Source organism: Pauljensenia sp. C0170B5 (assembly GCF_056590195.1).
Genome location: NZ_JBWPVR010000001.1, coordinates 575,940 through 633,610, shown reverse-complemented (window position 1 = coordinate 633,610; position 57,671 = coordinate 575,940). Strand labels below are relative to the sequence as shown.

The 57,671-nt window shown below is 58.4% G+C and carries 45 protein-coding genes, 2 tRNA genes and 1 riboswitch (2 of these 48 cut by a window edge); of the genes, 17 read left to right on the top strand and 30 right to left on the bottom strand.

Features of this window, described 5'->3' with window-relative positions:
- The 8 genes from lacZ to AC1EJZ_RS02805 form a co-directional block, all read right to left on the bottom strand.
- Positions 1-2,151 carry the 5' portion of a beta-galactosidase, LacZ type gene (gene lacZ, locus AC1EJZ_RS02840; RefSeq protein ID WP_480293914.1) on the bottom strand. Its footprint begins 867 nt before the window's first position, so the window shows 2,151 of its 3,018 coding nt (coding positions 1-2,151); the start codon lies at positions 2,149-2,151; the stop codon falls past the left edge of the window.
- 203 nt (positions 2,152-2,354) lie between these two features.
- The gene (locus tag AC1EJZ_RS02835; RefSeq protein ID WP_285014817.1) at positions 2,355-3,272 is read right to left on the bottom strand and encodes a carbohydrate ABC transporter permease; all 918 of its coding nucleotides are present in this window, start codon (positions 3,270-3,272) and stop codon (positions 2,355-2,357) included.
- On the bottom strand, positions 3,269-4,210 hold the full coding sequence (locus AC1EJZ_RS02830) for a carbohydrate ABC transporter permease (protein ID WP_092648818.1): 942 nt from the start codon (positions 4,208-4,210) through the stop codon (positions 3,269-3,271). Before AC1EJZ_RS02830 ends, AC1EJZ_RS02835 begins: the two co-directional genes overlap by 4 nt.
- 129 nt (positions 4,211-4,339) lie before the next feature.
- Positions 4,340-5,668, bottom strand: a complete 1,329-nt coding sequence (locus AC1EJZ_RS02825; protein WP_285014818.1) for an ABC transporter substrate-binding protein — start codon at positions 5,666-5,668, stop codon at positions 4,340-4,342.
- Positions 5,669-6,180: 512 nt separating this feature from the next.
- Positions 6,181-6,253 (bottom strand) — tRNA-Arg (locus AC1EJZ_RS02820).
- Between the two features lie 188 nt (positions 6,254-6,441).
- Positions 6,442-7,371 (bottom strand): universal stress protein, encoded by a 930-nt coding sequence (locus AC1EJZ_RS02815; RefSeq protein ID WP_092648820.1) that lies wholly within the window; start codon positions 7,369-7,371, stop codon positions 6,442-6,444.
- 188 nt (positions 7,372-7,559) lie between these two features.
- Positions 7,560-8,228, bottom strand: a complete 669-nt coding sequence (locus AC1EJZ_RS02810) for a C40 family peptidase (protein WP_257590309.1) — start codon at positions 8,226-8,228, stop codon at positions 7,560-7,562.
- Between the two features lie 110 nt (positions 8,229-8,338).
- A riboswitch (cyclic di-AMP (ydaO/yuaA leader) is annotated at positions 8,339-8,510 on the bottom strand.
- Positions 8,511-8,606: 96 nt separating this feature from the next.
- Positions 8,607-9,308 carry a metal-dependent transcriptional regulator gene (locus AC1EJZ_RS02805; protein ID WP_480293913.1) on the bottom strand — a complete coding sequence of 234 codons (702 nt, stop codon included), beginning with the start codon at positions 9,306-9,308 and terminating at the stop codon, positions 8,607-8,609.
- 250 nt (positions 9,309-9,558) lie between these two features.
- Here AC1EJZ_RS02805 and serC point away from each other — a divergent pair, with 250 nt between their 5' ends.
- Positions 9,559-10,716, top strand: a complete 1,158-nt coding sequence (serC, locus tag AC1EJZ_RS02800) for a phosphoserine transaminase (RefSeq protein WP_480293912.1) — start codon at positions 9,559-9,561, stop codon at positions 10,714-10,716.
- A 16-nt stretch (positions 10,717-10,732) separates the two neighbouring features.
- On the opposite strand, the gene AC1EJZ_RS02795 is transcribed toward serC, so the two are convergent.
- The 4 genes from AC1EJZ_RS02795 to AC1EJZ_RS02780 form a co-directional block, all read right to left on the bottom strand.
- Positions 10,733-12,049, bottom strand: a complete 1,317-nt coding sequence (locus tag AC1EJZ_RS02795; protein WP_092648822.1) for an MFS transporter — start codon at positions 12,047-12,049, stop codon at positions 10,733-10,735.
- Between the two features lie 30 nt (positions 12,050-12,079).
- Positions 12,080-13,453, bottom strand: coding sequence for an NCS2 family permease (locus AC1EJZ_RS02790; RefSeq protein WP_257590441.1), 1,374 nt, complete (start codon positions 13,451-13,453; stop codon positions 12,080-12,082).
- 225 nt (positions 13,454-13,678) lie between these two features.
- A complete protein-coding gene (locus tag AC1EJZ_RS02785; protein ID WP_092648824.1) occupies positions 13,679-14,491 on the bottom strand; it encodes a DUF3027 domain-containing protein in 813 nt (270 codons plus the stop codon).
- Positions 14,484-14,861: a cold-shock protein gene (locus AC1EJZ_RS02780; RefSeq protein ID WP_058237249.1), complete on the bottom strand. Its 378-nt coding sequence runs from the start codon at positions 14,859-14,861 to the stop codon at positions 14,484-14,486. Before AC1EJZ_RS02780 ends, AC1EJZ_RS02785 begins: the two co-directional genes overlap by 8 nt.
- Positions 14,862-15,132: 271 nt before the next feature.
- On the opposite strand from AC1EJZ_RS02780, the gene AC1EJZ_RS02775 reads away from it, so the two are divergent.
- Positions 15,133-17,220 (top strand): hypothetical protein, encoded by a 2,088-nt coding sequence (locus AC1EJZ_RS02775; RefSeq protein ID WP_480293911.1) that lies wholly within the window; start codon positions 15,133-15,135, stop codon positions 17,218-17,220.
- 102 nt (positions 17,221-17,322) lie between these two features.
- On the opposite strand, the gene AC1EJZ_RS02770 is transcribed toward AC1EJZ_RS02775, so the two are convergent.
- Positions 17,323-18,429, bottom strand: a complete 1,107-nt coding sequence (locus tag AC1EJZ_RS02770; RefSeq protein WP_480293910.1) for an alpha/beta fold hydrolase — start codon at positions 18,427-18,429, stop codon at positions 17,323-17,325.
- Between the two features lie 139 nt (positions 18,430-18,568).
- Between AC1EJZ_RS02770 and AC1EJZ_RS02765 the strand changes: the two genes are divergently transcribed.
- Positions 18,569-19,285, top strand: a complete 717-nt coding sequence (locus AC1EJZ_RS02765) for a PspA/IM30 family protein (protein WP_070727629.1) — start codon at positions 18,569-18,571, stop codon at positions 19,283-19,285.
- A gap of 138 nt (positions 19,286-19,423) precedes the next feature.
- Complete coding sequence (locus AC1EJZ_RS02760; RefSeq protein ID WP_070727632.1) at positions 19,424-19,987, top strand: NYN domain-containing protein; 564 nt, start codon at positions 19,424-19,426, stop codon at positions 19,985-19,987.
- Between the two features lie 691 nt (positions 19,988-20,678).
- On the opposite strand, the gene AC1EJZ_RS02755 is transcribed toward AC1EJZ_RS02760, so the two are convergent.
- Entirely contained in the window at positions 20,679-22,427 is a 1,749-nt protein-coding gene (locus AC1EJZ_RS02755) for a glycerol-3-phosphate dehydrogenase/oxidase (RefSeq protein WP_058237254.1), read from the bottom strand.
- A gap of 233 nt (positions 22,428-22,660) precedes the next feature.
- Between AC1EJZ_RS02755 and AC1EJZ_RS02750 the strand changes: the two genes are divergently transcribed.
- Positions 22,661-23,599, top strand: a complete 939-nt coding sequence (locus tag AC1EJZ_RS02750) for a sugar-binding transcriptional regulator (protein WP_480293952.1) — start codon at positions 22,661-22,663, stop codon at positions 23,597-23,599.
- Here AC1EJZ_RS02750 and AC1EJZ_RS02745 read toward each other — a convergent pair.
- The 7 genes from AC1EJZ_RS02745 to AC1EJZ_RS02715 form a co-directional block, all read right to left on the bottom strand.
- On the bottom strand, positions 23,596-24,612 hold the full coding sequence (locus AC1EJZ_RS02745; RefSeq protein ID WP_480293909.1) for an ADP-ribosylglycohydrolase family protein: 1,017 nt from the start codon (positions 24,610-24,612) through the stop codon (positions 23,596-23,598). The genes AC1EJZ_RS02750 and AC1EJZ_RS02745 overlap by 4 nt on opposite strands.
- 501 nt (positions 24,613-25,113) lie before the next feature.
- Complete coding sequence (lysS, locus tag AC1EJZ_RS02740; RefSeq protein WP_480293908.1) at positions 25,114-26,721, bottom strand: lysine--tRNA ligase; 1,608 nt, start codon at positions 26,719-26,721, stop codon at positions 25,114-25,116.
- A 10-nt stretch (positions 26,722-26,731) separates the two neighbouring features.
- Positions 26,732-27,256: an aspartate 1-decarboxylase gene (panD, locus tag AC1EJZ_RS02735; protein WP_480293907.1), complete on the bottom strand. Its 525-nt coding sequence runs from the start codon at positions 27,254-27,256 to the stop codon at positions 26,732-26,734.
- The gene (panC, locus tag AC1EJZ_RS02730; protein WP_480293906.1) at positions 27,249-28,163 is read right to left on the bottom strand and encodes a pantoate--beta-alanine ligase; all 915 of its coding nucleotides are present in this window, start codon (positions 28,161-28,163) and stop codon (positions 27,249-27,251) included. The genes panD and panC overlap by 8 nt, the downstream gene beginning before the upstream one ends.
- 145 nt (positions 28,164-28,308) lie before the next feature.
- Positions 28,309-29,298, bottom strand: coding sequence for a Rossmann-like and DUF2520 domain-containing protein (locus tag AC1EJZ_RS02725; RefSeq protein ID WP_480293905.1), 990 nt, complete (start codon positions 29,296-29,298; stop codon positions 28,309-28,311).
- 11 nt (positions 29,299-29,309) lie between these two features.
- Positions 29,310-31,196 carry a PH domain-containing protein gene (locus AC1EJZ_RS02720; protein ID WP_480293904.1) on the bottom strand — a complete coding sequence of 629 codons (1,887 nt, stop codon included), beginning with the start codon at positions 31,194-31,196 and terminating at the stop codon, positions 29,310-29,312.
- 5 nt (positions 31,197-31,201) lie between these two features.
- Complete coding sequence (locus AC1EJZ_RS02715) at positions 31,202-31,684, bottom strand: PH domain-containing protein (RefSeq protein WP_070727929.1); 483 nt, start codon at positions 31,682-31,684, stop codon at positions 31,202-31,204.
- 124 nt (positions 31,685-31,808) lie between these two features.
- On the opposite strand from AC1EJZ_RS02715, the gene AC1EJZ_RS02710 reads away from it, so the two are divergent.
- From AC1EJZ_RS02710 to AC1EJZ_RS02695, 4 genes are all read left to right on the top strand, one after another.
- Positions 31,809-32,531 carry a response regulator transcription factor gene (locus AC1EJZ_RS02710; protein ID WP_092648830.1) on the top strand — a complete coding sequence of 241 codons (723 nt, stop codon included), beginning with the start codon at positions 31,809-31,811 and terminating at the stop codon, positions 32,529-32,531.
- A 59-nt stretch (positions 32,532-32,590) separates the two neighbouring features.
- Entirely contained in the window at positions 32,591-34,033 is a 1,443-nt protein-coding gene (locus tag AC1EJZ_RS02705) for a sensor histidine kinase (RefSeq protein WP_082628585.1), read from the top strand.
- 132 nt (positions 34,034-34,165) lie between these two features.
- Positions 34,166-35,200 carry an HD domain-containing protein gene (locus AC1EJZ_RS02700; RefSeq protein WP_058237259.1) on the top strand — a complete coding sequence of 345 codons (1,035 nt, stop codon included), beginning with the start codon at positions 34,166-34,168 and terminating at the stop codon, positions 35,198-35,200.
- Between the two features lie 219 nt (positions 35,201-35,419).
- Positions 35,420-35,707 carry a WXG100 family type VII secretion target gene (locus AC1EJZ_RS02695; RefSeq protein WP_058237260.1) on the top strand — a complete coding sequence of 96 codons (288 nt, stop codon included), beginning with the start codon at positions 35,420-35,422 and terminating at the stop codon, positions 35,705-35,707.
- A gap of 126 nt (positions 35,708-35,833) precedes the next feature.
- Here AC1EJZ_RS02695 and groL read toward each other — a convergent pair whose 3' ends face one another.
- The 3 genes from groL to AC1EJZ_RS02680 all read right to left on the bottom strand — a co-directional run bounded on the left by groL (position 35,834) and on the right by AC1EJZ_RS02680 (position 39,474).
- Positions 35,834-37,456, bottom strand: coding sequence for a chaperonin GroEL (gene groL, locus AC1EJZ_RS02690; RefSeq protein ID WP_058237261.1), 1,623 nt, complete (start codon positions 37,454-37,456; stop codon positions 35,834-35,836).
- A 289-nt stretch (positions 37,457-37,745) separates the two neighbouring features.
- Entirely contained in the window at positions 37,746-38,822 is a 1,077-nt protein-coding gene (locus tag AC1EJZ_RS02685) for a glutathione S-transferase C-terminal domain-containing protein (protein WP_480289577.1), read from the bottom strand.
- Positions 38,823-38,850: 28 nt separating this feature from the next.
- A complete protein-coding gene (locus AC1EJZ_RS02680) occupies positions 38,851-39,474 on the bottom strand; it encodes a LytR C-terminal domain-containing protein (RefSeq protein ID WP_082628586.1) in 624 nt (207 codons plus the stop codon).
- Between the two features lie 146 nt (positions 39,475-39,620).
- On the opposite strand from AC1EJZ_RS02680, the gene AC1EJZ_RS02675 reads away from it, so the two are divergent.
- Together AC1EJZ_RS02675 and AC1EJZ_RS02670 are read left to right on the top strand one after the other, a co-directional pair.
- Positions 39,621-40,316, top strand: coding sequence for a uracil-DNA glycosylase (locus AC1EJZ_RS02675; protein WP_227469376.1), 696 nt, complete (start codon positions 39,621-39,623; stop codon positions 40,314-40,316).
- A gap of 489 nt (positions 40,317-40,805) precedes the next feature.
- Positions 40,806-41,198 (top strand): hypothetical protein, encoded by a 393-nt coding sequence (locus AC1EJZ_RS02670; RefSeq protein ID WP_070727658.1) that lies wholly within the window; start codon positions 40,806-40,808, stop codon positions 41,196-41,198.
- Positions 41,199-41,696: 498 nt separating this feature from the next.
- Here the strand turns inward: AC1EJZ_RS02670 and AC1EJZ_RS02665 are convergent.
- The 3 genes from AC1EJZ_RS02665 to AC1EJZ_RS02655 all read right to left on the bottom strand — a co-directional run bounded on the left by AC1EJZ_RS02665 (position 41,697) and on the right by AC1EJZ_RS02655 (position 44,792).
- A tRNA-Thr gene (locus AC1EJZ_RS02665) sits at positions 41,697-41,772 on the bottom strand.
- Positions 41,773-41,880: 108 nt separating this feature from the next.
- Entirely contained in the window at positions 41,881-42,687 is an 807-nt protein-coding gene (locus AC1EJZ_RS02660; protein ID WP_070727661.1) for a DsbA family protein, read from the bottom strand.
- A 134-nt stretch (positions 42,688-42,821) separates the two neighbouring features.
- The gene (locus AC1EJZ_RS02655; protein ID WP_480293903.1) at positions 42,822-44,792 is read right to left on the bottom strand and encodes a serine/threonine-protein kinase; all 1,971 of its coding nucleotides are present in this window, start codon (positions 44,790-44,792) and stop codon (positions 42,822-42,824) included.
- Positions 44,793-45,159: 367 nt separating this feature from the next.
- On the opposite strand from AC1EJZ_RS02655, the gene AC1EJZ_RS02650 reads away from it, so the two are divergent.
- Both AC1EJZ_RS02650 and AC1EJZ_RS02645 read left to right on the top strand, forming a co-directional pair.
- Entirely contained in the window at positions 45,160-46,314 is a 1,155-nt protein-coding gene (locus tag AC1EJZ_RS02650) for an ABC transporter ATP-binding protein (protein WP_285014849.1), read from the top strand.
- 693 nt (positions 46,315-47,007) lie between these two features.
- On the top strand, positions 47,008-49,938 hold the full coding sequence (locus AC1EJZ_RS02645; RefSeq protein ID WP_480293902.1) for a Cna B-type domain-containing protein: 2,931 nt from the start codon (positions 47,008-47,010) through the stop codon (positions 49,936-49,938).
- Positions 49,939-50,071: 133 nt separating this feature from the next.
- Here AC1EJZ_RS02645 and AC1EJZ_RS02640 read toward each other — a convergent pair whose 3' ends face one another.
- Positions 50,072-50,365, bottom strand: a complete 294-nt coding sequence (locus AC1EJZ_RS02640) for a putative quinol monooxygenase (RefSeq protein WP_058237888.1) — start codon at positions 50,363-50,365, stop codon at positions 50,072-50,074.
- 149 nt (positions 50,366-50,514) lie between these two features.
- Between AC1EJZ_RS02640 and AC1EJZ_RS02635 the strand changes: the two genes are divergently transcribed.
- From AC1EJZ_RS02635 to AC1EJZ_RS02620, 4 genes are all read left to right on the top strand, one after another.
- Entirely contained in the window at positions 50,515-51,600 is a 1,086-nt protein-coding gene (locus tag AC1EJZ_RS02635) for an SGNH/GDSL hydrolase family protein (protein WP_058237276.1), read from the top strand.
- A 155-nt stretch (positions 51,601-51,755) separates the two neighbouring features.
- Positions 51,756-53,021, top strand: coding sequence for a DUF4032 domain-containing protein (locus tag AC1EJZ_RS02630; RefSeq protein WP_257525571.1), 1,266 nt, complete (start codon positions 51,756-51,758; stop codon positions 53,019-53,021).
- 46 nt (positions 53,022-53,067) lie between these two features.
- Positions 53,068-53,868 (top strand): glycerophosphodiester phosphodiesterase family protein, encoded by an 801-nt coding sequence (locus AC1EJZ_RS02625; RefSeq protein WP_058237277.1) that lies wholly within the window; start codon positions 53,068-53,070, stop codon positions 53,866-53,868.
- Between the two features lie 156 nt (positions 53,869-54,024).
- Positions 54,025-55,989 (top strand): glycoside hydrolase family 127 protein, encoded by a 1,965-nt coding sequence (locus tag AC1EJZ_RS02620; RefSeq protein ID WP_480293901.1) that lies wholly within the window; start codon positions 54,025-54,027, stop codon positions 55,987-55,989.
- Between the two features lie 57 nt (positions 55,990-56,046).
- Here the strand turns inward: AC1EJZ_RS02620 and AC1EJZ_RS02615 are convergent, their stop codons facing one another.
- Both AC1EJZ_RS02615 and fbaA read right to left on the bottom strand, forming a co-directional pair.
- A complete protein-coding gene (locus tag AC1EJZ_RS02615) occupies positions 56,047-57,354 on the bottom strand; it encodes a hypothetical protein (RefSeq protein ID WP_480293900.1) in 1,308 nt (435 codons plus the stop codon).
- Between the two features lie 214 nt (positions 57,355-57,568).
- A protein-coding gene (gene fbaA, locus AC1EJZ_RS02610; protein WP_058237279.1) for a class II fructose-bisphosphate aldolase crosses the window boundary here: on the bottom strand, positions 57,569-57,671 show its 3' end. It continues 923 nt past the right edge of the window; the window shows 103 of its 1,026 coding nt (coding positions 924-1,026); the start codon falls outside the window, past its right edge; the stop codon is at positions 57,569-57,571.

Below are 57,671 nucleotides of genomic sequence, written 5' to 3'. Positions count from 1 at the left end.
GCCTTCCACTACTCGAGGTGCAGGAATGCCCGTAGCCGGAGCCGCAGCTCCTTCTACAGCGAAGACTCCCTGCCCGTAGGCGACGACGTGTCCACGCTCGGCCCATTCGGTGTCCTCACGCAGGCGCATTTCCACGTTGATGACGTATTCGCCTGCTTCTTCAGGCAGGCTGAACGGCAGGTCGTAGGTGGCATTTTCTCCCGGTTCAACATGAGTGTCGAGGGCCCTCTGAGCCAGCGTGGCACCTTCATGTTCCAGGCTTACCACGCATATGAACGCATCGGAGTTCGTGAACATGCAGCGGTTTTCAATTGTCACTTTCGCACGCTCAACTGTGATGTCGAAATCCTGGAACAGATAGCTGACTTCCTGAATCTTCGGGGTAGGCGTGTGATCAGCGAAGTAGATGCCGTTGCCGCAGAATTCGTAGTCCGTTGGCGCCTCGCCGTTGTCCCCGCCGTATCCGAAGAACGGGCGGTTGTATTTGTCGCGCATGGCGATTGCCTGGTCAGCGAAGTCCCAGATGAATCCGCCCTGGAAAAGTTCCTCGCGGCGCGCCAGGTCAAGGTACTTGTCAACGGCGCCGAACGAGTTGCCCATGGCGTGCGCAAACTCGCAGAGGATCATCGGCTTGTCGCGGTGCTGAGCCAAGAATTCTTCGACTGTTGCGGCCGGTGTGTACATCTCTGAGTGGATGTCAGTGGAGTTCGGGTAGCGGTTGTCGTGAACGACGCCTTCGTAATGTACGACCCGCGAGTCGTGTTCGCGGAAATAGTCGGCCACCGCTGCGATCATCGAACCGCCGTAGGACTCATTGCCGCATGACCAGATTACAATGCTGGCATGATTGCGGTCGCGCATCAGCATCGAGGCGGCACGATCCAGCAGTGCGCCTCGCCACTCTTCACGATTACCCGGCAAGGTGTGATCGATCGGTTCACCGCGCAGCAACATCCTGTCCCACACGCCATGGGATTCCAGGTTCATTTCGTCGATGACCATCAGTCCGTAGCGGTCACACAGTTCATACAGGAACGAGTTGTTCGGGTAGTGGCTGGTGCGGATCGCGTTGATGTTGGCCTGCTTGAGCATGATGATGTCGCGTTCAGTTTGCTCGCGGCTCATCACGCGACCATCAAGGCCGAATTCGTGCCGGTTCACTCCAGTAAAGATCACGCGTTTGCCGTTGAGTTTCATCACGCCGTCTTCGATGGCGAAGCGTCGAATGCCCACGGTCTGAGGGATCACTTCACGCAGTTGCCCGTCGTTGTCACGCAACTCCAACGTGAGGTCATACAGGTACGGATCTTCGTGGCTCCACAGGTGCGGCTGCTCAATGGTGATCTCGTAAGTGCCGTCGTCGGAGCGATTGAGCTCCCCCACGTCGTCCAGCGCCACGGTCAGGTCACCCTCGCCAATGACGACTGGTTTGACGCGCACGATGGCACGTGAGTAATCGTCAGTCAGCTCGGCGCTTACACACAGGTCTTCGAGGTGGACAGCGGGCCGCCGGTAGAGCACGACGTCGCGGAACAGGCCGGAGAATCGATAGAAGTCCTGGTCTTCAATCCATGAGGCGGCGCACCATTTGATGACCTGTACTGCGAGCTTGTTGCTCCCCTCGACCAGCGCGTCGGTAATGTCGAATTCACTGGGCGTGAAGGTGTCGGTGGCGTATCCGATGTATGTGCCGTTCAGCCACACAACCAGTGCACTTTCAGCGCCCTTGAAGGAGACGGAAATTCGCTCCCCTTCTTCGAGCGGCCGGTCAAGGGTGAAGGTACGCACGTAGGAAGCGACGGGATTGAAACGCTCGGGAGCGCGGCCTTCATCGACATCCTCCTGACCATCCCACGGATACTGTACGTTCACGTATTGCGGATTGTCGTATCCGTGCATCTGAATGTGCGCGGGGACTGGGATGTCATCCCACGTTGAGCAGTCGAATCCAACGGCTTCGAAGCCCGGCACAGTTGCCGCTAGGTTTTTTGCATAGTGGATTTTCCACAGTCCGTTCAGGCTTTGCTCGTATTCAGAATTGCCGAGGGCAGCGCTGCGCGCACTGTTGAACCATCGGTGGTCTGAGTGAGCAGGCATCCGATTTTCAGCGAAAGACTGCGGGTTGTTGATCTTTGCGGAAATATCAATCACGAAAAGCTCCTCTTGTTCCTTCCTTTGGAGCTACATGCCGAGCATGCACGAGCCCAATCCACCCACGTGTGCGTTGTGTGGGACGTTTATATGTGTTCAAGCTTATATGGTTACGTAACCGGATGTGATCTCAAGTGAACTCCTCGCTCACCTTCGTGGACGAGCGTGATCTCGTCCCCACGCAAGGACCTATACGCTGAGGTTTACCCCTTGACGGCCCCTGAGGCCAAACCTGCTTGCCAATAGCGCTGCAGGCCAATAAAGATAACGATAAGCGGAATAACACCTAGGAGCGCCCCCATCATGACCGCGCCCTTTTCCGGATTGAAATAACTCATCATGCCGTACAAACCCAAAGTTACGGGCTTGATCTCAGGACTAGACACCATAATCAAAGGCAGCAGGAAGTTATTCCATGTCGCTACGAAGATAAACAAGAATATGGTGACGAGTGCAGGAGCTAAGAGACGCATGACGATATCGAAAAAGATTCGAGTCTCGGAGGCGCCGTCGATTCGAGCAGCCTCAATAAGCTCAGTCGGAACCGATGAAGCGGAATAGACACGCGCGAGGAAGACACCAAAAGGTGACACTATTGACGGAATGATAATCGCCAACATCGTATTCGTGATGCCTAGGCGTAGAAACATGATGTACATCGGTATCGTCAGCAGGGTCGCGGGCATCAAAAGGCCTGCCATGATAATTCCGAACGAAATGCGTTTGCCCGGAAAAGAGAACTTCGCAAGCGCATATCCTGCCATCGCTGACAGTAAAGTTCCCAAGGCCGCTGAGACGATCGAGTATATAAGCGAATTGAGAATCCAACGCCAAAAATATCCTTGGGTCCACTCCATCAGTCGGCTGTAACTGGCAACGATCGCGTTGGGCAGATTTTGCAGGTCTGTCGCAAACCACAACCCATTACTTGATACGAGCTCGCCATTCGTCTTAGTTGAAGAGATGATGACCCAGTAGATTGGGAAAAGGAAGTAGATCAAAACGAGCGTTAGTAGAACTAACGTCAGGATTCGCGACAACGGCTTGGGAGCTAAAGCTCTCGGAATCGAAGCCTTAACTTCGACGTTGCGTCTCTTTTCAACACGACTTGAAGAAATCACTTGTTTATCCTCCGCTCAACCAAGGCATACGTCACTGCAAGAACACCTGCAATCAAAGCCATAACCACAGCAGTCGCCGATGCCGGACCGTCACCCGAAGGAGTCATCGTTCCCATCATCGTGTTATAAGCCATCATCATCGGGGTGAAGTCTTTTGGTATCCAAGTCTGACTCGTTGCCATAACAGTAGGTTCATTAAAGAGCTGGATTGTTCCTACAATCGATAGAAGAACAGTCAGCAGTGCTGCTCCGCGAACCATTGGGACCTTAATCTTGACTGCAATTTGGAAGCCGCTCGCTCCGTCGATTCTACCTGCTTCATATAGTTCCCGCGGAATTGCTTGCAAGGCCGCGAGGAAAATGAGCATGTTATAGCCCGTGAAAGTCCACGTCGTCATATTTGCCATCGACGCGAGGATAATATTCTTTGAGAAGAAATCTACGTTCACACCCAAATAAGAAAAAGCGCGCACAATCGGCGAGACCTCTGGCGTGTACAGATACATCCATATCATCGCAGCCACCACACCTGGAATCGCATATGGCAGAAAATACCCGAGGCGATAGATCGCCACATGCCTAACCAAAAATGAATCCAGCAGGAGCGCCAAGAATAGAGCAGCGCCGATCATGATGGGAACTTGGAACAAGGTGTAGATTCCAACACGCAAAACGCCATGCCAAAACCCTGCACTCGTAAGAACGTACGCGTAGTTACCGAAACCTACAAAAACATTCTTCAGCTCTCCGCCACCAAAAGCACTGCCACCGGACGTCATCTGCTGAAAGAAACTGTAGTAAATAGCAACACATATTGGGAGCAGGAAGATTAGCGTGTAGCCCAACATAAACGGACCAAGGAACTTCCAGCCCGTCTTAGTATCTGCAGCTCTGTATTTTCGAATCTTTTGAGTAGCCGACTTCTCACCCTTGAGCATCAGAGTTCTTGCCTCCTATTTCCTAAGCTGCTCTTAATGGACTCCAGCCTTTTTTCTCCAGCCTTAGCGGTAAAGATTGGCTTGGAGAGCCTGTTTCTAGGCTCTCCAAGCCGTGGTATGAAACTTCACCTACTCAGCTACCTCAAGCCCAAGATTCTGCAAGGTTGCTTTCGACTCGGTCGTGGCAACATCAAGCAGGTCTTTAGCCTTGAGCTTGCCTGCAATCAGATCGCTGGCCGCTTGATTGATCTTCGGCATTACAGAGGAATATCCGGGAATTGTCAAAACGTTCGAAGCCATGTTGTTATTGGCCTGAAGCAATTCACTCATCACGTCCTGGCCTCCGTAGAAAGCCTTCATTTGCTCCGGGGTATCAGGAGTTTCTTTAGATGACGCGACAACCAATCCCTGGCTAGCCAAGGAGGCGGTTTGCTGATTAAACCAATCGTTGAACTGCATCGCTTCTGCTGGATACTGGCATCCCTTCAACACCGCTACGCCAGAACCACCATTAGGTCCAGTTACCTGGCCGTTACCAAAGTCAGGAAGCTGGGTTACGGCCCACTCACCCTCGTTTTCTGAGCCGGTCATGTCGCCTTGCAAAAGAGCTGCATCCCAAGCAGCTCCGATTGTTCCAATTATTTCCTTGGAGTTCAGAGCGGCTTTGAATGAGTCATCCCAACGCGGGAGCGTAGATGTGAGTTTCTCGTCAAGCATCGTCTGCCAAAAATCGGTTACCTTGACGGCACCAGGCCCATCAGCATTGATGACCCATTTTGATCCGTCGATCTCGTACCAAGGATTACCAGCAGCGGCAGAAAGTGCAGGCAGGATGCTGCCAGCCTCATCCGGAGGCAGGTTGACGATGTACTTACCAGCGGCTGCCGCCTTGGCAGCAGCCTCATGGAATTCGTTCAGATCCGTAGGAGGCGCAATTCCTAACTTGTCAAATTCCGCCTTGTTGTAGAAGTAAACGAGAGGACCGGTATCTTGCGGAATTCCAAAGTACTTGCCGTCAATTGACATTGCATCGAATGCACCTGATGCGTATCCATCCTTGTATTTTTCTGCTTCAGCAGAAACGTCTTGAACAAGTCCTTTTACATACACTTCAGCCAGTTCACTGTATCCAACTTGAGCAAGACATGGAGCATTATCGGCTTTCACATCTGTCTCAAGCTTCTTGATCAGTTCATCTGCCTTGCCGTCAAACTTGACCGAGTCGACCTTAATGTCGGGATGTTCCTTATTCCATTCTGCGACGATGTCTGCAACCTTGACCATACCTTCCCCGTCAGGCAGGCGGTGAACGTAGGTGAGCTCAACAGCTCCCCCATTCGAGGACTCGGCACTAGCAGACTGTTCACCCGAATTGCCTTGCGAGGAACATGCTGTCAAAGCAAAGGCACCAACTGTCAAAAGCGACACTGGCACAGAAAAACTTCTCGATACACGCATTCTGTAGGATCCTCCCTATCTACGTATCTATTTGGTAGCGTTACCAGCCGGAGAACTCAGCGAAGATTTAAGTCAATAAGCCACTACTGCGTGACCTTAATGAATCGATTTTGAGTTCTACTGCTAAAAGAATGCTAGCTCACGTGCCTTCATAAACCAAATTGACCGAATGGTCTAAACTCTTGGCGTAAGGATCAGGCTTGCAAACCCCTAGCCCTTTGTAACCGCATGCATCAACACTATTTCACTTCACACAGCTGGCTTCAGCCGCAACTCTTCTGTTCACCATCTTGTTCATAATCAAGAGTGACCTCACAACAGTGAGAAAGTACCCGTAGCAGAACAGGCGCCAATCCAAGGAGCACGCGCTACGCGCTCCACATTTTCTGCACAACTCTGGCCGTGGGCGCTTAAAAGAGCAGGGGACGAAGCACTACGAAATGTCCCCAGCAACAAGCTCACGCCCCAAAGCTAAGGTCGCCTCCGTGGCAGAAAATTCCCAGAGCATTTTGTGCCCCCGAGACGATTCGAACGTCCGACACCCGCTTTAGGAGAGCGGTGCTCTATCCCCTGAGCTACGAGGGCAGTGCGCCAAGGCGCAAGGAATAGAGTATCACCCTCGTTTTGGTTCGCCACATCGCGGCCGCATGCGACTTAGGTCGTCTCAGCTACCTTGCCGCGCTCAGCACTGGCTAGCGCACTACCGTCATCTGTATTGAGACGCTCGGAACTGACCAGCGGCACGCTAGGTACCGTGCGCCGCTCCGAACTGACTAGCGGCGCTCCCAAGTGCCTTGCGGCGCGGGTGAGTCATCTGTGCGTTCAGAGGGGACGATCATGACCGGGCAGGTTGAATGGCCCAGAACCGTCTGAGAAGTCGATCCCAGCAAGACCCCTGCAAACCCACCGCGCCCACGTGTTCCCACAACCACTAAGTCAACGGCTGTTGAGAACTCGATGAGAAGCGACGCGGGCGATCCGTCCAACGCGTGACGCGCCACATGGATGTCACGGCCAGCCAGCGCAGAATCAATCGCCATGTTCAGTCCCTGACGCACGTCGGCCAGCAGCGCTTCGCGGTCAATTGACGTCGGCATCCACGCCATCATCGAGTTGCCCTGCGCGATCGGTACCGCCGAAATTGCCGTCAGTTCAGCATCCCACGCTTCAGCTTCATCAATGGAGCGCTTCAAGGCGGCAGAGGCAACCTCGGAGCCATCACTGCCGACCACGATTCGCTCCACAGGGGTGAACGACTTGCCGCTGGTATGGCGCGGCACGACAACCACAGGGCACTTCGCGTGAGCCGGCAAGGCGCTGGAAACTGTTCCCAGCAGTCGATCGGCAAACCCGCCACCGCCGCGCGACCCGACAACGATCATGTCCACTTCTTTGGACATGTCAACCAGGACGCCTGCAGGATCCCCCGGCTCAATCGAACTGGAAACGTGGATGTCTCCCTGCTTCTTCGCATGTTCGACAGCTTCATCGACGACAGTTTGTGCCCCACGCTTGAGAGCTTCGTCGTCCAGCATGGCGTACCCGCCGTCGAGGGCGGCCGCAGAATACGAGGCAAGCGCATAGGTACAGATCACATGGACTCGCGCACCCGTTCGAACCGCGCGGTCACTCGCCCACTTCACAGCAGCCAGAGACTCAGTGGAACCATCCGTTCCGACGAGGATAACTTCCTTGGACCCCATATTGTCCTCCTTCATGAAGTGTTACCACCATTGTGCCTTGAAGTTGGCCTTTGTGGGGCGAATAGAGATCGAAACGGCGTAAAACGATTCCTGCTCGCATGAAAACGTGGGCCTCACCTTACGGTGAGACCCACGCGTGACAATCAGGTCAGAGCCCGCATCCAAGGAGCCCTGCCGCCTTGCTGAGGTCAGTGAGCGACGCGGATGAACTCGTAGCTTCCCCACAGACCCTGGACCTTGGTAACGGATCCAGGTGTGGTGGCTTCGATAACCATTCCGTTTCCGGCGTAGATGCCGACGTGGCCGTATGCGTGCCACACGAGGTCACCAGGCTGAGCTTCCGATGCAGGAACCGACACGCCGGCCGCTCCCTGCGCTCCGGAGGTGCGGGGAATGGAAATGCCCGCCAGGCCGTAGACGTACTGTGTGAAGCCCGAGCAGTCGAATCCAGCCGGTGAGGAACCACCGTAGACGTAGGGCACACCCAGCAGAGACATGGCGATCGAAACGATATCGCCAGAAGCAGCGTTCACTGCGATCGGAGCCTGCTCACCGTCGGTAAGTTCCGCGCGCGCCTCATCGCGGTTGGCGGCCTCCATCCCGTCAGCTTCTTCAGTAGCTGGCGCTGCCTCTTCAGAGGCTGCTGCCGTGACTGCAGCTTCGTCACCGATCAGGTCAGATGCTTTCCAAGCGATGTTCGGAACGCTCAGGGTCGGTGCTGCTTTTTCAGTGCCAGCAGTAATGCCTTTGACGTGAGTGGAAGGCGCGTCAGCACCTTCCGGGGTTGCCTGAGCGGTGCCGACAACAGCAGCGGTCAAAGCAAGACCCGTCACGGAAACAAAAGCTGTCCCACGCACGGGCTGAAGGGTAACCGACGACACGGCATCAGTAATCGGTGTCAAGGGTGTCAAAGGGCGGCATGCCTTGCGATGCCGCAGAACGGTTTTCGTTCGTTTCACTTCTTTTAAAATCTCCACTTATTCGCTTACGAGGTCAGCTGTCGGGTTCGGACTGGAGTGTCCGGTCCACTTTGGGACTTCACCCCAAGATCGCCAGGCGATCACGTCAGGTTTTGGGTCCCCCGCGCCAAACAGGTGCTTCCCACGCTCACCATTGTTTGGCTTAAGCGGATGGTGTGTGGGTGGATGCGTCGCAACCAAGAGATACATTAGCGCGTCTACCCCTCAAATGTCACGCAATGATAACGGTGATGTACGCAATTATTTGCAGCACCCCTACTTGCGTTCCATCGCAAAGAACAGATGCGGGACGAAAGCCACATCCAGCCGAAGGAAATGAGCGTCCTCACCCTCGTCGCTGAGCGCCCGAATCAGGACATCTCCCGTCTTCTCATCAGCCACGGCAACCGCCATGACCGTGGGAAACAGGCCGAGTTCTTCGAAGCGTGCCAGCACATCAACCTCTGCCTGGATGGGTTCACCAATGCGTGCAATGGGAGCTACAACACGTTCCGATTCTCTGAGCGCAACCTCCACGGACACTTCCGGACGGTCAATCTCAATACCCGGAAGAGGGTTGCCATACGGATCCGTCTGTGGGACACCTAACAGTTTGACCAGGCGCGCTTCGACCTGTTCGGACATCACGTGTTCCCATCGGCATGCTTCCTCGTGGACGTCCGCCCATCCCAGACCGATGATGTCGAGGAGGAGGCGCTCAGCGAGACGATGCTTGCGCATCACTTCCCGGGCCCGGTACCATCCGTCTCGCGTCAGTTCAAGGCGTCGATCCCCCAACACGTGCAGCAAACCATCGCGCTCCATGCGCGACACCGTCTGTGAAACAGTAGGGCCGGAGTGACCGAGCCGGTCGACGATCCGGGCACGCAGAGGTGTGACCCCATCTTCTTCCAATTCAAAGATGGCCTTGAGGTACATCTCCGTCGTGTCGATGAGCTCTCCCACTGTGTCCTCCATCCCCATTTCGTGACGTGGTATTAGCCACAACGTTAATGACTTTAGTGTCGAACAGTGAAAAACGCTGCAGATAGCTGCAGAACGCCGAAAAGTCAAGGTGCCTGCCGGCCGCTGTAAACGCTCGTATTCGGAAGGCGGACGTTGCCTTATTCGCGGCGGTGCGCATGCAGCGCAGATGCTTCGACGGCACGAGTGTCCACCCCGCCAAGGCTGGCACTCTCGAGCCTGAAAAGGGACTACCTTGGGGGCTATGACAGATCAGTTGGACGCTCAGTGCCCTCGCATTCCTGACACGCTCTTGCCTCACGATGGCCGGTTCGGTTGCGGCCCGTCGAAGATTCGCACCCAGCAGCTCGACGCGTTGATGCGTCCACTCATCATGGGAACGTCTCACCGTCAGCAGCCTGTCCGCTCCATAGTGGCATCGATCCGCAGTGGGCTACGCGATCTGTTCTCCCTGCCCGAAGGGTGGGAGGTCGCCCTCGGCAATGGTGGATCCACAACATTTTGGGCCGTCGCTACAACCTCACTGATTCGCAGGCGCAGCGCCCACGCCGTTTTCGGCGAGTTTGGCTCAAAGTTTGCTGACGAGGCCGCCCGCGCGCCCCACCTTGCCGCACCCCTGATTGTGAAAAGTGAGCCTGGCACGGTGGCCACACTCATTGACGAGGGTGCCGTCGTCCATGATTCAGGGGAACCGATCGACGTTGCGGCATACCCGCATCACGAGACTTCCACTGGTGCTCTCAGCCCGCTGTATCGGGTCAACGTTGATGACTGTCTGACCGTTGTGGACGCCACGTCGATCGCCGGTGGTGTACGCGTCGATCTGAACAATGTGGACGTCTACTATTTCAGCCCTCAGAAGTGTTTTGGCTCCGACGGAGGCCTGTGGGTCGCGCTGCTCTCCCCTGCGGCTCAGGAGCGCGCCGAAAGGTTGCACGGCGATGATGCACGCTGGATGCCGCAGATCCTGGATCTGTCAATCGCATGCAGGAATTCGAGCAAGGATCAGACGCTGAATACTCCTGCCATCGCCACGCTCATCATGCTGGATCAGCAGATTCAGTGGATGCTGGCCGGTGGCGGCCTGCAGGTGATGGAAGCTCGCTGCCTCGAATCTTCGGACGTGCTGTACCAGTGGGCGGATGCGCACTCGCACCTGACGCCGTTCGTCTCCAATGCTCAGTGGCGCTCCCCCGTTGTTGTCACGGTGGACTGTGACGACACCGTCGATGCGGCGCGCGTATGCCGGATTCTGCGTGCCAACGGGGTTGTCGATGTCGAACCGTACCGTAAGCTCGGGCGCAATCAGCTGCGCATCGGTACATTCCCCTCGGTGGAAAGCCGGGACGTTCGCGCACTCACACAGTGCGTGGACTGGGTGATCGACAATACCCTCGCCTAGCGCCTGAACCAGGTCGCTATCCACCTTCGGATGCGCGTCGGGTGGCCTCGGCCGCATCCTGAACGGCCCTGGCGCGTTCAACAGGGCCGACCGCTTCGAGCGGGTGGAATGACCAGTGCAGTCGGACGCGGATTTCCCAGTGGATAATCGCCCACACGCCGGCTGCAATAGCGATCAGGAGGGAGAAGATTCCTCCGATCAGGATTGACCAGCGGGCACCGAACTGCTGACCTATCCAGCCGATCAGCGGGGCTCCCAGCGGAGTGGATCCCATGAAGATCATCGAGTACAGTGCCATGACCCGTCCGCGCATCTCCTCAGCAGTGGAGATCTGGATGGCGGCATTGGCCGCGGTAATCATGGTGAGCATCGCCAGGCCAGTCGGAATCGAAATGAGAGCGAACGACCAGTAGTTGGGTGCAAGTCCCAGAATGATTTCAACCAGTCCGAATGCTGCTGCAGCCAGAACAATCAGGCGAAGGCGCGGTACGCGTCGACGTGCTGCGATAAGGGCGCCGGTCAGCGCTCCGATCGCCATGAAGGAACCAAGAATTCCGTAGTCGCCGGCCTGACGGTGGTAGACCTCTGTGGCCATCATGGCGGAGGTCATCTGGAAGTTCATGCCAAGGGCTGACACCACGGACACGACGATGAGGATCAGGATGATGTCGGGGCGCGAGCGCACGTAGGCGAGACCTTCGCGGATCTGACCCTTCTCGCGCTTGACGTGACGCTGAGCGTTCAACTCATCTGTGCGCATCAGTGCCAGCGCAATCACAGGCGCCGCAAACAACGCACCGTTGATGATGAAGACCCAGCCCGGACCCACCCAATCAATGACCAGGCCAGATAGTGCCGGTCCGATGAGGCGGGCCGAGTTGAAAGCAGTTGAATTCAGTCCCACTGCGTTCGGCAGTGATTCAGCGGGAACAAGTTCGGACACGAATGCCTGGCGGGCAGGTGAATCGAGGGTCGATCCGATTCCACCGATCAGGGCCAGCACGTAGACGTGCCACAGTTGGGCGGTGCCCGTCAGCACGAGGGCACCCAGGATCAGCCCGAGAGCCGCAGTCAAGACCTGCATGGCCTGAATGAGGTGTCTGCGGTTGAGGCGGTCTGCCAGGACACCGGCCCATGGTGACAGCACCAGCAGTGGTATGAACTGCAGTGCTGTCACCACGCCGACCTGGAACCCTTCGTTATCCGTCAGGACGGTGAGAACCAGCCAGTCCTGAGCCACACGCTGCATCCACGTACCGGTCGAGGCAATGATGTTGCCGATGAACCAGTAGCGGAAGTTGGTATAGCGCAGCGAGTGGAAGGTCCGGGACACCTGACGAACTACTCCTTAAAGGTTGAGCGTTCAGCCAAGCAGTGCGCGCTGAATCGGGCCCAACGCGAAGTAGGCCACGAACAGAATCGACACGACCCACATGAGCGGGTGAATCCTGCGTGCTTTGCCGATCGCTATTTGAATGGCTGTGTAAGCGATGAATCCAACGCCGATACCTACCGAAATCGAGTAGGCGAACGGCATGAAGGCAATCGTCAAGAATGCCGGAATCGCTATTTCGGGCTTGTGCCACTCCATGTCGGTAACCTGCACCATCATGAGGAACCCGACGAAGACCAGAGCCGTTGAGGCAGCCTCAGTCGGCACCAGGTTGACGATCGGTGCAAGGAAGGTCGAGACAAGGAACAGACATCCCGTCACTACCGATGCTAGACCAGTTCGTGCGCCTTCGCCCACGCCGGCCGCTGATTCGATGAAGGACGTGTTCGAGGAGACGCCACCCATACCGCCAGCCATTGCTGAAACGGAGTCGATGAGCAGAATCTGCTTGGATCGCGGCGGGTTGCCCTTTTCGTCCAGCAGGTCACCCTCGGCGCCCACGGCCACCATCGTTCCCATCGTGTCGAAGAAGTCAGCCAGCATCAGCGAGAAGACCAGCAGAATCACTGCGAGGGGTCCCAGCTTGCCGAATGCGCCGAACATGTCGACCTGGAAGAGGGAGGAGAACTGAGGAAAAGCCACCGGTGCGCCATCGATTTCAGGAACTGACTGTCCCCAGCCGGTCGGGTTTTCGTCGGACTTCTGCCCGATCTTCACGAACGCCTGGATGATGATGGCCAGAACGGTCGATGAGAGGATGCCGATCAGGATGGCGCCACGCACCTTGCGCACGTACAGGATGATCGTCAGGAACAGGCCAAAGACGAAGATCACTGCGGGCCACCCGTCGAGGGAGCCGTCAACACCGAGCTGGACGGGTGTTCCGCCCGGACGGATGATGCCGGCGTTCAGCAGACCGACAAAAGCGATGAACAGACCGATGCCCACAGAAATAGCGGTCTTCAACTGGCGAGGAACCGCCTTGAAGACCGCTTCCCTGAAGCCTGTCAGCACCAGGATCGTGATGAGGATACCTTCCCACACGATCAGGCCCATTGCTTCCTGGAAGGTCAGACCTGATGCGCCGACCAGGGTGAATGCCACCATAGCGTTCAACCCCATGCCTGCTGCCAGGCCTAACGGGTAGTTGGCGACGACACCCATCAGGACGGTCATGATGCCTGCGACAAGCGCGGTGCCGGCGGCGACTGCCTGGGTCGAGATGTTCTCAGGAAGAGCTGACGACAAGATGATCGGGTTAATCACCAGGATGTAGGCCATCGAGAAGAAGGTGACGAAGCCGCCGCGGATTTCCCGGCCCACCGTGGAACCACGTTCAGTGATGTGGAAGAAACGATCGAGACCGTTTTGTGCAACACCGCTGCTTGCAGAACGCTGTGACTGAGCTGCGGCGTTTTTCTGATTCTTTACACTGTGATTGCGCGCATTGTTGCGCTGCTTGGAATTTTTGGAGCTCACCTGAAAATGGTGCCCCGCTCGACATGACTTTTTCAAGCTGGGTAGTGCTGAAAGAGACCGATATAACGCCGCGCCACCTCGTCAGGCACCTTAAGGCCTCGTCACGGGCACAAATTGACGAGGGAGACCTGCCTGGTTCGCCTGCCCCAGCTCGACCGTTTCCACTCCAAAATCGTTGACGTGAGATGGGCGCACAGGCCACTGAGTTTTCCGATTCGGTGTATCGGTTTCCGAGTGTGCACCACACGCATGGTCGAGGCTGACAACCTTTCCATCGTCCTGAGCCCACTCATTGGCACACACACCAAATACTGTGCGGAACTCCCCTGGCAGCTTCACCAGGAATCCGCAGGTCGAACACGGATTTTTCGCCAGGCGGCCTCGTGCCGGACCCTGCTGAGAGTGGTACCAGCGTTCACTGGCACTGCGACGGCCCTCGGTTGAAAGGACGCGCGCACGGCCCAGGCCAAGTTCACGCGTCGTCGGCAGGTCTGGATTCTCCCCGGCGTCCTCGTAGGACTGATCGAGGCGCTCATCATCTGCGCGATACGGCAGGACATCTGAGCGTGAAAGGTCGTCGGGAGTCAGACGCTCAGCCCATGGCACCCACGGCGGTGCAAGCAGCGAATCGTCACCGGGGATAAGGTCGACTTCGCAGATCGTTGCTTTGCGTCCACGCGGAACGCGGGCAACTGTCACTGCCCATGTCCACCCGCGATAACCGGGATCGAGGTTGTCGAACAGATGGGTGAGCAAGCGGTCACCGTCGACGCGGATGCCGACGTGTTCACCAACTGTGCCGGGGCGTGCGACGTCTTCAGCGGCTTGGCGCGCAATCTCAACCGCGCCTTCCAGCACGACGTCTTTCTTGCGACTCCTGGGTCGCGTTGTCTTTTCAGGCATCGAAATCCTCTGCGACAGCTTGCAGCATTTTGGCTACCTGTCGCGCATTTTCTGGGTAGTGGCCACGTCGAAGTGAGTTCGACGCGTCATCGAGCAGTTTGATGAGGTCCTCAACAACGGGAACCATGGCTTGGGGACGGCGACGGTGCGCTTTTGCGATGGAGTGAGCTTCCTTAATGACGCGCACGGAAAGAGCTTGGGGCCCTTTACGTCCGTCAGCAACCGAGTACTCAACGCGGGTTCCTGATTTGAGCGTAGGTGTCTCGGGTGGCAGTGCAGAGGCATGGAGGAAAACCTCAACTCCATCGTCTCCACCAATGAAGCCGAAGCCACGGTCAGCATCGAAGAACTTCACTTTGCCGGTCGGCACGATCGCGCTCCTTTTAAAGTAGAGTCCCTCAGGGCAGCTGTGCCGCCCTTCGGGGTCGGTGTGCGCGCCGCGGTGGCGCGCATGTGTCCTGTCTATGATAAGCCGGGAAGCTGTCCCGGGCGATTCTCCAGGCTGTTTTTCGCCAGCCGCGCAGCGAGGCGACCGACGGACACCCTCATAAATCTATCGAAGAAACGTCGAAAACAGTAGGCTATCAAGAGAAAGAATTATGCCGACATTCTGATGAAGCGGCAACCCGTGAGGAGCAGCGATGAAGACGTTGAAACGAGCATGGATGCTGGCGATCGGGTTGATTGCCGCTTGCGTGATTGCCTCACCTTCGTGGGCAGTATCTCCCGATGAGCTGGATTTTGAGTCAGGATCGTGGGTGGTGGATCCGTCTTCGATGCTCTCGCCAGATCAGCACTCCACCCTGCAAGAACGTGCATCTGCGGCGCAGAGCGACGGCCACCCGGTACTTTTTGCCGCTATCTCCTCATTTGATTCACTTTCTCCTGAAGACTGGTGTGAGGACGCCCTCGACAATTTCATCGACGCGACCGGGCAGGACAAAGCGAGCCTGTACGTGCTGGCCTTGGATGACCAGCTTCAGGGCATGTGCGGGCATTCCGAAGCCAACTCAAACCTGTCTGCAGCATTCGACGCGGCAACTGACGTCATCAATCAGGGCAGTGGGGCCATTACGAGCGATGAGTTCGTCGCCGCAAGTACCGCGGTTGCTGATGCCTTGACCAGGTCGGGTGCACCGTCACCGTCAGATTCCTCGTCAGGCTCGCCGTCGCAGTCCGGGTCGGGCACCTCGTTCTGGGCGATCGCGGTGGTGATCGCGGGCTTTCCCGTGCTGTTCATTGCCCTGTATTGGCTCAGGCGCCGCAACAGGCCGCAGCAGAGGCAGCAGGGGCAGCAGGGTGCGCGTGGTCAGTATGCGGATATGAGCACCGAGGAGCTGGTATCGCTGGCGGGTCAACGCCTGCTCGCCGCTGACGAAACTGTTCGCAGTGCCACCGATGAGCTGTCGTATTCTCGCGCCCAGTTTGGTCGCAACCGCACTCAGGACTACGACGAGGCGATCCGCCGCGCGCGCAAAACTGTAGACGCTCAATTCGCGAATCAGCAGAAACTGCTCGAATCAGATGACGAGGGCACGAAGCGACAAGCCGCATTGACTATCCTCCAGGCGCTCGAAGAAGCGATGGGGCCACTCGCTCAACAGCACGACGAGTTCGCTGTGATGCGTGAGAAAGAGGCCAGCGCTGATGAGCGTGAACGCGCTGTTCGCGAACGCATCAACCAGATCGAAGGCAATATTCGCGTTGCCGAGGGCGAATTGCGCACCCTGACGGCTGCATATTCGCACACGATGATCGCCTCGCTGCTCGACAACCCTGAGCAGGCGCGCACCTTGATCGAATCGGCTCGCACTTCTGCCGATGAGGCTCACGGACTGTTGAATACGGACCGCGGGCGCGCCAACCAGCTTCTCGATATTGCCGAGCGCGCGCTGGGTCTTGCGCAGGTGCAGGTCGACGCGATTTTGAAGGCGCAGGAAAATGTGGCGCATGCTGCGGACAATCTGTCGCGCGCGATTGCCTCGATCAGCTCGGATCTTGCGGACGTGACGAAGTTGGGTGCCGACCAGGAGGCCTTTGCGCCGATGCTTGCCGATGCGCATGAGGCGGTGGATAAGGGCAGGCTGGCGCTGAAGAAGCAGGCGGATCCGCTGGAAGCCCTGGAGTCGCTGCATCTGGCAGAAAGTGCACTCGACGCCGCGTTGGATCCATTGCGCTCCCAGGCTGAGCAGAGCGAGCGCGCAATTGAGCGTGCCCACAAGCAGCTGTCCAGTGCACGACTTTGGGTTGAGCGTGCGCGTCAATTTGTGCGCTCCTCGGGTGCATATTCACCTGAGGATGCTCGCTCAGCTCTCGCCCGTGCCGAAGAAGCCTTGCGGCGCGCTGAAGAGCTGGTTGACTCCGACCCCGCTCAATCCGAGGAAGCGTCCAAGACTGCCTATCAGGCGGCGCATCAAGCCATCGAGGCGAGTAAGCGTGGCAATCAGGATAATCTCTTCGATTCCGATTCGTTACTGAGCAACCCCTTCTTGTGGACCCTGTTCGGCTCCAGCCTGGGTTCTAACCGCGGCGGAGGCTACTGGGACGGTTCCGGTTCACGCTACGGTGGCGGAAAGTTCACGCGTCGCGGCGGTGTGGGTGGCTCTGTCGGTGGCAGTTTCACGCGTCGTGGCTCTAGCGGCCTCGGCGGAGGATTCGGCGGCGGATTCGGCGGAGGCTTCAGCCGCGGCGGTTTTGGTGGGAGCTTCGGCGGCGGCTTTAGCCGCTGACGTCTTGGCAGCGCCTTTGGCGGCGATTTCAGCCGCTGGCCCCTCCGGTTCACTGACGACACCGGCTCGCTGGGCAGGGAGCCTTCCTGGCGCGCGATTCACTTACTCGCTCGAGCCAGCCGGGCCTTCAGCCACGTCACCGTCCACTCGCGTCGACCAGTGATTTCCTCCCCCATTACCACTGGCCTCTATGCGCGCGATAAACGGGAGGACCGCATTAAAGTAACCCTGCGGCCGCGAGCGCCGCACATTGTGCACTCCGCCGTGCACGATCACGCATTCCACACACCGGTTGCCGATTTGGCGCAGGATCTCCATCCCCTCGAGCCCGACCCGCGATTCACCCACAACATCGCCAGTGACAACCAGGGTCGGCACCTTCAGTCCTGCCATGACTTCTTCCCATTTGATTTCGGGCGCGACGACTCCCGTCTGAAGAAGCCGCGAGTCGCACTGCTGGCTCGCCCACAGACCCGGTAAAATCTCACTGCTCGGCGCGGCCCCTGCCGCCAGCTCACGCGTCAGTGCACCGACCAGGTCATTCGCAGTTTCTTGAATCTTAGCTGCGCGCAGTTTCCCTCGTTCATGAAGCTCTTCGGACGAGCGCGTCCCAAAACGTGCGGGGTCTTCAGCCACGACTGCGTCCACGAGGTCCGGCCTGCGCAGCGCGACTGCCGCCGCCGTCGCTGCTCCCATCGAATGCCCGATCAGGATTGTTCGCGGCCCACGATTTGTGCCCGAGGGGGACGCTGCTTGGTGAAAGATCTGGTGCGAGGGAGATCGTCTGCACGCCCGGTCCCGTTCGATCGCGTTCACAACATCGTCGATCAGCTGGTCGCCTGCTCGCGCAAGTTGATCGTCACTCCAGCGAGGCGATAAACCGTGTCCCCTGGCATCCAAGGCGATAATGCGACGCGAAGGATGCGCCAAGCGAAGCTGAAGGTCGGCCATCGCACCGGCGCAGCTCGTGATGCCGTGGAGCAGGTAGATCGTGGTGGGGGCCGAGGGATTGCCGGTTTCAATGCGCGCGAGCGGCTGGCTGTCTTCATCTGAGTGCTCAGGTGCACCAACCGTGGGTGAGGGTGCGCCCCAGCTGGGAGCGCCGTTCGCAGGTGCGGGCGCACCCTGGTCAGGTGTACCCCGGTCAAGAGCATCGTTCTTCGGTGTGGGTGAGCCCTGGTCAGAGTCACGTGTGTGCCTGTTCAGCATTTCTTGCCCCTTCCATGGCATCGCTGAGAGCCGAAAAGTAACTGAGTTGTCGTCGTCACCAGGCAGCGGATGCCACAGATCTATAGTATTGAATCGAAGCGTGAGACGAATCACGTCATGAGATACGGGAGGAGCCCCGATGGCAGAGAAGCAGACAATTCTAGGACGAATGGCACAGCTGGCGAAAGCCAACATTAACGCTTTGCTGGATCGTGCCGAAGACCCACAAAAGATGCTTGATCAGCTGATTCGCGATTACACCAACTCGATTGCGGAAGCTGAAAATGCTGTCGCACAAACAGTTGGAAACCTGCGCCTGGCCGAACGCGACCATGAGCAGGACACCAAGCTTGCTGCTGACTGGGGTCAGAAGGCGGCTGCTGCCTCGAACAAGGCTGATCAGGAACGCGAAGCTGGCAACCAGGAGGAAGCCGACCGCTGGGATAAGCTCGCGCGAGTCGCAATCGGCAAGCAGATCCAGTTCGAGAACGAAGCCAAGCAGGCTGAGCCGATGATCGCCTCGCAGACCGAGGTTGTCAACAAGCTCAAGGACGGCCTGGCTGTCATGAAGGACAAGCTGTCTGAGCTGAAGTCGAAGCGCGATTCTCTGGTTGCTCGTCAGCGCACCGCCGAAGCACAGACGAAGGTCAACGATGCGCTTGGCACGATCAACGTGCTGGATCCGACGTCTGAATTGTCACGCTACGAGGATCGCGTCCGCCGCGCCGAGGCGCTCGCTCAGGGCAAGATGGAAGTCGCGTCCTCCAGCATTGAGGACCAGTTCGCAGAGCTGGAAACCGATTCGTCGCAGATTGAGATCGAGCAGCGTCTGGCTGCATTGAAGAAGCACGAGTAGTTCGCCGCGTACACGCCGAGATTCTTCAAACGTCCCATCACCTCTATTGTGATGGGACGTTTTATATGTTGAACTTTTAAAAGACTGAGTATGAAAACACGTTTCCTTTCTGAAACGCCTGGGACTAATCTGTAATCCATGGATGAAATAACATATTTAGTCGTCGATGGCGAAAACATAGATGCAACATTAGGTATGTCAGTTCTGGAACGCCGCCCTAATCCGGAGGAACGTCCCCGCTGGGACCGCGTTCTCGATGCAGCGACCCACACATGGAGCCAGCCAACGAAAGGATTGTTCTTCCTCAACGGTTCCAATGGGCACCTCCCGATGGGTTTCATACAGGCTCTGACCGCCATGAATTACACACCAATCCCTCTGGCGTGCGAGTCCCCCACCGTCAAGGTTGTCGACGTCGGCATTCAAAAAACCCTGTCAGCCATCGCAGAACTCGATGGCGCCTCAGTGATCCTGGCGAGCCATGACGGAGACTTTGTCCCGCAGGTCCGCGAGCTCCTGTCAATGGGGCGCAAGGTCGCGATCGTATGCTTCAAGGAGTTCCTTTCCGCCCAGCTCCAGGAGCTTGTTGACGAGGGACTTGAGGTGCTCGACCTCGAGCATGACCTCGACGCTTTCCAGGTGGTGCTTCCTCGGCTTCAGATCATCGATCTGGACGCTTTCGACCCCTTCGCATTCCTGTAAGCCCCTCCCTCAACGCTTTTCGGAAGCAGCACCTTTCCGATGCACTCGTGCCGCGATGGCATGCTGGCGTGGTTGTGCTACAGGCTCGGCTTTCTCAGTGACCAAACCCGCGTGAGGAGTCCCAGATCAGATAGCTCGCAGTGCCCACTGTCTGCTCACCGCGAGCCTCGTGCACCATGCCCTAGATCTGTCTTTCGCACATACACGATCCCCTAGATCTACCCCTCGCACATGCACATACCCCTAGATTCTCCCTGTTTTTTGCACGATCCCCTAGATCTAACGCCCCGTCATTGTGCCGCGTTCCTCAAAACGCAGGTCACAAGACATTCCAATTTTCGAGGGATGTCCCGTCCTCTGTTGATCTAGGGGGTTGTGCACAAATCCCCCTAAGATCTAGGGGTTCGTGCAGGAGAGCATTCAGGATCTAGGGGTTCGTGCACGAAAGAGGTTAAGATCTAGCGCATTGTGCAGCGAGCGGTACATGGCCTGATCAACGGAGCACCCACGACAGGCCCAACGAGCACCCGTCAAGATAGTGCCGACTCGTGGCGACAACCGGTCAAGGTCTTACGAGGCCACGCTATCCGGGGTAAAGCGTGAGGGTGCATCATCCCCGAGCCTCCGCGCAACGCACCGTTAGCCAAGCGGGGCGACGCGGCGTTGACCGGGGACAAAGCTGAGTGCTGATTCAGCCCTGGACGTCAGGAGCAACGTCCTTGAAGGGCCGGATCGGTTCTACCTGCTCGCGGACGGCCTGCGCTTGCTTCTCATCCCAGATGCCTTCGGCTTCACGCTCAGCATCGCATCGCGCCTGATACGACGCCTTCTCACGCGCGGTCGTTTCTTCATCCCAATCCAGCATTGCAGCCGCGATCTGAGCCACCGCATCCAGGGATTCCACTCCGCGATCCTTGTGCTCATAGTGGATGCGGGTACGACGTGTCAGCAGGTCCTCGATGTGCAGGGCTCCCTCGTACGCAATGCCGAATGCAATTTCCGCCCTGAGATATTCGGGCGCGCCGGGCAACTCGTCTCCGAGAGAAGGATCCTCCTTAATCATTGACAGCACCAACTCGATATCGGCCCCGTACCGATCCAGGAGATCTTCGACGTGGTCGACGCTTAGACCAGACTCCTGCGCCAATTTCTTGCGGGATTCCCACATCGCGAAGTAGCCGTTCGCTCCCTCGAGCGGTGTCTTTTCTGTGACGCACGGCTTGTTCTTCGCCCCAGAGCCGAGCGCAAAGTCCACTGCGTCCTGCGCCATCTGGCGATACGACGTCAGCTTGCCTCCCGCGATCACCGTCAGCCCAGGAGCGGCTTCCGTCACCGTATGTTCACGCGACACTTTCGTGGACTTGGTTTCGTCATTGTCGAGGGTTCCGGGTTGAAGCAGCGGACGCAGACCGGCATACGTGCCGATAATGTCGTCACGCGTCAGCGGGGTCGCCAGCACCGAGTTGGCATGTTCAAGCAGGTAGTCGATATCCTCCCTGTCGGCAACAGGTTCGAGGCGATCCTCATGGTAGGCGGTGTCTGTCGTGCCGATGATCCAGTACCGCTTCCACGGAATAATGAAAAGCACGGATTTCTCGGTACGCAGGAAGATACCGACTTTCGACTTGATCGCATCTTTGGGCACCACGATGTGAATACCTTTCGATGCCAGAACTTTCAGTCCCCCGCCGGTGTGCGCCAGCGACTGCGTTTTCTCAGTCCACACACCCGTCGCATTGATGACGCTACGAGCTTTGATATGCAAGTCTTCGCCAGTTTCGAGGTCCACCACATGCGCCCCTCGAACCCGGCCAGAGGAATCCTGATCAAGTTCCTGAACCTGAACCCGGTTGGCAGCCAGCGCACCGTAACGCACCGCCGTGCGCACAAGCGTCACCACCAGGCGCGCATCATCTACACGCGCGTCGTAGTAGACGATCGATCCTGTTAACGCATCGGGTTTGATGGCGGGCGCCAGCTTCAGGGACCCTTTCTTCGAGTAATGCTTCTGGATCGGAACAGACCCGCGGTGCGCAAACTGGGCCAGTACGTCATACATCCCGACACCGATAGCCGAATACGTGCGCTCAATGACCGGAATCTTCAACGGCCACAAGAACGGCTGCGCCTTCACCAGGTGAGGAGCGTTCTGCGTCAGCAGCAGACCGCGTTCCCGCAAGGATTCGTTCACGAGTTTGAAGTCGAGTTGGTACAGGTAGCGCAACCCGCCGTGCACCAGTTTCGAGGAGCGCGACGAGGTACCCGAGGCCCAGTCCTGCGCTTCCACGATTCCCACCCGCAGGCCACGCGTGGCGGCGTCAACGGCGATACCTGCTCCTGTCACTCCGCCACCGATGACGAGTACATCCAGCTCGGGGCCTGACGCCATTTCCTGCAGGGCATCGTGTCGGGCTGTGGGTGATAGAACTGGGATACTCATCTGCGTCTCCATCGATCGTGTTGTTGGACCGTACTTCTTTATCGCGACATTTAGTCGCGCTGCCTGCTCGCGCTAATCGATCACGCTCTTAGACGCGCTTCTCGATCGTGCTTGACGAGTTGTTGCCTTCATTATCTCAGAAATGCACGTCTACCCAAAGGTGTTGGGCATTTGTGCATGAGAGACTGGGAGTCGTGAGCAAACGTGATGAGCTGGCACTGCAAGCGGCCGTTCTGTACTACATCCGCGAAGAAAAGATGGAGGCGATAGCCTCCCAATTGAACATGTCGCGCTCGTCGGTTTCACGCCTGCTGTCCTACGCCAAAGAGGTGGGACTGGTGCGCATCCAGGTGCAGGACCTGGCCGGTGCGCGCACCGACCTGGAACGCGAAATCGCGCAGGCGTTCCACGTCAACGCAGTCGTCGTCCCTGTTTCATCAGTAGACACCCCTGTCGCCACGCTTGAATCGGTGGCGCAGGTGGCCGCGGCGCAGCTCGCCAACTTGATGCAACCTGGCGCCACGCTTGGAATCGCCTGGGGCAATACAACAGCAGAAGTCACGCGCCACTTGGCCAGGACTCCCCTGCCCAACGTCACGGTCGTCCAGCTCAACGGGGCCGGCAATGCGGCACAGTCAGGTGTCCCGTACGCGGGTTCAATCATGTCGCGCGCTGCTGAAGCGTTTGGTGGCCAGACGGTCTACTTCCCCGTCCCCGCGTTCTTCGACTATGCCGACACTAAAGAGGCACTGTGGCGCGAACGCTCAATTCGCCAGGTCCTGACGACGATCGAGTCGTCAACCGTGGCACTGTTCGGTGTGGGTTCGCTCGACGCAGCGCTCCCCTCGCACGTGTATTCGGGCGGATATCTTGACGCCACCGAACTTCACGCAGCACGCGCCGACGGAGTAGTGGGCGACGTCTGTACAGTACTGATCCGCGAAGACGGCTCAACGAATATGGAGCTCAACCATCGAGCATCCGGTCCCATGCCCGACGTATTGCGGCGCATCCCCGTGCGGCTGTGCGTCGTTTCTGGCGTCTCGAAAGCGATTCCCCTGCTGGGAGCGTTGCGTGCCGGGGTGATGACGCACCTGGTGGTCGACTCCGAAGCGGCACGCGCACTGCTCAACCGGATGAACCGCGAGCACGGTCAGCGATCGTCTCGCTAACGGGCCCGTTCACGCACGTCAAGCAATTCGAGCGCGGGGGTTGCCACATCGATGCCTGACACGCTCATCACCTGCTCGATGACGGTGTTCGGGAAGACACTGACACCGCATGTCGCACCCAGCATTGCGCCGGTAATCGCGCCGATTGTGTCCGTGTCGCCTCCAATATTGGCGGCCTGGATCAGAGCTTTATAGGGCTGCTGCGCGTAGCGGCGCGCCAGCGCGAACGCGGCCGGAACAGCTTCATTGGATTCGACGGATGTTCCCACCATTTCGCGCAGCCAGGTTGCGAAGTCTTCCTCGTTCCTCTTGCGGGCATGATTATGGGCGTACTGCGTGCGTGCAACGACGCTGGCTCGCGGACTCCAGTGTCCGGGCGAACCCAGTCGGTCGATTTCGGTCAGCGCAAGTTCAAGTGCTGACAGGGTATCCAACCCGTTGATCCCCAGGCTGACGACTCCGGCGACGAGCGCAGCACTTTCAAAACCCTGCGTCGTATTGTGCGTCACCATGCATGATTCGCGCACTACGCGCGCGAACGCTTCGGCCTCGCGCATGTCGATGGCTATGCCCACCGGCGTCACCCGCATCGCGGCGCCGTTGGTCGTGCCTTCCGTTCCAGTGGTGCCGTATTCGGCGCCGGCACGGATTTCTTCGAGTGCACTCTTGGTGGAGGGGCCGAGCAGGTCGAGGGATCCTCGCGCTCTCATCGTGTCTTCCCACGCGAGCAGGCGGTGCGCCAGTTCAAGCGAATCAATGTGCCCGTCACCGTCGATCAACAGGGAGGCAACCAGGAGGGCCTGTTCGGTGTCGTCGGTGACATGGCCAGCTTTCATGGAGGGCGCGATGGGCTGCGTCGGGCTCGCATCGACGAGGCCGTCCACACGGATGTACGCCTGATGAATCTCCTCATGGCTCATCGATTGCGTGGGCATGCCGAGCGCATCACCGAGAGCAAGTCCAGTCAGAGCGCCGATCGCCCGATCCGCTTTGAGCGCTTGCGTTTGCTTCACGAAGTTCGTCACGAATTACTGCCTTAGTGGTTCTGCGTCGTTTTATTGATGTACGAGGGCATCTTTGGGCGCTGCCACATGAAAGCACATGGGAGCCAGCAGGTGCCTTTCGTTTAATGTAAACACAGAACCTGCATGTTGGCTGAGAAGTTTCGGAGCGTAGGGCTCGTGAGCAGATACGGCCGGCATATATGTGTCCTGCCAGGCAGATGCGCTCAACAGGCGAAAGTCACTGCCAAACGGGCACGGTCGACGGGCGAAAGTCGCCGGTAAGCAAGTACGTCGAGCAGGTTAATGCCACTAGCAAGCAGTACCCGTATTTGAGCTCCACTGCTTGCGCCTGCGCAGTCGATTGGTCTGCACCGCGGCATCAGGCTGTGAGCAGGGCTGCCATCATCGCTCCGACAATGAGCAGTCGCTTCTTGCTCGCCCGGCCCCGATTCATCATGGTTGCATCTTTCCCATCGATGCAGTGTGGTGGTGCAGGCAGCTCGTAGCGGATCAGATCTTCTTGACCAGCGGGAACGTGATGGTTTCTCTGATTCCCTGCCCCGTCAGAGCCATGAGCAGGCGATCCAGCCCCATTCCCATGCCGCCCGACGGAGGCATGCCGTATTCCATCGCCATCAGGAAGTCCTCGTCCAGCACCATAGCTTCCGGGTCGCCTTCAGCAGCGGCGAGTGCCTGGGCTTCGAAGCGCTGGCGTTGGATCACGGGGTCGACCAGTTCCGAATAGGCTGTGGCCAGTTCAAACCCTCGCACATACAGATCCCACTTTTCCACCACGCCGGGCTTTGAGCGGTGTCCTCGTACCAGCGGTGAGGAATCTTCCGGGAAGTCGCGCACGAAGGTCGGGGCCCACAGACTGTCCCCCACGGTCTTTTCAAAAATGACTTCCGCAATCTTGCCATTGACGTAGTGGTCGGGGATCTCTTCGCCCAGATCTGTTGCGATGCGCACCAAATCCTCGCGCGAAGTCTGCGGGCTGATCGCGGTTCCGACCGCGTCTGAAATCGAGTCATACAGGCTGATCGACTCCCACGATCCCGACAGGTCGTAGGTCGAACCGTCGGGCAGGGTGACGACTTCGGTTCCCAGTGCGTCGCGCGCGGCTTTCTGAATGAAATCACGGGTACGCGTGGCCATCGTGTCGTAGGTTCCGTACGCTTCGTACGCTTCCAGCATTGTGAATTCAGGTGAGTGTGACGAGTCAGCGCCTTCATTGCGGAAGTTACGGTTGATCTCGAAGACCTTGTCAACACCACCGACAACTGCGCGCTTGAGATACAGCTCAGGGGCGATACGCAGGTACAACTCCGTGTCGTAGGCATTCATGTGTGTTGAGAACGGGCGTGCTGCCGCACCGCCGTGCAGGACCTGCAGCATCGGCGTCTCAATTTCGATGAACCCTGCGTCACGGAAGTAGTCGCGCAGTGAACGCACAACGTTGGCTCGCATGCGCACCATCTCGCGAGCTGCGGGGCGCACGATCATGTCGAGGTAGCGGCGGCGCACGCGCATGTCCTCCGACAACGCCATTTCCGTGCCGTCTTCAGCGGTGTAGGTCTTGGGAAGTGGACGCAGTGCCTTGGATGCGATCTTCCATGCGGGGGCATCCTCGCCCTCCCCCGGCTCTGCCATAATCGACAGTTCTCCGCGCCTGGATGAAATCACTCGCCCGTGGACGAACAGGTGGTCTCCCAGGTCAACCTCGGACTTGTAGGTTGCGAGCGAGTCCGGTCCGACGGAGGCGGCGGACAGCATCACCTGGATGCGCACACCTGCGCCGTCCTGCAAGGTGGCGAAGCAAAGCTTTCCGCCGTTGCGCATCAGTATCACACGGCCGGCAATTCCCACCACATCGTCGGTTTCTTCACCGGCTTCCAGATGTCCATACGCCTCGCGCACCAGAGCGATGGTCGACGTGATCGGCAGTTCAACCGGGTAGGGCTGCTTCCCCTCGTCCAGCATGGTTTGACGTTTACCTGCACGGATCCGCATCTGTTCAGGCGCGTCGTCACGGCCCTGTCCCGCTTCCTTTCGAGGAGCGTTTGAGTCGTTGTGTCCGGCCGGTTTCTGGGGCGTTAGTTCTTCACTCACGTGTGCCATGGTATCTGTTTCAGTCTTTCTTCGAAAAACGAGGGAGGCCTCCACTGTCTTCGTTCATACCTGAACTGTGCAGATCCAGCTCGCGGGCGCGTTCGGAGTCCTCGGGCACGCGACCAGGATGAGAGCCACATTCCACGATGTGATTGTCGCGGTCAACAAAGACCACATGAGGCTGCCAGGATTCCAGTCGTGATTCTGGAACGGACACGTACGCCATGATAATGACCAGGTCCCCCACGCCGATTTTTCGGGCTGCGGCACCGTTAAGCTGCACCACGCCCGAACCGACCGGCCCGGCGATGGTGTACGTCGTCAGCCGCTCACCGTTATTGATATCGACAATGTCCACCTGCTGACCTTCACGGATGTCGGCTGCTTCCAGCAGATCCGCATCAATCGTCACCGACCCGACATAGTGCAGGTCGGCATCGGTGACGCGCGCACGATGAATCTTGCCGCATATCATCGGGCGGTACACTTCCGCGGGCGAGCTGGCCGCGCGCGGGCCCATCGCTGGTGCGCTCTGGTCAGTCATTGGCATCCCCCGAGGCGCCCTTTGGGCGGTCAATGATCGTATTGTCGATCAGGCGGGTCGACCCCACGCGCGCTGCCAGCAGCACATATGCACGGTCGGGCCACTGATCGGTGGTGGGCACCGTTACTCCTGACTGGTCAGAGTCTGCGAGCGCCACGATCTGAAATGTCGCTTCGTCTGTCAGCGCCACATAGTCACGCTCCACGCCTTCGGCTTCGTCGAGCACCTGCGCTGCAGCTTCCACGACTGCGCTGGGCGAGTCACCCTCGTTGGCACGTTGATGAGCGGTGCGCAGGGCGCGCGACAATGTCAACGCGCGTTCACGTTCCTCATCCGAGAGGTACTGGTTGCGGCTGGACAGTGCCAGGCCGTCTGTATCGCGCGCAATCGGCACGCCTTCGATGCGCACCGGCACGTCGAGTTCGTCCATCAGGTTGCGTACCATCGCGAGCTGTTGCGCGTCCTTTTGGCCAAACAGCGCAACATCGGGGCGGACGCGCTGGATGACCTTGGTGACGACAAGCGCCACGCCAGCCAGGTGCGTGGGCCGGGTCTTGCCTTCCAGAACGCGCGCGATTGGCCCCGGATCAATGGTCACGGCGGGTTCGTGCGGATACACGTCATCGGGCGTCGGGGCGTACACCACGTCCACATCAAGGTCACTGAGCTTGGCGAGGTCGGCGTCAAATGTGCGCGGGTAGGCGTCAAAGTCTTCACCGGGTGCAAACTGCGTCGGATTAACAAAAATCGACACGATCACGTGATCTGCCAGTTCCTTGCCGCGCCGAACGAGCGACAGGTGTCCTTCGTGCAGGGCGCCCATCGTCATGACCAGTGCGCGCGTGCCCGTCATGTGTGCCAGCGCATCATGTAGTTCGGCGCGAGTATGTGCAACGATCGGGGTCATCGTTTCAGCCTCCTTCAGACCCTTCTATTGTTCCCCCGTTTGAGCCTGCTTCCCACCACAATTGGTGCGCAACTGGTCACGATTGACGAGGCTGGCGCACGCGCCGCTGATCGCACGCGACATTGAAGGTGCTGGGGCGAAGCGGTTATGACTCCATCAGGGCGGTGCGCAGCTCGTCGGCTGCGCGTTGGGACAGGCGGCCACTGCGCGTGAGCATCGTGATCGTTGCCTGCGCCATATCTGCGTAGTTGTCGGCAGAATCGGTCAGCCGCGCGCCTGCCTGCTCGTTGTCCTCGGCGGCCAGGCGCGCAGCTTTGTGGAGTGCGGTGATGTGTGCGCCGACAGTTCCTGAATCGGCGCGCACGATCGGGCCGGTCAACCCCTGTTCTCCTTCGGTCAGCGCGCGATCCAGCGCAGCTTCGACCAGGGGTCGCAGGTACGTGCCGGACTGTTCGACTCCGGCAGCTTCCAGCATGCGTCGAGCGTGCACGATCAGTGTGACGAGGTGGTTGGCACCATGCGCAAGTGCCGCGTGATATAAGGTGCGGTCGTTTTCCTGTACGATCACGGGTTCTCCACCCAACTCCACCACCAGTGCCTGCGCAATCGGCACCAGCGCAGCAGGCGCGGTCACGGCGAATGGTGTGCCCACCAGGCGGGACACATCGATGGACGTGCCGGTGAACGTCATTGCCGGATGCAGTGCGATCGGCAGTGCGCCTGCCTGTTGGGCTTTGTTCAAGATGGCGACGCCGTGCGTTCCGCACGTGTGCGCGACGATCTGGCCAGGACGGAACGCTCCCAGATCTGCCAGTCCGCTCACCAATGATTCGATCGCATCGTCAGGGATGGCGATGAGGACCAGGTCGGCGGCGGAGATGACGTCAGGAATATCCATGATCGGCACTCCCGGCAGCATGACCTCTGCACGTTCGCGCGCCTGGGGTGACGACGCATTCACCGCGACGATATCGTGACCGGCTGCACGCAGCGCGGATCCCAGGGGAGGACCGACATGCCCCATCCCAATGATTCCGATATGGAGCTGGTCAGGGCGCGGACGACGCGACGGTTCGCCCGCATGCTCATGCGCGCTGCGCCTCGGGCACTCATGCGCGTCGTGCAAGGGATTCACAAGTGTTTACCCTACCGCTCGTCAGAGCCCGCTGCGGGCGGGGCGTCAGTGTCAGCTCCAGCTGCGGGCGAAACATCCTCAGGTGAATCCTCGTAAGCATTGGCACTGTGTTCAATCTGCTCGGCAACCTTCGGATCGGACACTGACTGGGCCACGCGACGCATCCAGCGTTCAGGCGGCTCATGGTCACGGCGAAGTCGCCCTCGTTCCATCAGGGTTGCAACCATCGTGGTGGCGAATTCCAGGTCAAGATGGGGAGCAGCAATCGGTGCCTGACCGTTGACCAGTTTCGGATTGACCACAGCGAGCTTGCGTCTGCGCAACCACGGCCCCTGGTAGATGCTCACAGACTGGAAACGCTCATAGGGCATGATCGTCAAGGTGTGAGTGACCCGCCCATCGCGCACCGCCATCACCCGTTCGGTCAAAGCCGAGCCGCGCCTGCGCCAGACAATCGGATCCATGACTTTTGAGCGCTCCGGGTTGGGCACAAAGTAGCGGCTGGAACTGCGGTTATCCCCATGCAGGCCGTCGTGGATCAGGGCGAGGGGGTCATCCACACCCAGGTCCTGGATCACCATCCACACAGCCAGTTCAGCTTCTTCGCGCGTGCCGACCGGGAGCAGCACGTAGGAGGCGTCAGCCATTTCCGATCCGTTGGAAGAATTGCCTGCGTAGCCGGCCATCGAGACGGTGACGCGGTACCAGTCCTTGGTGCGCCACAGGAAGGGTTGCGTGATGCGCACGGAGTGGACGCGTCGCGGCGGAATGGTTTGGGAACGCGTCGAAGTCAGGCCCTTGCGAATACGGATGCCCGAAGCTGAGATGCCTGCGCGGAAGTCAAACGCGCCGGCAAAACGGCTCCACACAACACTGCCGATGGGCAAAATACCGACGATGATCGGGATGAAACCTGACACGCCTGCCAGCCCCTCCGTCAGTATCAAGGCGATCATGCCGATCATGGCGGCCAGGAACACCAGGAAGGAGATGATCAGGCCAACCGACATGAACAATGAGGCAATGAGACGGCCAGATGGCACACGGAAGACTTCATTTTCCTGTGCCTCCGGAGCAGGAGCACCAGTGCCGATACTGTCACTTGCGGCGACCTGTTCACCGAGGTCAACGTCGGGAGCTTCCGCGGCAGCTTCACGTGCCTGACGCGCCAGTGCAGCGGATGCTGATCCGGATGTGACACCCGCAGCCAGTGCGAGGATTTCGGCGCGCAGATTGTGGAGTGTTTCAGTTTTCAGGTAACCGAACTCCAGGTTCGAATGTGACCCGCCTGCCACTTCGATGGTGACTTTGCCCAGACCGAAAATCCTGCCAAGCAGAGGCTGGACGATGTCAACCGCCTGGATTTTTTCCAGTCGGGCGTGGCGTTGTACTCGGAAGATGATGCCCGACCGGTACCAGACGGCTTCATCGGTGAGAGCGTAGGCTGTGCGCTTCCACGCACAATAGGAGTACACGCCCACCAGCACCGAAAAGAGCGCGATTGCTCCCAGAATGTAGCCCACGATATGGAGTCCCGGCGTGTGGGAGATGACGTCCGAGTCAAGCAGCTCAGAGATCACACCGGTGCCTTGGTAGGCCAGGAATGCCACCAGGGCAGCAAAGAACTGCCACGTGTTGAGGACCGGTGAAATGCGGTGGACTTTACGCCAGCCTTCCTCCGGCAGCGCATTGTCGAGGGCGCTCGCCGTGCACTTCTTTCGCTCGGACTGTGACGGCGTGCGTGAAGCGGGCAGAGTCGCCCTCGTATGCGGAGTCGATGCAGCGGACGAAGGTGACTGCGAAGGCGAGCATGACTGTGCGGGCGTCGTTCGCGTTGTCGGCTCTGCTGGTTCTGTGGGCGCAGGTGCGCCCGATGGGTCTGCGGTCTCGTTGCTCATATCGCTCACAGTCCCGTCAGTTCTTCAGAGCCACGCTTAGCCAGCATGTCGCGCAGCTGGGCTGCCTGGTCGGTCGGCAGGCCATCAATCGAGCCGGCCGTTTCGTTGGACGCTGTATTGATCTTGATGGACGCAATGCCGTAGTGACGGGCTATCGGCCCCTCGGACACATCGACATACTGGATTCGACCGTAGGGGATAATGCTGAGATTGCGGAACATGATGCCGGAGCGGATCATGAATTCGTCGTTGCTGAATGCGAATCCCAGCGCGCGTACCTGCCGCTGGATCAGCCAGATCTGCCAGATGCTGTACGCAATGATGACTCCGGTGCCGATCCACCACCAGGGAAACGACACGATAGCCAGCACTGCGAAGATCAGGGCAGGCGGAATGACAAAGATCAGAACTCCAATTGTGCGCACTCGAGCCAGCGCCGGCGACACCGGCGTAAATGTGATGCCTTCCGGACTCATTGGATCTGTCATCACGGTCTCCCTCATCATTCGTTCAATTTCATCGTCAATAGTGGCACATCGTTGGGGCGAGGAACATGCTGAACTCTCACGCGTCGTTCAGCCAACTTTCAGGATGAACCGCCACACTAAGTGTATGGCTGTTCATATCCCGACTTCATCCGACTCCGCCGAAGCGCGTCTGCTCGTCGTCGATGACGAACCGAATATCCGCGACCTTCTCGCATCATCATTACGTTTTGCTGGATTCGAAGTGATCGCTGCTGCGGATGGTGCCAGCGCTTTTCACGAGGCCACGCAATCCCACCCTGATCTCATCGTGCTGGATGTGATGCTGCCCGACATGGATGGCTTCACGGTGACGCGGCGTTTACGCGAAGCGGGTATCACGGTTCCGGTCCTGTTCCTGACTGCGCGTGACGATATGCGCGACAAAATCCAGGGGCTGACAGTGGGCGGAGACGACTATGTCACCAAACCTTTCGGCCTGGAGGAAGTCGTCGCTCGCATCCGCGCCATCCTGCGCCGTACTCACCACAGCGGCGAAGATGACGGCATGCTGCGTGTGGGGGATTTGGAACTGGACGAGGATGCTCACGAGGTTCGCCGCGCGGGCATCGATATCGAGCTATCCCCCACCGAGTTCAAGCTCTTACGCTACCTGATGATCAACGAGGGGCGCGTCGTCTCCAAGATGCAGATCCTTGATCACGTGTGGGAATACGACTGGGATGGTGAAGCAGCCATCGTTGAGTCGTATATTTCCTACCTGCGTCGCAAATTGTCAGTCGAAGGATCGTCGGGCGAGCTCATCCACACTCGCCGCGGCGTGGGCTACATGCTGAGGGAAGACAGCTGACAGTGCAACCCGTCCAATCTGCCCGGCAGATATGGGAACACCGGCCCCTGTCATCACGCATGGTGATCTTGACAGTGGCCTTGCTGGCCCTCGGCCTGACAATGGCTGGAGCAGCAATGATCGGCCTGCTTCAGCGTCACCTGACCTCACAGATCGACGCGCAACTGGTCTCGTCAGCATCACCCCTGGCCCGGCAATCCCTCACCGAATTGACGAACACCAACGCTTATGTTCCAACCCGATTTTTCATTCGCGCGGTGCACGCCGACGGGCAGACCTGGACCTATACGTCGCCTGAAACCTTAGAGTACTCGGGCACGCCGAATATTCCCGACCTGCTCGAGCCGGGCGAATTTGCCAATACTGAATCCGGGTGGACGCGGCCCGTCACCGTCTCATCGTCACTGCCCGGCTCCACGTGGCGGGCAATGGCGATTCCGCTGGGAGTGCGAGGCAGTCAGGATCCCGTTGGGGTCATGACCATTGCACTTCCACTCACTGACGTCCAGCGCACACTGTCAGACACCGCTTTCTACTTCCTGCTGACCTCCATGATTATCGTCATCGCAGGAGGGACGATCGGCCAGTACCTGGTGCGCAAGTCTCTCAAACCGCTGCGCAATATTGAGGTCGTTGCCGGTCGCATCGCTGCCGGAGACCTGAGTCAGCGCATCCCACCCGAACCGCCAACCACTGAAGTCGGATCGCTGGCATTGTCACTCAACACGATGCTCAGTCAGGTCGAACAGTCATTCCATACGCGCGCCGAGTCTGACCGTAAGATCCGTCGTTTCGTCTCTGACGCGTCACACGAGCTGCGCACTCCTCTTGCCGCCATCCGCGGGTACGGCGAGCTCTATCAGATGGGAGGCGTGCCCGGCAACCAGGTTCCAGAAGTCATCAGTCGTATTCACTCCGAGGCCACGCGCATGGGAAACCTCGTGGAGGATCTGCTGACGCTGGCACGAATTGACGAGGGGCGACCTCTTGCCCTGACTCCGGTGGACCTCGTCAAAATTGCTGACAATGCTGCCTCCGACCTTGAGGCGCTCGATCCTGCACGCGACATCACCGTCAGGTCACTGTCCGGGCGTAAAGCTCCGATGACGTTGACGGTCAATGTGGACCGTGACCGCATTCAGCAGGTTTTCACGAATCTGGTAGGCAACATCAACCGCTACACGTCCAGCGATACGCCAGTGGAGCTGGCTCTGGGACTCAACGACGGCATGGCGATCGTGGAATTCCGTGACCACGGTCCCGGCATTGCTGAAGACGAACAAAAACGCGTCTTTGAGCGCTTCTACCGCACTGAGGATTCACGCGCGCGCACGACGGGCGGATCTGGTCTGGGATTGGCGATCGTTGCTTCGATTATTGGGGCGCACAACGGCACCACTGAGCTGAAAACGACCCCTGGTGGTGGCTTGACGGTGCGTATTGAACTGCCCACACATTTGACTGCGGAGGACCTCACAAACGAGGCAGATCAAGGCATGTGAGGCGCTGCGCGCTGGGCGCGCGATGCTATTTCGCCCACACATCCGCCTTTTTTGGGACTCTCGGGTAGGAATATGACACCAAGTGCGGCTACCATAGCTCGGTATCATCCCTTTCAAGGAGTGTGAATCGTCATGGGTGCTGAAGCACCTCAGTGGCTGTTCAGTTCATTTGTTCAGTCAATGCAGGAGTTGGGGGCTACCGCAACGCCCGCTCAACTTGACGCCGAGGCTCGTGAACTCCTCAGCCGGTGGAATGAGCCGGGTCGAACGCTGCACAATGTGCGGCACCTGATCGATGTACTGGCGCATCTCGATGAGCTGTCGGGGTCAACACACGATCCCGATGTTCTTCGTATCGCAGCGTGGTACCACGGTTTGATCCTGAACCGCGCTGTGCAGGCGGCTTTGTGGGGTTCAAGCCCGCAGGCCGTCAGCGCCGAGTGCGCCGAATTGACTCACGAACACTTGACCGGACTGGGAATCAGCGACGACGTGGCAATGCGGGTTGCCGACCTGATTCGCATGGTCGCCATACACACCGCCCCGCGTGATGACGTGGACGCGCAGGTTCTGGTGGACGCTGACCTCGCTTCGATCGCTGCCGCGCCGCAGGAGTACAAGAAATTCCGTCAGTCGCTGCGTGAAGAATACGAACAAGTCGATGATTTGGCCTACTTGCGTGCCCGCCGGATCGTGGTGCGCCGCCTGCTGGCTCGCGATTCGGTCTTTCACTCCCCTGGCGCTGCTGAATGGGAGTCGCGTGCCCGCGAAAACCTGGAAGCTGAGCTGGCCAAGCTCGATGAAGCAATTCTTGAGAAGGATCCTTCTGATATCTCATCGGCCAGTGACAACACCTCCGGCATCGAAGTGGTGGATGGACCCACAACCGGTCAGTTTGACGATGCGCAAGTAACATCGTCGGGTGCCATCATCATTCGCCGCAAGCATTTGAAGTGGAATAACTGCTCGCAGATGCAGGATGAGGGTGACGACGATGACGTCGAGACGACATCCACCATCCCTGTGCTGGCTCCCGAGGCAGCGGATGGTTACGCGGCGCGCCCCGGTTCCGATGGGGATGACGACTCCGACAACGAAGATGCTTCCTCACTGGAAACAGCTATCGAGACGCTGGATGTGCCCAGCCGCCCCAGTTCTCAGTCCTGAAGCCGCTCGTCAGGCTCCCCCTCGACGCGCGTTCGCAGGAGGAGGCGTTCTTCCCGCGCGTTCACAGGAAAAAGCATTCTTCCTGCGCATCCACAGGAGGAGGTATTCTCTGCGCGCATCCACAGGTTCCAGGCGCAATGTTTTCGAGGGCGGCTGCCCTTCCTACGGTATGTGTGACGAGCCCACCGCGGGTTCGCGCAACCGAAAGGATGATCCCCGATGGCAACATATAACGTCGACTCAGATCTAGTTGCTGCATCTGCGGCCAATATCGGCGCCACAGCCGAACGTATTCGAACAGAAGTGGCATCCATGATGGCTGATCTTCTGGCCCTGCAGGACACATGGACGGGAGTTGCGTCAGCTAATTTCGCTGAGCTGACCGCCTCCTGGCGCGCAACTCAAACGCAGGTTGAATCGTCATTGGATTCGATCAGCACGCAGCTATCCGCTGCTGCCAACGTCTACGCTGATGCCGAGTCGCAGACCGTGTCGTTGTTCGCGTAAGTGACGATGTCGCGAACATGCGAGGAAGCCCCGCCGAGCACGTGTGCTCAACGGGACTTCCTCGCGCTTAACTGGATATGCGGTCAGCACCTTCCAGTCAATTGGTGTCTGTAGGTCAGATGCGGCTTAGTACATTCCGCCCATGTCATCGCCACCGGCAGCGGGCGCTGCTGGCGGTTCTGGCTTGTCGGCCACAACGGCCTCAGTGGTCAGGAACATTCCGGCGATGGATGCTGCGTTCTGCAGTGCGGAACGAGTCACCTTGACCGGGTCGGAGATTCCTTCAGCCATCAGGTCACCGTATTCGCCGCTGTCAGCGTTCAGGCCTTCGCCCGGCTTCATGGAGGACACGCGATCCACCACGACGCCGCCTTCGAGTCCGGCGTTCTCAGCGATCTGCTTGATAGGAGCTGCAACAGCCAGGCGCACAATGCCCACGCCTGTTGCCACGTCGCCTTCGACCTTGAGGTCGTCCAGCGCTGCGTGTGCGGCGTGGAGCAGTGCCACACCACCACCGGCCACGATGCCTTCTTCAGAGGCTGCGCGGGCGTTACGGATAGCATCTTCGATGCGGTGCTTACGCTCCTTCAGCTCAACCTCGGTTGCGGCGCCGGACTTGATAACGGCGACACCACCGGAAAGCTTGGCGAGGCGTTCTTGCAGCTTCTCGCGGTCGTAATCGGAATCGGTGTTCTCGATCTCGGTCTTGATCTGGCGGATGCGACCATCGATGGCGTCCTTTTCACCGGCGCCGTCCACAATGGTGGTCTCGTCCTTGGTGACGACAACCTTGCGGGCGCGACCCAGCAGTTCCAGATCGGCGTTCTCGAGGGAAAGGCCAACAGTCTCGGAGATGACCTGACCGCCGGTCAGGATGGCCATATCCTGCAGCATTGCCTTGCGGCGATCGCCAAAGCCGGGAGCCTTGACGGCCACTGACTTGAAGGTTCCGCGGATCTTGTTGACGACCAGTGTAGCCAGCGCTTCACCTTCGATGTCCTCAGCAACAATCAGCAGGGACTTGCCGGACTGCATGACCTTCTCAAGCAGGGGCAGCAGATCCTTGACATTGGAGATCTTGGATTCCATGAGCAGAACGTAAGGGTCCTCAAGGACTGCTTCCTGACGCTCAGTGTCGGTGACGAAGTACGCGGACAGGTAGCCCTTGTCGAAACGCATGCCTTCGGTGGTCTCCAAGGTGGTGTCGAAGGAGTTGGTCTCTTCAACAGTCACAACACCTTCGGCTCCGACCTTTTCGAAAGCTTCAGCGATGAGCTTGCCGATGGCCGGATCATTTGCCGAGATCGACGCGGTTGCAGCGATCTGGTCGGTGGTTTCGATCGGCTTGGCGTCCTTGTGCAGCTGCTCAACGATTGCTTCAACTGCCTGGTCGATGCCGCGCTTGATTCCAATCGGGTTGGCGCCGGCTGCGACGTTACGCAAACCTTCGTGTACGAGTGCCTGGGCAAGAACGGTTGCGGTCGTGGTGCCATCACCGGCGACGTCATCGGTCTTCTTGGCAACTTCCTTCACCAGTTCGGCGCCGATGCGCTCAAACGGATCTTCGAGGTCGATTTCCTTGGCGACAGACACGCCGTCTTTGGTGATCGTGGGAGCTCCCCACTTCTTGTCGAGGACAACGTTGCGGCCCTTGGGGCCAAGCGTGACCTTGACGGTGTCAGCCAGAAGATTCAGACCGCGCTCCATGCCACGGCGCGCTTCCTCATCAAAATGAATGAGCTTGGACATGCTATGTATATTCCTTCCGCATTGCGGATCGTAGGGACGGTGCCCGCGACGGACGATTCCACTGGCAACGTTCTTGTCTCGTTGCCGGTGTAACCTCACCAGCCCTAAGGTCTTTTATCACTCTGCCTTGGCGAGTGCTAATCCAATTTTGGCACTCTCGACCCGAGAGTGCAAGACGGGCATAGTCGCTCATAGCGAACAGTCATGAAGCGGGTTGTACCGGCGGATAGCCCGCCCAGCGGCCACCTTGCCCGGCAGCTGTGACCGACGGCGCTGAGCTGCGCGTTCTTTAACATTCAGTCAGTGCGGGAGGGCGCTCGTCTTCTCGCACAGGGCCAGGCGCTGTTCCTTGTCCGAACGGTTGGCCGCCCAGCTGCTCGCGATCATGTTCTTCCAGAAGGTACGACAGATCCGGTCCCACAGGGACAACGCGGGTGGGGTTGATTTCCTCGTGCACGATGTAGTAGTGCTCTTTGATCTGTTGGATGTCCACCGTGTCACCGAAACCCGGTGTTTGGAACAGGTCCTGCAGGTAGGCACGCAGTACCGGCATGTCACGGATCATCATCCGATTGGCTTTGAAGTGCCCGAAATAGACTGCATCGAAACGCACAAGGGTGGTGAACAGTCGCACGTCAGCCAGCGTGATGTGGTCACCGACCAGGTAGCGGCGGGAGGTGAGCCGATCACTAACCCAGTCCATTGCGCGCCACAGATCTCGATAGGCGTCCTCGTAGCTGGATTGGTCAGCGGCGAAACCGCACCGATAGACACCGTTGTTGATGTTCGGGTAGACCTCGTCGTTGACGGCTTCGATTTCGTCCACTAACGACTCTGGATACAGGTCCGCAGCGCCGTCACGCTGCACGCCTGACCACTGTGTGCACATGTCGATGGTCATCTGGTTAAAGTCATTGGTCACCACGGCACCACTGGGGACATCCACAATCGCAGGGACGGTGCTCCCTTTCGGATAGTCGGGCACGCGCGCAAAGTATGCGTCCTGGAGGCGCTCGATGCCAAGCACCGGATCACGGTCGTCGGGGTACATCCCACTGTAGTTCCATGACCGGGCATCGTGGGTGGGGCCTGCCAGACTCAGTGTCAGAGCGTCCTCCAGACCCATGAGTCGGCGGATGATGACAGCGCGGTGTGCCCACGGGCAAGCTCGGGCGGCCATGAGGCGGTAGCGGCCAGACTCGACCGGCCACAACATGTTCCCCACTTCACGTGCATCGCCTGATCGCGGTTGCGGAGCGGATCCTGGCGGGATCGACGACACAATCCTGTCAGCAATGTAGGCGGTGTCGCGTACGTACGCGCCTTCGGTTGCGGCGTTGTGAGCTTTCTGAGCGTCGTCAGCCATATTTCCGCCTCTTCTTGAGGGGTTCCTCTTATCTGAGCAGGACGACCACGTCGTAGTCACCGACATCATCGAAGTTCTCGCGAACCTCGTCAATTCCCAGGACTCGGGCGATTTCGTGGGCGGATTTTTCGATCTGCGGATCGGCGTAGTACACCACAGAAACGTCGGAGACCCAACCTTCTGCGTTCTCAGCGATAGTTCCGGGGAATCCTGCCTCGTTCAGCGCTGCGGATTTTTCGGCCGCAAGCCCCTCGATACCCGTGCCGTTGAGGACGCCGATCTTGACATGCTTGTCGATGATTTCTTCAGTTGGCTCATCTCCGGACGATTGAGTTTCTTCGCCCGATACCTGTGTGTCGGTTGAGCCAGTTCCCGAAGCTTCTGGCTTCTCATCTGCCTGCTCGCCCGATTGCACATCGCCCGAGGGGGGCGCGACCGACTGTGCGACCGACTGAGTCGAATCGGACTGTGACGGCGTGATTCCTGCATTGGTGAGGACTCGCGCGAGACCCCATCCGAGCAGCGGGATAACGATGAGAAGAATCAAGAACGGCGCGACTGAGCGCCATTTCGAGGGCTGGGCGCGGTGCATACCGACCGGCATATCTTCGCCAGCTCGATCAAATTCATCCTTCGGATACTGTGAGCTCACGCGCTTAGACTATCTGTAACTGTCACTTTTGTGCGGCCAATCGGCCGGGTGTCGCATCGGCAGCGCCGGTTACGGCTGTCTCAACATACCGCTCAGACCGCGGCTCGAAGGGCACCCTCGTCAATAAGACGGGATACGCTAGGTACGTGAGCGAAATTGAAGGCGGCACCGGCCCGCGACCATTGAGTGAGCTGCTTGATCCGGGATGGGCGCGGGCGCTGGCTCCGGTTGAAGAGCGCGTGCATGAGCTTGGACAGATGTTGCGCTCGGAGATTCAATCTGGTCACGGGTACTTTCCTGCCGGACGGGACGTGTTGCGCGCGTTCACATATCCGTTTGATGAGGTCAAGGTGCTCGTCGTCGGCCAGGATCCCTATCCGACACCCGGGCACGCCATGGGGCTGTCGTTTTCTGTTGCTCCCGGGGTTCGCCCGCCTCGCTCCTTGGAGAATATCTTCACTGAGTTGGTGGAGGATCTGGGTGTGCCTCGTCCGACCAGCGGTGATTTGACTCCCTGGTCACGCGAGGGAGTGTGCCTGCTGAACCGCGTCCTTACTGTGCGCCCTGGCGCGCCGGCTTCGCATCGTGGCCGCGGCTGGGAAGAGGTGACGGATTGCGCGATCGATGCTCTTGTTGGACGAGGGAGGCCTCTGGTCGCTGTTTTATGGGGTCGCGATGCTCAGGGACTGAAGCCGCGACTGGGTGCAACACCTGTGGTGGAGTCTGCTCATCCGTCGCCGCTTTCTGCTCGTCGCGGGTTCTTCGGTTCGCGGCCGTTTTCGCGTGTCAATGCGCTGCTGCAGTCTCAGGGTGCGGAGCCGGTCAACTGGCAGTTGCCGTAGGAATCTTAGGGCCACTCTTTCAGGCGGGACCGCTGGCCGCGGATGCAGATAGCGGCGCAGAGGCCGGCAATCTGAAAGCGGACTTTCGAGGACGGGTTGGTCGCAATTAGGCAGAACTCTGCTCTCACGGCCGTGCTGACCCCTGAAAGTTGGACAGTTATGTGTTCAGTCGTGAGTGCGAGGAGTCAGTTCATTCAAAACGGCAGGAGATACGAGCGCGTCGCTTTTACTCTTTGCTCTTGTCGTATGTTGCGTTGGCGATGTGGAGATTCGCGAGGAAGCGAGGGATCAGACTGAGCCTTTGCCAATTGGCGGAGGCTAGCCCCGTAGCGGCATACCTGATTCGGCAGCATCCCCTGGCAGCCAGCAGTAGCCGCCTTGTATCCACTTCGTACCAGTTCCCGGTCCGGCCTGTGGTAATGTACCGCGGGACGCTGTTGACGCGCCCATACGCATCGTACTAGCAGATAAAGAAACCGAGGACACGCGGTGAAACGTTACGCACTACCACTTCTGACACTTGCAGCAGCTTTGACACTCACTGCGTGTGGCGGAAGCAATGCCGCCGAAGGCGACAAGACAGCGTGCGGGCTGTACAAAGAGGCCGTTGATATCTTCGCCACCATCGAGGATCGCTCGGCGCCGAATGAGGACGCACTGTCGCAGATCACCGACAAGCTCAATAATGCGGAACAAGCAGCGGAAGATCTTCACCTCCAGGACAAGCTCGTGCGGACAAGAAACAACATTGAAAAGTTCGGCGAAACCCAGAATCCTGGCATGCTTGACTCATTTGCCTCCCAGACAACCGGAATTGTCGAAAGGTGCCAAGAGCTCGGTGTCACAGTTAAGCTGACTGGGGACCTCCAGCCGCCCAGGTGATCGACACAGGACAGCACTTTGGCGCGTTTCTTAAGGTGTAGTCAAGGCGTCACCAACAAGCGCATCTGCTGTTCACTGCGATAGACGCAATTCCTCTGAAAACGAATGCGTCGAGCATTCAGGGTTAATGCCCGAAATACACCTGTTGAAGCTGCAAATACGGGAACTACCTAAGAAAGCCAACGTCCCGCATACACCACATAGCGGGGATGCCCTCATCGATTCAACGCAATCGGCCACCGATTGGGTCGCGTCGATCACCCCGACACCGCTACGACACGCCTTTTGAGTTCGTAGCCCCGTCACGATGGGCAATCGTGCTGCACCCCTCCGTGTCCATTGTGACAGCGTTCGTCTTACCGTCCACCACGGTGACGCTGATCCAGCACCACCACCAGGCTCACCCTTGCACTCGAGGAATGTTCAGGGGACGGGAGACACCCTCGGCTATATGCACACCAATTATTCGCCGGCCTGACGTCATCCAATTCGAAAGTATGGAGCCACCTGCGAGACTCGAACTCGCGACCGTCCGCTTACAAGGCGGGTGCTCTACCAACTGAGCTAAGGTGGCCAGCTCACATATCTTGCCATGAGCACACCAGTGAACACCAATCGAATCTATTGAGTGTGAAGAATCCCTCGAGACGACTACTCACCGCTTACGGCAAGCGCGAACCGCTTACTCAGCCATCCCCGAAATAATGTCGGAGGCAAAGTTCTCCAGCGTGAACGGAATAACCTTCGTGCCATCCTTCACGTATTCGGGGGTGCCGTACGAATCGCCGCGACCCGCGAACTTCTTCTCGCCCCATACTTTAGTGGAGTTCGCCAAGTAGGTTTGCACCGCATTGGCGTCGAAGGTCGAGACAACTTCGTCAGGAACTCCCACGGAACGGGCGAGTTCCGCCACCTTGTCAATGGACTGATCCATTGATTTGACGACGCGTGTATCGCCAGACGTCCACTGCTCATTGAAGAAGCCCATCAGCGCGTGATGGAACGCCACCCAGTGTTCGGGATCCTTCTGTGCAACGATCAGCGATGCTGTGGTCGCGGGTTTCGCGTAGTCCATGCCAACTGTTGTGACGGGCTGGTAGGCAATGTTGAACTTCCCGTCAGTAGCAGCCTGGACGATTTCTTCACCGCCCGCGGTGTCAACCTGCGCACATACGTGGCACGAGTAGTCAAAATAGATCGTCAGCGTCGGCAGGTTGGGATCAGGATCCTCAATGCCGTTGTGGGAGTACACCACCGGCGACGAATCTGCGTACGGTCCCAGCAGCGCTGCGGCCTCCTCGTCAGGCAGAGCCGAACCTTTCGGGCGATACGTCAGCATCACTGCCGCCACAGCTGCAACCACGGCGACAACAACCAGCACGACCACGCCGATGATGATGACGCGGGTACGCTTTTCCGACTTGAGCTGGGCTTCGCGCATCTCCCGCGCCTTCGTGCGCGTATCACGCGATGATTCTGACTTCGCCATCGGTTATGTGCTCCTCGCTTCGGGCAGATACTGATTTTCACGCAGGATCATTATGACGCGATGACCCACCTGACGCGAACCCAACAGGCCTGAGCATCCACAGCCGTCTCTCTCGGAAACCGCCGTCAGCACATCTAGGAAACCGTCGTCAGCCAGAACGCGACCGGGATGGCCAGGAAAGCCGCACTCAACAACGCACGCCCCCACCACGGCGGCGACACGGTGCGGAACACGATCGCCATTCCATCACGCACTGATTCAGTAAGCTCGAGGATCCTGAAGCTCATCAGCAGCACCAGTGAGACAGCCATCAGCGCCGTCAGCGGAATCATCTGAGTCGCAATTCCACTGGGATCGGAGAGTACCCCGCCCCATAGCACCAGGTCACCGGGCCATTGAAGGGTTTCCAGAGACATCTCAAGATAATCCCTCAGCACCGTCACAATGGCGATGGCCCACACGATCGCCGCCCATATACATGCGATCACCGAAGCGAGGGCTATGCTCAGCACACCGACCACCACCATGATCGGCACTTTGAGAAGTGTCATGGCCGTATCTCCCGGCCCCGGCCCGTTGCGATCCCTCTGCCGGTTGACCTTGCGTTCGCGGAACTGCCCGATCACACTGAATACCAGGAGGGTTGCGAGCACTGCGACCAGTCCCGACATGCCGTATGCGACAGGCAGCAGCGAGAGGGCCGCCATCAGGCAGGTCGACAAGACCCCCGTTCTCTTCAGAGGGGGAGGTTGCCATTCAGGTTCACCATCGGTTTCCTCGACGTCCCCTTCGCCCGGCTCCGCCAGTTCGAGGGGCGCAGGCTTGTCCACCGTAATTGTCGAGGGTGACTGCGCATCATCCCACGTCGGAAGTTTCTTGAACGACTCGCCGCCCTTGTTGACCAGGAAGGGGCCTGCGCTTTGCCACCCTGGTTGCGCCTCATCGGGCGGAAGCGGAGGCACGTCGGTGGGGATGACAGCCGTCTGGTCGGGAGGAGACACTGGGTACGGTATCGTGACAGGCGGCTCCCACTGATTGGGCTGCCCGGCAGAGAGCTCTGGCTGGCCGGGTTGCGGTGCGCGATACACGTCAGTGCTCTGAGTCAGAGGCTGGGTGTACGCCTGATTGGTGGTCAGATCGGGATACTGTGTTGTCTCAGGCGTGTCACTCGTGTAGTCGTTCTCGTCAAATGATGAGGGCATGAATGTTGAGCCCAGGTCACCCAGGCTGGAAGTGACCAGTGAGCTCCCCGTCCATGTGTCTGAGTACTGATCAGTTTCGTCGTCGTGGCCGGAGCCGTATCCATCGCGAGCGTGCGAATCTGCCGCACCGTTCAGAACGGAGCACAGGCTTTCGAAGCTCATACGGTTGTCGACAGTAGGATCCAGGCATCGTTTCATGGACGATGCCAAGCGAGGAGGCAATCCCGCGATATCCGCATCACCGGCAAGGAGGCGCGAAATGATGACGCCGGGTGCTCCGCCTCCAAAAGGTGGTCGGCCGGTCAATGCGTGCAGGATCGTGGCGCTCAGGGACCACCAATCAGCCTGAGGAGTCACCGGACTGCCCGTCATTACTTCCGGTGCGGTGTAGCCCGCAGTGCCGGACACCAGTCCGGTCGCCGTCAGCCGGTCATCCCCATCCCCGACCGCGATACCGAAGTCGATGAGCACGGGGCCGCGTTCGGACAGAATGATGTTCGACGGTTTGATGTCACGGTGAACCACCCCTGCCCCGTGGACACGTTTGAGGATACGGTTCAGTGCTGTGGCCAGGCGCGCCACTTCGCTCAGTTTCATTGTCCCGCTGCGGATGCGCGAGGCGAGGGTTGGGCCGTTCACGTATTCGGTGACAACGAAGGGTTCAGCGGCTTCCGTTTCAACATCGAGGACGCGCACGACGCCGTCTGATCGGATTCGATTGACCGTGGCAGCTTCTCTGCTCAGACGCTGTCGGGCTTCCTCCGTGGCAGCCTGAGCCGGGTGCAGCATTTTCAGGGCGACTTGTGCTCCTCCATCGTCACGAGCCAGCCAGACAGTGCCGGCACCTCCCGTGCCCAGACGGCTGACCAGTTCGTAGCCGCCAACGCGTTGCCCGATATCCACATTCTTGAGCGTATCGAATGATGACGCTCTGCAGGACTTAGATTCGAGGAATTTCGACAATCACGTAAGAGCGGGCGCGGGAAAAGCTCCCAGTGAGACTGTGGGCCATGCGCGAGTCCAAGAATGACGAGACCTCTTTCACTCATGGCTGATTCTTGCACTGTCATAGCTGATGATGCTGGTCAGTGACATGCGCAACAGGACTGATTCACTATCTCAGGTATCCCCCGCTGTCGATCTCATGGTATTTTTAATCCAGTGCTTTCGTTCACAGGGGGAACGGCAGCATCGGCAGCGGTGAAGACGCCGTTGTCCCGGCTCTCTACTTGGATCGTCCGGCACGTACCTGTCGGTGGAGGTTAAAAACATGGCAACAGTAACGTTTGATAAGGCAACCCGCATTTACCCGGGTTCAGACAAGCCAGCTGTGAAAGAACTGTCCCTGGAAATCGCTGACGGCGAGTTCCTCGTCCTCGTTGGTCCTTCCGGCTGCGGAAAGTCAACGTCACTGCGTATGCTTGCTGGTCTTGAAGACGTCAACTCTGGACGCATTTTCATTGGTGACCGCGATGTCACCGATGTTCAGCCCAAGAACCGCGACATTGCAATGGTCTTCCAGAACTACGCTCTGTACCCGCACATGACTGTGCGCGACAACATGGGCTTTGCTCTGAAGATCGCTGGCACGGATAAGAACGAAATCCGTGAGCGCGTGAACGAAGCAGCACGCATCCTTGACCTGGAGCCCTACCTGGACCGCAAGCCGAAGGCTCTGTCCGGTGGTCAGCGTCAGCGAGTCGCAATGGGACGTGCAATTGTTCGTAAACCGCAGGTGTTCCTGATGGACGAGCCGCTATCCAACCTGGATGCCAAGCTGCGTGTGCAGACTCGTACCCAGATTGCATCTCTGCAGCGCGAACTCGGTGTTACAACCGTGTACGTGACCCACGACCAGACCGAAGCTCTGACAATGGGTGACCGCATCGCGGTTCTCAACAACGGCATCCTTCAGCAGGTTGGCACACCTCAGGAAATGTACGAACGCCCCGCCAACGAATTCGTCGCAGGATTCATCGGTTCACCTGCAATGAACCTGGGTCGTTTCAAGGTCGAAGGCAACTGGGGCGTCCTCGGAACTGCTCGCGTTGCCCTGTCGGATGCCACCATTGCGGCTCTGAAGCCAGAAGACAACAACACGGTCGTCATCGGTTTCCGTCCTGAGGGACTTGAGCTGGTTGGTGAAGATGTCGAAGGCACCATTCCGATCGAAGTCGACTTCGTTGAGGAACTCGGCTCTGACGCCTACATCTACGGACACCTTGCAGGTGTCGAGGGAGGCCACGGCCTTGGATCGGGTACCGACGAGAATCCTGATGAGAATAAGGAAGACAAGAGCGATCAGTTGATCGTTCGCGTTCCTCCGCGTACCGCTCCGAAGCCGGGATCTGTGATCCACGCTCGCGTCATTCCTGCGCAGCAACACAACTTCTCGGCGGCAACTGGCGAGCGTCTGCCTGCCTAAGTCAAGACTCACGAGGGTCAGCTGACGATGCAAATCTGATGCTGTTCCCCCACTGAAATATCACCGGTGGCTCGCCCCAACATGGGGCGAGCCACCTTTTCGTATCTCTTCTAGACACAAATTTTACACTCTGTCAAATTTGGATCGAACACTTTGCTCTTCACTGGTGCAGTTGAGGGCTTGGTGGAGGCAAGCAGCGTTCTACCAGGGGCTCTAGCTCTCGTGGGGAGTACGACAAGGTGGAGCGGTCCCAAAAATTTGCTTGCATATCGGTTCAGCTTCGAACAGGCCGTTGATGGTTTCAGGCGAGGGCTTCCGCGTCAGAATCATATACATTACCCGTTGCCGGTTTATTCCTGTACGTCAGCGACGTTTGTCGTTTGAGAAAACACACGCTGCCATCGGCCCACCATCGGCAGGACGATCCGCAACCATCCTGACCTCGCAGTACCTCAACTCCCGCCAATACCTCCCAACCACATTCCCAAACCTCCGAAACACGTAGAACAAAACCGCAACGCTTCGTTTCAAGACCACTGAGGGAATCTTCAGCGCACTATTTGCCTGACTCATCCTTCCACGAGCACTTGTCACGACCCCCTTTGTCTTTACTCCAACCTAGTGGTAAGCTTTCGTTGATTGTCTCTCACAGTTGCACGGCAGCATAACTCAAACCCATTGACAGGTGATCACATGTTTATTGCACCCTCTCGTCCAGGGCACAGTCCGACACGCACTCGCACATCGACTTTCACACATTTGGCAGCATTATGCGCGGCAGCGCTCGCGTGTACCTCGAGCCTCGTAGTTGGTTTCGTCTCCCCGACTTGGGCTGATGACGCCGCCTCCGACTCTCCCGAAGCCTCCAATACCATTGCAGATTCACCGCAAAGCGGTACTGAATCGCCCTCAGAGCAGGGAGGCCTTCATATTCCTGAAAATCCGGGAGATCCCGCTGTTGTCGGTACTGTGGAAGATGAAGACTACTCCACAGCAGCCGACGCGCCGATGCCTGGAGCTGCCCCATTGATGACAGCGCCGGCCACCGATTCAGCACGCACCAGTACTCAACGGTCAGCCGCAACCGAATCGGCGCCAGATCCTGAACGCACTGAGGTCTATTGCTACACGCCTCAGCAAGATCTCACGTGCAGCGAGGACCAATTCCGTTCACTGATCACACAGGCTGGCTCCACACCAACTCGCATCGTTCTGGGAATGGTCGGCCCCTATCTCACCGACACTGTCACGATTCCACGCGGAGCTGACATTGAGCTGGTCAATTATCCTGCCAATGCGTGGGGAGCCAATTCCTCGTCGCTCATCGCTGAGGACGGGTTCAGAGGTTCTGCTCTGTTCAACGTCGAGGAAGGCGCTACCCTGACCATTTCTGCTCAGCCCGAAGGCGGCGAGATCGAGATGGGCGCTCGCGGCGAGTACGTTAAGAATGGGCAGATCCTTGTCCACTCACGAGGAGCATTTGTCCTCAATCAAGGCACGCTCAGCGGCGTACGCGACCACTCAGGATCTCACATCGGTGCAGTGACCGTCACGGGTTCCAAAGCTTCGTTCACCATGAATGGCGGCACCATCACCGATAACCACAGACGACAAGATCCCACCACTACTCAAAACGGTGCAGGCAATATCGCAGTCAGCGATGGTGCAACGTTCATCATGCATGGAGGACTCATCACCGACGGTTGGGGCTCAGGCGTCAGTGAGCACTCACCGTACGACTACGGTGAAGCAGGAGGGGTCGGCCTGTACAACGGTGGCCACATGGTGATGAATGGCGGTGAGATCTCCAGCAACAACGGCTTCGCCGGAGGCATTCTCGCAATGTCGTGGCCGTTCTCGAAAGAAGAAGCTGAACAGACCAAAGAATCAGCACGCAATACAGTAGAAATCAACGGCGGAACGATCACCAACAACACCAGTCGATTCAGCGGCGGCGGAGTTTTTTCATTTGGCAACTCCGTTGTGACAATGAACGGCGGAACGATCACCAATAACACCGCTCCCAATGGAGGCGGCGTAGGAACATTCGATGACTACGTACAAGGCGCTGAAAAGACATGGGCAGAGATCCCCAGCACAGGAAAGCAGGCTGGGTACACCCCTGATGCCTGGGCAGACCTTTCTCCGGCAGCTTTTATCATGAACGGCGGGACCATCTCCCATAACAGTGCCTCTCGCACCGGCGGCGGTATCAACATTGTTAGCAACCGCGTTACTTTACGCGGTGGAAACATCGAAGCGAACACGGCGAAGCAAATGGGGGGCGGTGTCTACGTGGCCACCAAGTCCTACTCAGCGCACTTTGAAAACGTTGCAGTTAACCATAATGACGCGGGGTATATCGGTGGCGGAGTGTGGGTCTGCCCGACCGGCTCCATCGACTTATACGTGACAGAAGGTGCCGGGATTTTCAATAACTCTGCCAGCCATTTCGGTTCCGATATCGCCCACGACAATTACGGTTCCGCCGGGTCGATCAATTTACGCTTGGCCAATCGTATGCTGGGTGGCGGCGACGTCACCTACTACTTCGATAACAAAGACCAACGTTTCTCCCCAGAGGCTCCAGGCGACCCGCAAGATTTCTGGGATCGGCCGCTCCGAAATGAGGGTCTCCACTCAGAGGCTACAGATCACACGAAGAATGATGCATCAGCGCTGGCCAAGCTCACAATCACGAAAAACAGTGCCGAACGAGGTGCAGGAATCGGTTCAAACGGCAACGTCACTTTCGGAAAACCCGACACAGTTGATCTGGAAGTCGCTAAGCAGTGGCATGACAGTGAAGGCACCGAGATTCCCGGTGCGTCGCCCTCGTTGCCCTCAAGCATCACGATCCAGTTGATGCGCCAAATCGGGCAGCACGATCCGACTCAGCTCGGCGATCCCATTACCATTACTCCTGATAAGGACGGCAACTGGCGTCACACGTTTAAAGGCCTGCCAACAACCCTCATCAACGCTGGCAGCGACGAGGCTGAAGAGGTTACATATTCAATTCACGAGTTGCACGTCGACGGCTATGATTCAGTCATTTCCCCCATCACCATGATTTCGGATGCCCCGCAGGTGCGCGCACTCACCATCACGAATACGCAGACTCCAATGACTGTGACGGTCAATAAGATCTGGCAAGATGTTGATGGCGAAATGCTTGAAGGCACCTCCCCCGCCATCCCGGACAGCATCACGGTCCAGCTCACCCGGCAAATTGGCGAGGGCGACCCAACCAACGTGGGCGACCCCGTCACCATCACCCCCGATGCTGACGGCAATTGGACTTACACCTTTACGAACTTGCCACGAACCGTTGCAGGCGAGCCGGTTCGGTACGCAGTGGCCGAGACGCCAATCGAAGGATTTGACTCAGCTGCGCAGCAGACAGCAACGCAGGAGGGCTCTCACGATGTGGTGGTGACACTGACGAACAGGCAGAAGCCACCGACACCGCCTACTCCACCAACCCCGCCGACACCCCCGGCACCGCCTCGTCTGGTGAAAACGGGAGCTGATTCCACGGCGCTGTGGTTGTTCGGCGCACTGGGCGCTGCAGGAGTCGCTGTCAGGGCTGGAGCGCGTTTACGGCGCAGGGCTGAGAGATGAGAAGCTGCCCTGATGGCGAAGACCACGCCCCTGCACGGTTTTCACCATCAGGGCTGATCACCTGATCGTACAGCTTTCGCTGGAAGGTAGGGCGATATCGAGGACGACACGGATCGCCGTCAGGCCCCCATGGTCAGTGATCGTCGCGATAGCGTTCGACCCGCAGATGCAGCGCGTACTTCTCACGTAGCTGCGCGATCTGCGTCATCATCTCTGAATGGTGATGCCGGTCAAGGGCTTCTTGGTCATGCCAACGGTCGATCAACAGAACCGTCTCCGGATCATTCATCGGGAAGAAATACTCGTAACGTTCATTACCTTCCTGGGCGCGAACTCGATCAACAATGCCGCTGGTTACCATCTCCTGAGCAAATGCGCGGGCGCTCCCATTGTGTCCTGTGTAATACAGATTAACCGTTAGGCTCATCGTGACCCCCTGTGTCGCTACGTCCAGCGATTTACCGACCAGCCTATTCCTGGCGGCCTGTTCACGCGTTCTGTCCCCTTCACAAGGTATTGTCATGACAGGAGGGGCCAGCTGCGGCCGCTCCTCAGGCCATCATGGAAGGATGTCAAATGCGTCGTCTAGTTGCATCAGGCATTGCAGTGGCATGCCTCAGTCTCCTCGCACCGCTTACAGCGCACGCTGAGAGCGCCACCGCATCTGAGTCACCCTCGACCCCGCACACTATTTTGCAGCTGGGCGATTCCTACTCGGCCGGGAACGGCGCGCAGAACTACACGGACACGAACTGTTACCGCTCGCCCAATAATTACGGTGCTGTCACCGCTGAACGCCTTGGCGCCTCGTACACAAACCGTGCCTGCTCAGGTGCACAGTCGAAGGACTTCTACTCCTCACAGTCCCTGGGGTGGAAGAAGTCGGTGACGAAGACCTACGTTCTACCCAAGTCGACCTACCCTGACCAGCCCGCTGAATGGCAGCGCCGCGTCGAAGAATCCCAGATCTGCGGCGTACTTCCCGAGGGGAACTTCACGTGGGATATTCGCCAGGTCGCTCCCGCACCTGCCGGTTCTCTCTACACGGCCACCGCCGAATGCCACCTGTACGCGCTCCCTCAGCTCGACGCCGTCACCCCCGACTATGACTCCGTGTTCCTGACAATTGGCGGCAACGATGCCAACTTCTTCGGCATCATCGTGTCCTGCTTCATCGGGCGTGATGCCTCGTCCTGCCAGCAGCGCATGAACGAGGCTACCGTCACCGTCGACACCTTCCGCACGCGCCTCACCACCCTTCTGAGAGATATTGACGAGCGTGCCGCCGGCAACGCTGACATCTATCTGCTGTCCTACCCGGATCTGCTGAGCACGCCGTCCTACATGCTTCCCGAAGGTCCTGCAGGTTGGTTCGATGCCGGCACCACGCTGCGCACCCTCCAGGCTCGCTACACCGACCTGCAGTCCAGCATCATCAGCGATCTGAACAAGGCCAATGGGACGACCCGCTTCCACCTTGTTGACATTCGAGACGCCTTCGACGGGCACGGCCTCGATCCGCACATGGCGGCGTCCCAGGATCATTCCTGGATCTCAGCACCTTTCGCCTCCACCGACCTTATGGGCTACATGCATCCCACGCCCAGTGGCTGGGCAGCGGAAGCCGACACGCTCACCGACGCGATTCTTGCGCAGCGTTAAACTCGCGCACAAGGCAGAAACCGGGTTGGCCAGTCGCTCCTCGTGATCTTTCACTCTCAACGAGGGCGACCCCACCCCGCGCATCTGCAAGCCGGCGTCCGCCGGTCCATCCATGCGTCCCACATGACACGCCAATAAAGTGCGAGAATAGACCTATGCCTCAGTCCATGGAGATCACTGCTGCACGCGTCGATCCTGCGTTGCTGGACCTTCCGTGGGAAGTTCCGCTGGAAGACTGGCCCAGTGAGATTCTGGCCGCGCTGCCGCGTGGAATTTCGCGACACATCGTGCGTTTCGTCAACCTGTCCGGGCGCGTGATCGCCGTCAAGGAGATTGGCGAGTCGGTTGCCCACCACGAATATCAACTCCTGCGCGATCTCGTGCGTCTGGATGCTCCGTCCGTCCAACCTACAGCTGTCATTACTGGCAGACGCGACCCGCAGGGCGAAGAGCTCAACGCCGCACTGGTTACAGAGCACCTGCAGTTTTCACTGCCCTACCGCGCATTGTTCAGCCAGTTCATGACTCCCGACACGGCGACTCGTCTCATCGACGCGCTTGCCGTGCTGCTCGTTCGCCTCCACCTGCTCGGCTTCTACTGGGGCGACGTGTCCCTGTCGAATACACTGTTCCGCCGCGATGCCGGGGCATTTTCGGCGTACCTGGTGGACGCGGAAACCGGCGAGCTGCACCCGAACCTGACGCCCGGTCAGCGTGACTACGACGTTGACCTGGCGCGCACGAACATTATCGGTGAACTGATGGACCTGCAGGCTGGCGGTTTCTTTCCGGAGGACGAAGACCCGATCATCGTGGGTGACCGCATCCGTTCGCGCTACGAGGACCTGTGGCACGAACTGACCGCATCCGAATCCATCGAGCTGAATCAGCGGTGGAAGGTCGCTGAGCGCATCGAACGCCTCAACGACCTGGGTTTCAATGTGGGCGAACTGCAGATGGTGTCAGATATTGACGGCACGCACCTGACGATCACGCCAAAAGTGGTGGATGCAGGGCACTATCATCGACAGATCATGCGTTTGACGGGAATGGATGTGGGCGAACAGCAGGCACGCCGCATGCTGAATGATCTGCAAACGTATCGTGCGATCACCGGTCGTCAGAACATGCCCATTGAAATCGTGGCGCACGAATGGATGCGTGACGTGTTCGAACCGATCGTCACCGGCGTGCCGCCCGAGATGACCCGGAAACTCGAGCCGGCGCAGATTTTCCATGAAGTTCTGGAGCACCGCTGGTACCTCGCTCAGCAAGCCGGACATGATATCCCGCTCGCTGACGTCATCGATTCCTACACGCGTTCCGTTCTGCCTCAAAAGCGTGACGAGGCTGTGCTTCTCGATCCTGACCCGCTCGATACTGCAGAGTTGCCTGCCTTCCACAATGAGGATATGTATTAACGAGGGCGACATTGCACCGCCCCTGACTACGTCTGAAGGAGAATCCGTGTCTGAGTTTCCTCACCTTTTCGCCCATCGCGGGGCCTCATCCCTCGCGCCCGAAAACACGATGGGAGCGTTCGTCAAAGCGATGGAAGTCGGGGCTCGTCGAATCGAGTTCGATGTCGACATCATGGGCGATGGAACATTACTGGTCATGCACGACCAGACTTTCGACCGCACCACGTCCGGTACCGGCGGCTACTACGACAAAGGTTTCAAGGACCTGCGTCGCCTGGATGCGGGCGCGTGGTTTTCCGACACATATCGCTTTGAGCGAGTTCCTGAGCTGAGCGAGGTGCTCACGTTCCTGGACGCCAATCAGATGATCGGCAACCTGGAGATCAAGCCGTGCCAGGGTGGGCAGACGCTGCGCAGCGAGCTGATCGACCGTATTTGTGTGCTCGTGGCCGGTATGAAGAATCCGTCGCAGATCCTGGTGTCCTCCTTTGATCACGCCCTCCTCTGCGACTTTTCCGTCGCATGGCAGGCACATCACCAGGGCGGCCAGGCCAGCGCCTTCGGTACGGTGCATCGATCCCTCGATCTGGGCTGGCTCGTTGACCCCGAATCCGAGTCGATCACCAGTGCCGTCGATGCCGCCGCCAAACTGGGGTGCACAGCGGTTCACCCTGCAAATAAGGCTGTCACACATCGCGACGTGGAGTATGCCCGTCAGGCTGGCCTGGAAGTGAACGTGTGGACTGTCAACGATGTTGATCGCGCACGCGAACTGGCCGCATGGGGTGTCACGGGTATTTTCACTGACCGGGTTCAGGACTTCCCGGCTGAGGCTCTGCGCGCCTAGAAGACGTTGTGGCGCGTCGGCCGTATGCCGGTCGACGCGCCGTCTCCTTCTGGCAGTTTCTGATACGCCAGGTGCGCAGCGTATCAACGCACATTCGACGAATGGCCATCAGGCTACTACCATCAAAGAAAACGGTTCGAAAGGATTCACACTGCCGTGATTCGTGAACGTTCACATTTATCGTTTTTTTCTCCGTTACCAGGCGCACTGCCTCTCAAGTCAGTCACAGTTACTGATGATTTCTGGTCTCCACGTCGCGAAATCGTCCGCACGCGCTCACTTTCCCATCAGCAGGCTCAGATGAGCAAACCGGGGCATCATTTTGATGCGCTAAAAATGGCGTGGAAACCTGGCCAGACACCAGAACCTCACATCTTCTGGGATTCAGATATCGCCAAATGGATCGAAGCTGCATCGAATTCTCTGGCCTCCCATCCAGATCCCGCCCTCGAAAAAGCCGTTGATTCCACGATTGAACTGCTTGCCGGCGCCCAGCAGGACGACGGCTATCTCAATACCCATTTCACGCTGGTCGAGCCTGACAAGCGCTGGACAAACTTGCGAGATCAACACGAGCTGTATTGCGCCGGCCATCTCATTGAGGCTGCCGTCGCGCATACGTATGCAACCGGCTCGACAAAACTGCTGGGTGTTGTCACCCGCTATGTCGACCTGATTGACCGTGTGTTTGCAGATGATGGACCCTGCAGTGGCGGCTACCCAGGTCACGAGGAAATTGAACTCGCTTTGGTAAAGTTGGCTCGTCTTACGAACCAGACACGCTATCTTGAATTGGCGCAACGCTTTATTGATCGGCGCGGCCAGAAACCCTCATACTTCGCACTCGAAGAACGCGCGCGGACAGGCATGCAGTCAGATGACACATACGAATATCATCAGGCGCATCGACCCGTACGCGAGCAGGATGAAGCGGTTGGGCACGCAGTGCGAGCCATGTACCTCTATACCGCAATGGCTGACCTCGCAATCGCCACTCACGATCAGCGTCTGCGCGACGCATGCGAGACCCTGTGGAATGACGTGACGACACGCAAAATGTACGTCACGGGCGGAGTGGGATCCGAACCAGCACTCGAATCCTTCGGGCCTGCCTATCATCTGCCGAACGAACACGGCTACGCCGAAACATGCGCAGCTATCGGCCTCGTTTTCTGGGCACAACGCATGGCGTACATGACCGGTCAAGCACGTCACATTGATGTTCTTGAGCGCGCACTGTACAACGGGGTGCTTTCCGGAGCCTCACTCGATGGCATGAGCTATTTCTACGATAATCCTCTTGAGTCCGATGGGACGCGTTCGCGTTCACCGTGGTTTGGATGCGCATGCTGCCCGCCGAATTTCGCACGTCTGCTCGCTTCGCTCGAACACTTTATTTACTCCATCGACGAGGGCGACTCTCCTGCCACTTCGACTGAAGATACCACGTGTCACACTGCTGACGATTACAAGGCTGAAGTGATGACCGTCAATCTCTATATCAGCAGTGAGGCATCGTGGCCTGTTGCAAACGGCAGCATGAAAATCCAGCAGACGAGCAACATGCCATGGGATGGCCACGTCAATCTCACTGTCAGTGCCAGTTCCCCGACAGAGCACATGCTGCGTTTACGAATTCCACAATGGGCTTCGTCATTCACACTGGCCATCAATGGCGAGTCTGTTACCCCTGCGATGTGCGACGGGTACGCGTGCATCGAACGAACGTGGCACGACTCGACGCAGGTGGACCTTCGTCTTGCGATGGACACAACCCGCGTGTGGGCAAATCCCCGCGTAGGAGACTGCGCCGGCAAGGTGGCAATTGAACGTGGACCTCTGGTGTATTGCGCTGAAGAGATTGACAACGATGCACCCATACCATGCATTGCTATAGCCGATTGCTCTGACGCCGATACTTCTTTCAACAATGAGCTTGGTCTCTACGAGCTTCATCTTTCTGCCGCCGCGGCCACCTCCTCGGACAACGCGGCAATGTACTCGCATCACTCGCCGTCATTGACAAGCACTCGCGCAACATTCGTGCCGTACTACGCATGGAATAACCGCGGCCAGGGCGCAATGGCCGTATGGCTCCTGGATGCAGAAAGACTGCGGTAACAGCCTCAACATCCCATGCCGTCTCCGCCCACAACGCTCAGTTCCCCAAGAAAGAAACTACTGTGCGGAAGCGTCCGTGCGCCGGTCGGCTCGCAGTGCCAGCAGTTTCGCCAGTGATACTTCAGCAACGGAGTCAATGATGAGCAGTGAACCGAGGATACCGGCGACCTTGCTCCATCCGGATCGGGGTTTCGAGGTGCGGATCGCCGTTGCCACCAGCATCGCACCGGTTGCAGCTTCCACCGCTGCGCCGACGCGCACAATCCAGGGCTTTTCAAGCGCGGTCGAGTGGTAAGCTTCCCAGATGTTGTGGCCGGTTGCTTCCGGTTCCCGCAGCAGAATGTCAACGCTTCGACCAATTGCATTGGAAATTCCGCGCGCCATGTGAGGCTGCGTTCTCTCAACTGCTTCAGCCTTGCACCTGCCGAGCAGGAAGTCGGCGGCACTATCCGGCAGGCCAACTGCCGCCACGACGGCTTTCACTGCCTCGTCACCGCTCTTTGTGGTGGCGTCAATGAGTGCGTCGGCGTCGGCACCGGGAATCATCGCGGCGATTTCTTTCATATTCGTGTTTTCGCCGACGAGCGCGTCGATTTCGTCGGTGTTTTTCCCGCTGACACCGCGTTTGCCGGGGACCATCAGGTATCGCATTGCCCAGTTGAAGGAAATGACATGTTCAAGATGGTCGTCGGTCACCAGGAATATCTGGAATTCGTCATCTGCCATGGACAGCGTGACCAGCGGCAAATCGCCGAAGTTCCAGCCCAAACGTTCCGGGGGCAGTTCGGCAAAGAGTGCGCGTGCATCGCCGGGCAGCTCAAGATCTGCAATATCGACACCTTCGAGTGCCGCCAACAGTGGGACGGACGATGCGGGAGTCCGTCCGATTTCGATAATGCGCGATTTCACTGCATCGAACGGTTCGTTCATGTCGCCATTGAATTGGGCGCGCAGTTCGTCCTGGCTTAATGAGGCTGTTTCGTCGGCCGTATCTGGTGCGTCCTTTTCGGAATCGTCGTCGCCTGCCTCGTCCGCCCGCGCATCGTCGTGCGGTCCGTCAACAACTTCATCCAGGTGGTCTGACTGGCCGGCGCCAAGTCGCACCTCGGCCTTGTAGGTGGTGGCAAGTTCGTCAGCGAGTTCCTGTTCGGTTGGTCCCGGTTTGAGGATCTCGGAGCGAGGTCCGATGGTGGCGAGCTTGCCATCATCGTTGGATGCCATGACAAAGCCCAGCAGCCGCGTGCTGCGGTCAAACCACTCCAGTCGCGCGACGATTCCTCTCTTGGACAAGTCTTCAGCGACTTCTTCAGGATTGAGTGTCTGGGCAATCATCATGCCGTCAATCCGATTCCACTGTTGCGTCATTGGATCCTCCCACGTTGATTTCACTACCAGTATCTCATCACGAGCAGACGTCTTGCGCCCCATTTTGAGCAGTCAGGCGCCGTTTTCTGCCTTTACACAGCGAAAAGGCTCGGATGGTCACGCTCGACAGCGCGCCCATCCGAGCCTTCTTCACGTCAGTCACCGGCAAGGTGACCGTTCGCGGATGCTGTCAGTGACAGCGGCTCGCGAATGCTTACTTCATCTTGGTGCCGGTGGAGCCCAGACGCTCACATGCCTCGACAACGCGAGCAGCCATGCCAGCTTCAGCAGCCTTGCCCCATGAACGAGGATCGTAC

Excerpts from the sequence above, each read along its gene's own strand:
- AC1EJZ_RS02770 (WP_480293910.1), bottom strand. The coding sequence starts at position 18,429 with ATGCTGAACAGGCACACACGTGACTCTGACCAGGGCTCACCCACACCG.
- lysS (WP_480293908.1), bottom strand. The coding sequence starts at position 26,721 with ATGGCACACGTGAGTGAAGAACTAACGCCCCAGAAACCGGCCGGACAC.
- groL (WP_058237261.1), bottom strand. The coding sequence starts at position 37,456 with ATGTCCAAGCTCATTCATTTTGATGAGGAAGCGCGCCGTGGCATGGAG.
- panD (WP_480293907.1), bottom strand. The coding sequence starts at position 27,256 with ATGACTGACCAGAGCGCACCAGCGATGGGCCCGCGCGCGGCCAGCTCG.
- AC1EJZ_RS02815 (WP_092648820.1), bottom strand. The coding sequence starts at position 7,371 with ATGGGGTCCAAGGAAGTTATCCTCGTCGGAACGGATGGTTCCACTGAG.
- serC (WP_480293912.1), top strand. The coding sequence starts at position 9,559 with ATGACAGATCAGTTGGACGCTCAGTGCCCTCGCATTCCTGACACGCTC.
- AC1EJZ_RS02695 (WP_058237260.1), top strand. The coding sequence starts at position 35,420 with ATGGCAACATATAACGTCGACTCAGATCTAGTTGCTGCATCTGCGGCC.
- AC1EJZ_RS02805 (WP_480293913.1), bottom strand. The coding sequence starts at position 9,308 with ATGGAGGACACAGTGGGAGAGCTCATCGACACGACGGAGATGTACCTC.
- AC1EJZ_RS02775 (WP_480293911.1), top strand. The coding sequence starts at position 15,133 with ATGAAGACGTTGAAACGAGCATGGATGCTGGCGATCGGGTTGATTGCC.
- AC1EJZ_RS02700 (WP_058237259.1), top strand. The coding sequence starts at position 34,166 with ATGGGTGCTGAAGCACCTCAGTGGCTGTTCAGTTCATTTGTTCAGTCA.
- AC1EJZ_RS02650 (WP_285014849.1), top strand. The coding sequence starts at position 45,160 with ATGGCAACAGTAACGTTTGATAAGGCAACCCGCATTTACCCGGGTTCA.
- AC1EJZ_RS02630 (WP_257525571.1), top strand. The coding sequence starts at position 51,756 with ATGCCTCAGTCCATGGAGATCACTGCTGCACGCGTCGATCCTGCGTTG.
- AC1EJZ_RS02825 (WP_285014818.1), bottom strand. The coding sequence starts at position 5,668 with ATGCGTGTATCGAGAAGTTTTTCTGTGCCAGTGTCGCTTTTGACAGTT.
- AC1EJZ_RS02615 (WP_480293900.1), bottom strand. The coding sequence starts at position 57,354 with ATGACGCAACAGTGGAATCGGATTGACGGCATGATGATTGCCCAGACA.
- AC1EJZ_RS02660 (WP_070727661.1), bottom strand. The coding sequence starts at position 42,687 with ATGGCGAAGTCAGAATCATCGCGTGATACGCGCACGAAGGCGCGGGAG.
- AC1EJZ_RS02635 (WP_058237276.1), top strand. The coding sequence starts at position 50,515 with ATGCGTCGTCTAGTTGCATCAGGCATTGCAGTGGCATGCCTCAGTCTC.
- AC1EJZ_RS02720 (WP_480293904.1), bottom strand. The coding sequence starts at position 31,196 with ATGAGCAACGAGACCGCAGACCCATCGGGCGCACCTGCGCCCACAGAA.
- AC1EJZ_RS02685 (WP_480289577.1), bottom strand. The coding sequence starts at position 38,822 with ATGGCTGACGACGCTCAGAAAGCTCACAACGCCGCAACCGAAGGCGCG.
- AC1EJZ_RS02710 (WP_092648830.1), top strand. The coding sequence starts at position 31,809 with ATGGCTGTTCATATCCCGACTTCATCCGACTCCGCCGAAGCGCGTCTG.
- AC1EJZ_RS02715 (WP_070727929.1), bottom strand. The coding sequence starts at position 31,684 with ATGACAGATCCAATGAGTCCGGAAGGCATCACATTTACGCCGGTGTCG.
- AC1EJZ_RS02645 (WP_480293902.1), top strand. The coding sequence starts at position 47,008 with ATGTTTATTGCACCCTCTCGTCCAGGGCACAGTCCGACACGCACTCGC.
- AC1EJZ_RS02705 (WP_082628585.1), top strand. The coding sequence starts at position 32,591 with ATGGTGATCTTGACAGTGGCCTTGCTGGCCCTCGGCCTGACAATGGCT.
- AC1EJZ_RS02640 (WP_058237888.1), bottom strand. The coding sequence starts at position 50,365 with ATGAGCCTAACGGTTAATCTGTATTACACAGGACACAATGGGAGCGCC.
- AC1EJZ_RS02830 (WP_092648818.1), bottom strand. The coding sequence starts at position 4,210 with ATGCTCAAGGGTGAGAAGTCGGCTACTCAAAAGATTCGAAAATACAGA.
- AC1EJZ_RS02765 (WP_070727629.1), top strand. The coding sequence starts at position 18,569 with ATGGCAGAGAAGCAGACAATTCTAGGACGAATGGCACAGCTGGCGAAA.
- panC (WP_480293906.1), bottom strand. The coding sequence starts at position 28,163 with ATGACCCCGATCGTTGCACATACTCGCGCCGAACTACATGATGCGCTG.
- AC1EJZ_RS02785 (WP_092648824.1), bottom strand. The coding sequence starts at position 14,491 with ATGCCTGAAAAGACAACGCGACCCAGGAGTCGCAAGAAAGACGTCGTG.
- AC1EJZ_RS02755 (WP_058237254.1), bottom strand. The coding sequence starts at position 22,427 with ATGAGTATCCCAGTTCTATCACCCACAGCCCGACACGATGCCCTGCAG.
- AC1EJZ_RS02760 (WP_070727632.1), top strand. The coding sequence starts at position 19,424 with ATGGATGAAATAACATATTTAGTCGTCGATGGCGAAAACATAGATGCA.